General features: G+C 72.1%; 51 protein-coding genes, 2 tRNA genes and 1 pseudogene (2 of these 54 cut by a window edge). 23 read left to right on the top strand and 31 right to left on the bottom strand.

Annotation, left to right across the window (positions count from 1 at the left end; all coding sequences use genetic code 11):
- From DZA62_RS30975 to DZA62_RS30950, 6 genes are all read right to left on the bottom strand, one after another.
- On the bottom strand, positions 1 to 886 hold the 5' portion of the coding sequence (locus DZA62_RS30975) for an N-acyl-D-amino-acid deacylase family protein (protein WP_116952823.1). Its footprint begins 686 nt before the window's first position; only the first 886 of its 1,572 coding nucleotides appear in the window; it begins with the start codon at positions 884 to 886; its stop codon lies beyond the left edge, outside the window.
- Between the two features lie 53 nt (positions 887 to 939).
- Positions 940 to 2,235 carry an ATP-dependent Clp protease ATP-binding subunit ClpX gene (gene clpX / locus DZA62_RS30970; protein WP_116952822.1) on the bottom strand — a complete coding sequence of 432 codons (1,296 nt, stop codon included), beginning with the start codon at positions 2,233 to 2,235 and terminating at the stop codon, positions 940 to 942.
- A 189-nt stretch (positions 2,236 to 2,424) separates the two neighbouring features.
- Complete coding sequence (locus tag DZA62_RS30965) at positions 2,425 to 3,030, bottom strand: ATP-dependent Clp protease proteolytic subunit (RefSeq protein ID WP_116952821.1); 606 nt, start codon at positions 3,028 to 3,030, stop codon at positions 2,425 to 2,427.
- Between the two features lie 45 nt (positions 3,031 to 3,075).
- The gene (locus DZA62_RS30960) at positions 3,076 to 3,681 is read right to left on the bottom strand and encodes an ATP-dependent Clp protease proteolytic subunit (protein ID WP_232827653.1); all 606 of its coding nucleotides are present in this window, start codon (positions 3,679 to 3,681) and stop codon (positions 3,076 to 3,078) included.
- Between the two features lie 259 nt (positions 3,682 to 3,940).
- Complete coding sequence (tig, locus tag DZA62_RS30955) at positions 3,941 to 5,401, bottom strand: trigger factor (RefSeq protein WP_116952819.1); 1,461 nt, start codon at positions 5,399 to 5,401, stop codon at positions 3,941 to 3,943.
- Positions 5,402 to 5,470: 69 nt separating this feature from the next.
- Positions 5,471 to 5,546: transfer RNA gene (locus DZA62_RS30950), tRNA-Pro, on the bottom strand.
- Between the two features lie 63 nt (positions 5,547 to 5,609).
- Here DZA62_RS30950 and DZA62_RS30945 point away from each other — a divergent pair.
- A tRNA-Gly gene (locus tag DZA62_RS30945) sits at positions 5,610 to 5,683 on the top strand.
- A gap of 221 nt (positions 5,684 to 5,904) precedes the next feature.
- On the opposite strand, the gene DZA62_RS30940 is transcribed toward DZA62_RS30945, so the two are convergent.
- On the bottom strand, positions 5,905 to 6,423 hold the full coding sequence (locus DZA62_RS30940) for a hypothetical protein (protein WP_157988017.1): 519 nt from the start codon (positions 6,421 to 6,423) through the stop codon (positions 5,905 to 5,907).
- Between the two features lie 356 nt (positions 6,424 to 6,779).
- Here DZA62_RS30940 and DZA62_RS30935 point away from each other — a divergent pair, with 356 nt between their 5' ends.
- From DZA62_RS30935 to DZA62_RS30925, 3 genes are all read left to right on the top strand, one after another.
- Positions 6,780 to 7,214, top strand: a complete 435-nt coding sequence (locus DZA62_RS30935) for a hypothetical protein (RefSeq protein ID WP_116952817.1) — start codon at positions 6,780 to 6,782, stop codon at positions 7,212 to 7,214.
- Between the two features lie 97 nt (positions 7,215 to 7,311).
- A complete protein-coding gene (locus tag DZA62_RS30930; protein WP_116952816.1) occupies positions 7,312 to 8,103 on the top strand; it encodes an ArsR/SmtB family transcription factor in 792 nt (263 codons plus the stop codon).
- 62 nt (positions 8,104 to 8,165) lie between these two features.
- Positions 8,166 to 8,708 (top strand): GNAT family N-acetyltransferase, encoded by a 543-nt coding sequence (locus DZA62_RS30925; protein ID WP_198664382.1) that lies wholly within the window; start codon positions 8,166 to 8,168, stop codon positions 8,706 to 8,708.
- Here the strand turns inward: DZA62_RS30925 and DZA62_RS30920 are convergent.
- A complete protein-coding gene (locus tag DZA62_RS30920; protein ID WP_116952837.1) occupies positions 8,683 to 9,018 on the bottom strand; it encodes a YnfA family protein in 336 nt (111 codons plus the stop codon). The genes DZA62_RS30925 and DZA62_RS30920 overlap by 26 nt on opposite strands.
- A gap of 71 nt (positions 9,019 to 9,089) precedes the next feature.
- On the opposite strand from DZA62_RS30920, the gene DZA62_RS30915 reads away from it, so the two are divergent.
- Positions 9,090 to 9,500, top strand: a complete 411-nt coding sequence (locus tag DZA62_RS30915) for a RidA family protein (RefSeq protein ID WP_116952815.1) — start codon at positions 9,090 to 9,092, stop codon at positions 9,498 to 9,500.
- A gap of 19 nt (positions 9,501 to 9,519) precedes the next feature.
- Here the strand turns inward: DZA62_RS30915 and DZA62_RS30910 are convergent, their stop codons facing one another.
- From DZA62_RS30910 to DZA62_RS30885, 6 genes are all read right to left on the bottom strand, one after another.
- Positions 9,520 to 10,599 carry a phage baseplate protein gene (locus DZA62_RS30910; RefSeq protein ID WP_116952814.1) on the bottom strand — a complete coding sequence of 360 codons (1,080 nt, stop codon included), beginning with the start codon at positions 10,597 to 10,599 and terminating at the stop codon, positions 9,520 to 9,522.
- Positions 10,596 to 11,303 carry a glycerophosphodiester phosphodiesterase gene (locus DZA62_RS30905; RefSeq protein WP_116952813.1) on the bottom strand — a complete coding sequence of 236 codons (708 nt, stop codon included), beginning with the start codon at positions 11,301 to 11,303 and terminating at the stop codon, positions 10,596 to 10,598. Before DZA62_RS30905 ends, DZA62_RS30910 begins: the two co-directional genes overlap by 4 nt.
- Positions 11,303 to 12,709, bottom strand: coding sequence for an ABC transporter substrate-binding protein (locus tag DZA62_RS30900; RefSeq protein WP_116952836.1), 1,407 nt, complete (start codon positions 12,707 to 12,709; stop codon positions 11,303 to 11,305). The genes DZA62_RS30905 and DZA62_RS30900 overlap by 1 nt, the downstream gene beginning before the upstream one ends.
- Positions 12,710 to 12,744: 35 nt before the next feature.
- Positions 12,745 to 13,569, bottom strand: coding sequence for a carbohydrate ABC transporter permease (locus DZA62_RS30895; RefSeq protein ID WP_116952812.1), 825 nt, complete (start codon positions 13,567 to 13,569; stop codon positions 12,745 to 12,747).
- Entirely contained in the window at positions 13,566 to 14,570 is a 1,005-nt protein-coding gene (locus tag DZA62_RS30890; RefSeq protein ID WP_198664381.1) for a carbohydrate ABC transporter permease, read from the bottom strand. The genes DZA62_RS30895 and DZA62_RS30890 overlap by 4 nt, the downstream gene beginning before the upstream one ends.
- Before the next feature lie 200 nt (positions 14,571 to 14,770).
- Complete coding sequence (locus DZA62_RS30885) at positions 14,771 to 15,580, bottom strand: DeoR/GlpR family DNA-binding transcription regulator (RefSeq protein ID WP_116952811.1); 810 nt, start codon at positions 15,578 to 15,580, stop codon at positions 14,771 to 14,773.
- Between the two features lie 166 nt (positions 15,581 to 15,746).
- Between DZA62_RS30885 and DZA62_RS30880 the strand changes: the two genes are divergently transcribed.
- From DZA62_RS30880 to DZA62_RS30855, 6 genes are read left to right on the top strand one after another with little or no spacing between them, the layout of a single operon-like run.
- Positions 15,747 to 17,321 carry an FGGY-family carbohydrate kinase gene (locus tag DZA62_RS30880; protein WP_116952810.1) on the top strand — a complete coding sequence of 525 codons (1,575 nt, stop codon included), beginning with the start codon at positions 15,747 to 15,749 and terminating at the stop codon, positions 17,319 to 17,321.
- On the top strand, positions 17,318 to 17,926 hold the full coding sequence (locus DZA62_RS30875; RefSeq protein ID WP_116952809.1) for a histidine phosphatase family protein: 609 nt from the start codon (positions 17,318 to 17,320) through the stop codon (positions 17,924 to 17,926). Before DZA62_RS30880 ends, DZA62_RS30875 begins: the two co-directional genes overlap by 4 nt.
- Positions 17,923 to 18,708, top strand: coding sequence for a DeoR/GlpR family DNA-binding transcription regulator (locus DZA62_RS30870; RefSeq protein WP_116952808.1), 786 nt, complete (start codon positions 17,923 to 17,925; stop codon positions 18,706 to 18,708). The genes DZA62_RS30875 and DZA62_RS30870 overlap by 4 nt, the downstream gene beginning before the upstream one ends.
- Positions 18,709 to 18,723: 15 nt before the next feature.
- Positions 18,724 to 20,178 (top strand): FGGY-family carbohydrate kinase, encoded by a 1,455-nt coding sequence (locus DZA62_RS30865; RefSeq protein WP_116952807.1) that lies wholly within the window; start codon positions 18,724 to 18,726, stop codon positions 20,176 to 20,178.
- Positions 20,175 to 21,209: a 2-hydroxyacid dehydrogenase gene (locus DZA62_RS30860; RefSeq protein WP_116952806.1), complete on the top strand. Its 1,035-nt coding sequence runs from the start codon at positions 20,175 to 20,177 to the stop codon at positions 21,207 to 21,209. The genes DZA62_RS30865 and DZA62_RS30860 overlap by 4 nt, the downstream gene beginning before the upstream one ends.
- Positions 21,210 to 21,234: 25 nt before the next feature.
- Entirely contained in the window at positions 21,235 to 21,936 is a 702-nt protein-coding gene (locus DZA62_RS30855) for a DNA alkylation repair protein (RefSeq protein ID WP_116952805.1), read from the top strand.
- A 3-nt stretch (positions 21,937 to 21,939) separates the two neighbouring features.
- Here DZA62_RS30855 and DZA62_RS30850 read toward each other — a convergent pair whose 3' ends face one another.
- On the bottom strand, positions 21,940 to 22,782 hold the full coding sequence (locus tag DZA62_RS30850) for a phosphoribosylaminoimidazolesuccinocarboxamide synthase (protein ID WP_116952804.1): 843 nt from the start codon (positions 22,780 to 22,782) through the stop codon (positions 21,940 to 21,942).
- Positions 22,783 to 22,828: 46 nt separating this feature from the next.
- Here DZA62_RS30850 and DZA62_RS30845 point away from each other — a divergent pair, with 46 nt between their 5' ends.
- From DZA62_RS30845 to DZA62_RS30835, 3 genes are read left to right on the top strand one after another with little or no spacing between them, the layout of a single operon-like run.
- Complete coding sequence (locus DZA62_RS30845) at positions 22,829 to 23,440, top strand: RNA polymerase sigma factor (protein WP_116952803.1); 612 nt, start codon at positions 22,829 to 22,831, stop codon at positions 23,438 to 23,440.
- Complete coding sequence (locus tag DZA62_RS30840; RefSeq protein ID WP_116952802.1) at positions 23,433 to 24,173, top strand: hypothetical protein; 741 nt, start codon at positions 23,433 to 23,435, stop codon at positions 24,171 to 24,173. The genes DZA62_RS30845 and DZA62_RS30840 overlap by 8 nt, the downstream gene beginning before the upstream one ends.
- 49 nt (positions 24,174 to 24,222) lie before the next feature.
- Positions 24,223 to 24,897, top strand: coding sequence for a hypothetical protein (locus DZA62_RS30835; protein WP_116952801.1), 675 nt, complete (start codon positions 24,223 to 24,225; stop codon positions 24,895 to 24,897).
- 9 nt (positions 24,898 to 24,906) lie between these two features.
- On the opposite strand, the gene DZA62_RS30830 is transcribed toward DZA62_RS30835, so the two are convergent.
- From DZA62_RS30830 to DZA62_RS30820, 3 genes are all read right to left on the bottom strand, one after another.
- Positions 24,907 to 26,190, bottom strand: a complete 1,284-nt coding sequence (locus tag DZA62_RS30830; protein ID WP_116952800.1) for an RNA polymerase sigma factor — start codon at positions 26,188 to 26,190, stop codon at positions 24,907 to 24,909.
- A gap of 3 nt (positions 26,191 to 26,193) precedes the next feature.
- Positions 26,194 to 26,547: a YciI family protein gene (locus tag DZA62_RS30825; protein WP_116952799.1), complete on the bottom strand. Its 354-nt coding sequence runs from the start codon at positions 26,545 to 26,547 to the stop codon at positions 26,194 to 26,196.
- 370 nt (positions 26,548 to 26,917) lie between these two features.
- Positions 26,918 to 27,313, bottom strand: a complete 396-nt coding sequence (locus tag DZA62_RS30820; protein WP_116952798.1) for a cupin — start codon at positions 27,311 to 27,313, stop codon at positions 26,918 to 26,920.
- A gap of 102 nt (positions 27,314 to 27,415) precedes the next feature.
- Between DZA62_RS30820 and DZA62_RS30815 the strand changes: the two genes are divergently transcribed.
- From DZA62_RS30815 to DZA62_RS30805, 3 genes are all read left to right on the top strand, one after another.
- Positions 27,416 to 28,018, top strand: a complete 603-nt coding sequence (locus tag DZA62_RS30815; RefSeq protein ID WP_116952797.1) for a TetR/AcrR family transcriptional regulator — start codon at positions 27,416 to 27,418, stop codon at positions 28,016 to 28,018.
- Positions 28,019 to 28,120: 102 nt separating this feature from the next.
- Complete coding sequence (locus DZA62_RS30810) at positions 28,121 to 29,737, top strand: flavin monoamine oxidase family protein (RefSeq protein ID WP_232827652.1); 1,617 nt, start codon at positions 28,121 to 28,123, stop codon at positions 29,735 to 29,737.
- Between the two features lie 17 nt (positions 29,738 to 29,754).
- A complete protein-coding gene (locus DZA62_RS30805) occupies positions 29,755 to 30,405 on the top strand; it encodes a Rid family hydrolase (protein ID WP_116952796.1) in 651 nt (216 codons plus the stop codon).
- 8 nt (positions 30,406 to 30,413) lie between these two features.
- Here the strand turns inward: DZA62_RS30805 and DZA62_RS30800 are convergent, their stop codons facing one another.
- From DZA62_RS30800 to DZA62_RS30785, 4 genes are all read right to left on the bottom strand, one after another.
- Positions 30,414 to 31,520, bottom strand: a complete 1,107-nt coding sequence (locus DZA62_RS30800) for a PP2C family protein-serine/threonine phosphatase (RefSeq protein WP_157988016.1) — start codon at positions 31,518 to 31,520, stop codon at positions 30,414 to 30,416.
- 65 nt (positions 31,521 to 31,585) lie between these two features.
- Positions 31,586 to 32,395, bottom strand: a complete 810-nt coding sequence (locus DZA62_RS30795; RefSeq protein WP_116952794.1) for an Fpg/Nei family DNA glycosylase — start codon at positions 32,393 to 32,395, stop codon at positions 31,586 to 31,588.
- A 177-nt stretch (positions 32,396 to 32,572) separates the two neighbouring features.
- On the bottom strand, positions 32,573 to 33,052 hold the full coding sequence (locus DZA62_RS30790; RefSeq protein ID WP_116952793.1) for a ribose-5-phosphate isomerase: 480 nt from the start codon (positions 33,050 to 33,052) through the stop codon (positions 32,573 to 32,575).
- A gap of 27 nt (positions 33,053 to 33,079) precedes the next feature.
- Positions 33,080 to 33,688: a mycothiol-dependent nitroreductase Rv2466c family protein gene (locus DZA62_RS30785; protein WP_116952792.1), complete on the bottom strand. Its 609-nt coding sequence runs from the start codon at positions 33,686 to 33,688 to the stop codon at positions 33,080 to 33,082.
- Between the two features lie 200 nt (positions 33,689 to 33,888).
- Between DZA62_RS30785 and pepN the strand changes: the two genes are divergently transcribed.
- The gene (pepN, locus tag DZA62_RS30780; protein WP_116952791.1) at positions 33,889 to 36,453 is read left to right on the top strand and encodes an aminopeptidase N; all 2,565 of its coding nucleotides are present in this window, start codon (positions 33,889 to 33,891) and stop codon (positions 36,451 to 36,453) included.
- Positions 36,454 to 36,521: 68 nt separating this feature from the next.
- Complete coding sequence (locus DZA62_RS30775; protein ID WP_116952790.1) at positions 36,522 to 37,328, top strand: IclR family transcriptional regulator; 807 nt, start codon at positions 36,522 to 36,524, stop codon at positions 37,326 to 37,328.
- A 137-nt stretch (positions 37,329 to 37,465) separates the two neighbouring features.
- Here DZA62_RS30775 and DZA62_RS30770 read toward each other — a convergent pair whose 3' ends face one another.
- From DZA62_RS30770 to DZA62_RS30760, 3 genes are all read right to left on the bottom strand, one after another.
- The gene (locus DZA62_RS30770; RefSeq protein ID WP_198664380.1) at positions 37,466 to 38,332 is read right to left on the bottom strand and encodes an LLM class flavin-dependent oxidoreductase; all 867 of its coding nucleotides are present in this window, start codon (positions 38,330 to 38,332) and stop codon (positions 37,466 to 37,468) included.
- On the bottom strand, positions 38,302 to 39,735 hold the full coding sequence (locus DZA62_RS30765; RefSeq protein WP_116952789.1) for an amidase: 1,434 nt from the start codon (positions 39,733 to 39,735) through the stop codon (positions 38,302 to 38,304). Before DZA62_RS30765 ends, DZA62_RS30770 begins: the two co-directional genes overlap by 31 nt.
- A 78-nt stretch (positions 39,736 to 39,813) precedes the next feature.
- Entirely contained in the window at positions 39,814 to 40,506 is a 693-nt protein-coding gene (locus DZA62_RS30760) for a peptidoglycan recognition protein family protein (protein WP_157988015.1), read from the bottom strand.
- Positions 40,507 to 40,841: 335 nt separating this feature from the next.
- On the opposite strand from DZA62_RS30760, the gene DZA62_RS30755 reads away from it, so the two are divergent.
- Together DZA62_RS30755 and DZA62_RS30750 are read left to right on the top strand one after the other, a co-directional pair.
- The gene (locus tag DZA62_RS30755; RefSeq protein WP_116952787.1) at positions 40,842 to 41,951 is read left to right on the top strand and encodes a M48 family metalloprotease; all 1,110 of its coding nucleotides are present in this window, start codon (positions 40,842 to 40,844) and stop codon (positions 41,949 to 41,951) included.
- Between the two features lie 8 nt (positions 41,952 to 41,959).
- A complete protein-coding gene (locus DZA62_RS30750; protein WP_116952786.1) occupies positions 41,960 to 43,558 on the top strand; it encodes a type IV secretory system conjugative DNA transfer family protein in 1,599 nt (532 codons plus the stop codon).
- Positions 43,559 to 43,716: 158 nt separating this feature from the next.
- On the opposite strand, the pseudogene DZA62_RS37730 reads toward DZA62_RS30750, so the two are convergent.
- The 6 genes and pseudogenes from DZA62_RS37730 to DZA62_RS30725 all read right to left on the bottom strand — a co-directional run.
- Positions 43,717 to 43,917 (bottom strand): annotated as a pseudogene (locus tag DZA62_RS37730) (alpha-L-rhamnosidase C-terminal domain-containing protein); the annotation flags it as partial.
- 39 nt (positions 43,918 to 43,956) lie between these two features.
- The gene (locus DZA62_RS30745) at positions 43,957 to 48,210 is read right to left on the bottom strand and encodes a GDSL-type esterase/lipase family protein (RefSeq protein WP_116952785.1); all 4,254 of its coding nucleotides are present in this window, start codon (positions 48,208 to 48,210) and stop codon (positions 43,957 to 43,959) included.
- A gap of 130 nt (positions 48,211 to 48,340) precedes the next feature.
- Positions 48,341 to 51,610 (bottom strand): glycerophosphoryl diester phosphodiesterase, encoded by a 3,270-nt coding sequence (locus tag DZA62_RS30740; RefSeq protein WP_157988014.1) that lies wholly within the window; start codon positions 51,608 to 51,610, stop codon positions 48,341 to 48,343.
- A gap of 80 nt (positions 51,611 to 51,690) precedes the next feature.
- Positions 51,691 to 52,962 carry an ABC transporter substrate-binding protein gene (locus DZA62_RS30735; RefSeq protein ID WP_116952832.1) on the bottom strand — a complete coding sequence of 424 codons (1,272 nt, stop codon included), beginning with the start codon at positions 52,960 to 52,962 and terminating at the stop codon, positions 51,691 to 51,693.
- Positions 52,963 to 53,030: 68 nt separating this feature from the next.
- The gene (locus tag DZA62_RS30730; protein ID WP_116952783.1) at positions 53,031 to 53,942 is read right to left on the bottom strand and encodes a carbohydrate ABC transporter permease; all 912 of its coding nucleotides are present in this window, start codon (positions 53,940 to 53,942) and stop codon (positions 53,031 to 53,033) included.
- On the bottom strand, positions 53,939 to 54,883 hold the full coding sequence (locus DZA62_RS30725; protein ID WP_116952782.1) for a carbohydrate ABC transporter permease: 945 nt from the start codon (positions 54,881 to 54,883) through the stop codon (positions 53,939 to 53,941). The genes DZA62_RS30730 and DZA62_RS30725 overlap by 4 nt, the downstream gene beginning before the upstream one ends.
- Before the next feature lie 108 nt (positions 54,884 to 54,991).
- On the opposite strand from DZA62_RS30725, the gene DZA62_RS30720 reads away from it, so the two are divergent.
- Both DZA62_RS30720 and DZA62_RS30715 read left to right on the top strand, forming a co-directional pair.
- A complete protein-coding gene (locus DZA62_RS30720) occupies positions 54,992 to 55,807 on the top strand; it encodes an IclR family transcriptional regulator (RefSeq protein ID WP_116952781.1) in 816 nt (271 codons plus the stop codon).
- 199 nt (positions 55,808 to 56,006) lie between these two features.
- On the top strand, positions 56,007 to 56,174 hold the 5' end (the start) of the coding sequence (locus tag DZA62_RS30715; RefSeq protein WP_116952780.1) for a 3-deoxy-7-phosphoheptulonate synthase. 897 nt of this gene lie beyond the right edge of the window; only the first 168 of its 1,065 coding nucleotides appear in the window; the start codon lies at positions 56,007 to 56,009; its stop codon lies beyond the right edge, outside the window.

Here is a 56,174-nt window from a genome sequence, read left to right as displayed (position 1 = left end):
GCAGCGCGAGCAGCACCGTCCCGCCGGCGAGGTACGGGTACTGGTCGCCCATGACGTCGACGCCGGCCAGCCGGGCCGCCTCGATCCGTTCCAGCAGCGCGGCGCTCTTGCCGTGCGCGGCCCGCCCGGCGGCCTTGCAGTGCGAGATCTGCAGCCGCACACCGCCGGCCCTGGCGACGGCCACCGCCTCGTCGATGGCGTCCTCGACGTAGCGGCCCTCGTCGCGCATGTGGGTGGCGTAGGTGCGGCCGTAGGCGCCGGCGACGCGCGCGATCGCCTCCAGCTCGGGCCGCTCGGCGAAGCAGCCCGGCGGATAGATCAGGCCGGTGGAGAAGCCGACGGCGCCGGCCTCGAACGCCTCGGCGGCCAGGCGCTGCATGTGCTCGACCGCACCGGGACGCAGCTCGTCGCCGGCGCCGTTGGCCGTGAGCCGCAGCGTGTGGTGGCCGACGAGGTAGGCCAGGTGGTTGGTGGGGCCGTGCCGCTCGACGCGCTCCAGGAACGCGCCGAAGGAGCCGGACGGCGGCGGGATGTCGCAGCCCAGCTCGCCGTACATCGCCTGGACGATGGCCGCGGAGTCGTCGTCCAGCGGGGCGAAGCTGAACCCGCAGTTACCGGCCACCTCCGTCGTGACGCCCTGCAACAGCTTGAACGGCTGCGGGTCGTCCATCAGCGGCACCATGTCGCTGTGCGAGTGGGCGTCGACGAAGCCGGGCGCGACGTACCGGCCGGTGCAGTCGACGACCCGGGCGCCGGTCTCGTCGACGGCCGCACCGGGCGCGACGGCCCGGATGACGCCGTCGGCCACGACGACGTCGGCTGGTGCGCCGGGCGAGCCGAGGCCGTCGAACACAGTGCCGCCACGCAGGACGAGTGTCTCGCTCATGGGCGGATTCAACCGCAGGCCCGGCCCGCCGTGTTCGTCGGATCGGCCAAACGTCAGGCGGACTTCTCGCGGCGCTCGCGCTTGCGCGGGCCCTCGCGCGGCACCAGGGTGGGCAGCACGTTGGTCTCGACGACGTCGCGGGTGATGACCACCCGGGCGACGTCGTCGCGCGACGGCACCTCGTACATGACGTGCAGCAGCACCTCTTCGAGGATGGCCCGCAACCCGCGCGCGCCGGTGCCGCGCAGCAACGCCAGATCGGCGACCGCCTCGACCGCGTCGTCGGTGAACTCCAGCTCGACGTGGTCGATCTCGAACAGCCGCATGTACTGCTTCACCAGCGCGTTGCGCGGCTCGGACAGGATGCGGATGAGCGCGGCGCGGTCCAGCGGCGACACCGTGGTGATGACCGGGAGACGGCCGATGAACTCCGGGATCAGCCCGAACTTGAGCAGGTCCTCGGGCATGACCTCGCCGAAGGTGTTCACCGCCTCGCGCTCGGACTTGGACCGGATCTCGGCGCCGAAGCCCAGGCCGCGCTTGCCGATGCGGCCCTGGATGATGTCGTCCAGCCCGGCGAACGCGCCGCCCACGATGAACAGCACGTTCGTGGTGTCGATCTGGATGAATTCCTGGTGCGGGTGCTTGCGCCCGCCCTGCGGCGGCACGGACGCCGTGGTGCCCTCGAGGATCTTCAGCAGCGCCTGCTGCACGCCCTCGCCGGACACGTCGCGAGTGATCGACGGGTTCTCGCTCTTGCGGGCGATCTTGTCGACCTCGTCGATGTAGATGATGCCGGTCTCGGCCTTCTTGACGTCGTAGTCGGCGGCCTGGATCAGCTTCAGCAGGATGTTCTCGACGTCCTCGCCGACATAGCCGGCCTCGGTCAGCGCGGTGGCGTCGGCGATGGCGAACGGCACGTTCAGCATCTTCGCCAGCGTCTGCGCCAGGTACGTCTTCCCGCACCCGGTCGGGCCGATGAGCAGGATGTTCGACTTGGACAGCTCGACGGCGTCGTCCTTGCCGTGGCCGCGGGCGGCGGCGGACTGGCGCGCCTGGACCCGCTTGTAGTGGTTGTAGACGGCGACGGAGAGCGCCTTCTTGGCGACGTCCTGACCGATGACGTACTGCTCGAGGAACTCGTAGATCTCGCGCGGCTTCGGCAGCTCGGACAGCCCGCCGGCCTCGGCGGTCTCGCTGAGCTCCTCTTCGATGATCTCGTTGCAGAGATCGATGCACTCGTCGCAGATGTAGACCCCGGGCCCTGCGATGAGCTTCTTCACCTGCTTCTGGCTCTTACCGCAGAACGAGCACTTGAGCAGGTGGTCAGCGTCGCCGATGCGTGCCACGCGGTACGTCCTTCCGTCTACGGTTGCGATCTCGGCCGTGCAGACCCACGTCGCGGATCGACGTCGTGCGTATCGCCGGCTCTCGCGAGCCCTGCGTTGCCTTCGACGTTACAACGTCTGGTGGACAAACGGGCACCCGGAGAGCGGATCGGGTCCGGCGCGTCGCCGCCGGACCCGATCGGTGCGAGGTCAGCCGACCAGGCTGGCCTTGCGCGAGGCGGTGAAGTTGTCGACCAGGCCGTAGTCGATGGCCTCCTGCGTGGTCAGGATCTTGTCGCGCTCGATGTCGTTGCGCACCTGCTCGAGGCTGCGGCCGGAGTGGTCGGAGAGCATCTTCTCCAGCAGCGAGCGCATGCGCAGGATCTCGTTCGCCTGGATCTCGATGTCGCTGGCCTGGCCGTAGGTGCCCTCGGTGTAGGGCTGGTGGATGAGGATGCGCGCGTTCGGCACCGCCAGCCGCTTGCCGGGGGCGCCGGCCGCCAGCAGGACGGCCGCCGCGGACGCCGCCTGGCCCATGCAGACCGTCCGGACGTCCGGCTTGATGAACTGCATGGTGTCGTAGATCGTCGTCATCGCCGTGAACGAGCCACCGGGCGAGTTGATGTAGATCTCGATGTCGCGGTCGGGCTCCATCGACTCCAGGCAGATCAGCTGCGCCATGACGGCGTTGGCGACGTCGTCGGTGATGGGCGTGCCGAGGAAGATGATGCGCTCCTCGAACAGCTTGCCGAACGGGTCGATCCGCCGGAAGCCGTAGGACGTGCGCTCCTCCCACTGCGGGATGTAGTAGTTCACTGGGGTCTCCTCTGTCGGGGTGGTCGCTCGGTGTCGTTGGCGGCGTCAGGCCGTGCCGCCGCCCTGGGAGACCTGCGAGGCGCTCTCGACCACGTGGTCGACGAAGCCGTACTCGAGCGCCTCCTGCGGCGTGAAGTAGCGGTCGCGGTCGGAGTCGGCCTCGATGCGCTCGACCGTCTGGCCGGTGTGGTGCGCGATCAGCTCGGCCATCTCGCGCTTGGTGCGCAGCATCGCCTCGGCCTGGATGCGAATGTCGCTGGCCGAGCCGCCCATGCCGCCGGACGGCTGGTGCATGAGGATGCGGGCGTGCGGCAGCGCGTACCGCTTGCCGGGCGCGCCCGCCGTCAGCAGGAACTGGCCCATCGAGGCGGCAAAGCCCATCGCCAGCGTGACGACGTCGGGCTTCACGTACTGCATGGTGTCGTAGATGGCCATACCGGCCGACACCGAGCCACCGGGCGAGTTGATGTAGAGGTTGATGTCGCGGTCGGGGTCCTCGGCCGCCAGCAGCAGCAGCTGCGCGCAGATGGCGTTGGCGTTCTCGTCGCGGACCTCGGAGCCGAGGAAGATGATGCGCTCCCGCAGCAGCCGGTTGTAGATGTGGTCGTCCAGACCACCACCGATGGTCGGCGTCGGGGAATGGGCCTGAATGAGGGACGGGCCCGACGTCTCGGGGCGTGTGCTCACCGTGATCTCCTTGGGGCTACTACAGGTCGTCGAGACCGTATGAGACTTCTTGCTTCTTCGTGGTGCCAACGACACTAACCACAAAGGCCGCGGCGACCATCCGCCGCATGGCCCGTGTTCGCTGACGGCGTGCGCGGCGAGTCCATATGGTGCGTAAACGCGATCAGGTGACCAGCCGTGGGCATGGTCACCTGATCTGCGTGCTCGTGCTGTGGTCCGGCCGTCAGGCCTTCTTCTCGTCCGCCTTGGCATCTTCCGCCTCGGCATCGGCCACCTCGGCATCGGCGGCCTCGGCATCGGCCTGCTCGGTGCCGGCCTCCGCCGCGTCGGCCTGCTGCTCCTCGTCGAGCTCGGCGAACTCGAACGAGCCGTCGACCGCCGGGGCGGGGACGCCCTCGAGCTCGCTCGGGTCGGCCAGGGTGCCGTCCTCGCGCAGGCGGTTCAGCTCGACCTCGTTGCCGGAGGCGTCGGTGACCTTCGCCTTCTCGACGGCGAGGGCCAGCGCCTTGCCGCGCGCGACGTCGGCGACGACGGCCGGCAGGTTGCCCTGGTCGACCAGCTGCTGGGCGAGCTGGTTCGGGTCGATGCGCGAACGCATGGCCTGCTGGATGATGTACGAGCTGAGCTCGTCCTGCGAGACCTCGATGTTCTCGGACTTCACCAGCTCGTCGAGGACGAACTGCTGGGTGAGGTTGCCGCGCATCTGCTTCTCGAAGTCGGCCCGGTGGTCGTCGTCGCCGTGACCGTCGGCCAGGTGCTCCTCGACCTGCTGGGCGATGAGCTCCTCGGGCAGCGGGATGTCGCCGGCGTTCGCGAGGAGCTGCTCGAGCACCTTGTCGCGGGCGGACATGGCCTGCTCGATGCGCTTGCTGTTCAGCGCCTGCTGGCGGATGTCGTCGCGCAGCTCGTCGAGGGTGTCGAACTCGCTGGCCAGCTGGGCGAACTCGTCGTCCAGCTCGGGCAGCTGCTGCTCCTTGACGGCGTTGACCGTGACCTCGACGTCGACCTCTTCACCCTCGTGGGTGCCGACGAGCGTCGTCTTGAACGTCTTCGACTCGCCCGCGGTGAGGTCCGCCAGGGCCTCGTCCAGGCCGTCGACCATGCCGCCGCGGCCGATCTGGTAAGAGACGCCGCTGGCCTGGCCGCCCTCGACCGGCTCGCCGCCGTCCGTAGCGTTGAGGTCGATCTGCACGAAGTCGCCGTCGGCGGCGGCCCGCTCGACCGTCACCAGGGTGCCGAATCGCGCCCGCAGCTCGTCGATGCGCCCGCTGATGTCGTCGTCGGCCACCTCGAGGTCGTCGACCTGGACCTCCAGGCCCTCCCACTCGGGCAGCTCGATCTTCGGCTTCACCGTCACCTCGGCGGTGAACTTGAGGTCCTCGCCCTCGCCGAACTGCGGCTGGTCGATCTCGGGCTGCGCCAGCGGCGTCAGCTCGTTCTCGCGCATCGCGTCCTGGTACAGCTGCGGAATCGCCTCGTTGACGGCCTCTTCCAGCACCGCCGGCCGGCCGATGCGCTGGTCGATGACCATCGGCGGGACCTTGCCCTTGCGGAAGCCCGGCACCGTGACCTGGGCGGCGATCCGCTTGTAGGCGGACTGGATGTTCGACTCAAGCTCGGCGAAGGGAACCTCGACCGCGAGCCGGATCTTGGTCGGGTTGAGGGTCTCGACGACGCTCTTCACGCTCTCGTGTCTCCTGTGTGGGTGGTCTGCGGCACGAACGCAACGATGCTGCCTGTTGCGAACGCGGGCTGGTCGGGGCGACAGGACTCGAACCTGCGATCTCCTGCTCCCAAAGCAGGCGCGCTAGCCACTACGCTACGCCCCGGGTGCCCGGACAAGTCTAGGCCAGATCACAGGGTACTCTGTGCCACGGGCTTCTTGGCCCTGCGCGGGTGTAGCTCAATGGCAGAGCCCCAGCCTTCCAAGCTGGTCATGCGGGTTCGATTCCCGTCACCCGCTCCACATCCCGCAGCTCAGCGGGGGTCTTGTGACCCGTCAAGTCTGACCTACGCCACCGATGCCGGGCACGCGTTCATCGACCGCGCCTTGTCTCTGCCGAGGTCGTGGACCACTCCAGCGAACGTCTGACCAGGGCCGGGGTGCCCGGCGACGAGGTCTACGGCGCTGACCCGTGCCGGCGACGAACCACCAGCGGACCGTGAAGATCACGATCCACGCCGGAGCTAAGCCTGTGCCGGCGGGGTGGTGTCACTCGCAGCCGGTTCAGGAGGTGCTGCCGGGCGCTTGTAGCGCCTGACGCTCCGTACCATCAACGCAGCCATCACCAGGCCGAACATCAGCACGAACACACCGGCGGCCATCCTCGGGCCCGGGTTGTAGTCGACGGTGTAGGCGGTCGGCCGGCCAGCGTCGTCGTGCAGGCGCACGTTGTCGATCCTCGCCGGCATCGGGTCGCCGTGGCGGGTCCGTTCGGCGTCGCTCAACAGGACGCCGGTCCGAGTGATCGTGCCGTCCTCGCTGACGAACTCGCCGATCCACGCGCAGCTGTCCCTGCCACAGTCACGGTCCGTGGGGGTGAGTGAGCCGACCGGGCCGTCGGCCTGAGCGTCACGACCATTCAGCCCCTCGGCGATCAGGGCGCCGCCACCGCCGACGCCGACCATGGCAACGAACACGATCATGAACCAGATCAACACCCTGCCGCGCCTGGTCAGCGGTCTCGGCGGCTTCGGCGCGGTCATGGCATAGAGCCTGCCATGACCCGGCATCTCTCACGTCGGCTACCTGCGGCCAAGCCGGCAACGGGGAACAGCACGATGAAGATCACGATCTACGACTCGAGTACTAGCCGACGACTGCCGCGCATCAGCCGACGGCGCACACGAGCCCACGACACCAGCTCGCCGCCGTCGACCACGAGACGCCCCGGATCGACCGCCGGCACTGGGGTCGAACCGGCGCCCGTCGAGCTGGGCGGCTCCGGTCCCGTCCCTCTCATGCCGCGATGGCCCAAGGCTCACGACGACCGGCCGTTGCCGGCGCACCCAGGCCAAGGCGGCGGCATCGGGCGTTCACGTCGCGATGGGAGGATGCGCCGGTGAGCCTGACGACCGCGCCGAACCTGCAGATCGCCGAGCACCGTTGCCCCGACTGCGCCCAGCCGTTCCGCCGCGTCACCGGCTTCGTCCACCGCGACGGCTCCCCGTACGCCGTCTTCTACGCCAGCTGCCACCACCACGACGGCAACGACGTGCTGCTCGACGCCGTGTTCGGCACCTGGGAGGGCGACGACCACAGCGACCACGTGACGTTCGGCTGCCGCATCGGCCCGGTGCCCGGCCAGCCCGGACCGGCGGTCCAGCTCATGCCCGCGGCCGCCTCCTTCGACGCGGCGGCGCTGTTCGGCCGGAAGCTGAGCAGCGACGAGGCCGCGCGCCATCCCCGCCTCGACGACTTCCGCGAGCTCGTCCAGCACGTCCTGAGCACCAACACGGTCATCGCCGCGCACCTCAGGGCCGATCCGCCTCGATGACCATCTGACGCCCGACGGTTGACATGCAGCCGAACGGCTGCCTATGGTCGAACCATAAAAGGCAGCCGATCAGCTGCCTATCCAGCGATGAGGACCCATGGACGACGACGTGTTCCGGGCGCTGGCGGATCCGAGCCGCCGGGCGCTGCTGGACAGCCTGAACCGTGGCAACGGCCAGACGTTGCGCCAGTTGTGCGCCGGCCTGGACATGGCCCGTCAGTCGGTCAGCAAGCACCTCGCCGTCCTCGAGGCGGCCGGCCTCGTCACCACCGAGAAGCGCGGCCGCGAGAAGCACCACTTCCTCAACGCCGAGCCGATCAACGCGATCGCCGACCGCTGGATCAGCCGGTACCACCGCGGGCGCGTGCAGGCGCTCGCCGACCTCAAGACCGCATTGGAGGCCCCCATGAGCAGCACCGAGTTCACGTACACCACGTTCATCAGGACCACGCCGGAGAAGCTCTGGCAGGCGCTGACGGACAACGCGTTCACCAGCCGCTACTGGGGCGCCACGTTCGACACCGACTGGCGGGCAGGCTCGGCGATGGTCTGGCACGAGGCCGGCGCGACGATCGCCGACGACGAGCAGCGGGTGCTCGAGGCCGAGCCCTACCGGCGTCTCGCCTACACCTGGCACACGTTCACGCCCGAGTTCGCCGCCGCGCACGGGCTCGACCCCGAGAAGGTGGCGGCGACGGCGAAGGAGCAGCGGTCCAGGGTGACGTTCGAGCTGGAGCAGCGCGGCGAGCTGGTCCGGCTCACCGTCGTCCACGACGGCTTCGAACCGGGCAGCCAGGTCCTCCAGGATGTCAGCGGCGGCTGGCCGGAGCTGATCGCGAGCCTCAAGACGCTGCTCGAGACCGGCGAGCCGCTGCCCGCCGGCGCCTGATCCGGCGACTCCGCAACGCGCCGCCTTGTGTTCCGGCGTCGCGGCGAGCACGATGTGCCCCGATGACCGAAGTGATGACCGACCCGAAGCACATCAGCATCGTGCAGCTGAACAAGGCGGCGCTGACGGCCCTCGCCGACGGCGACATCGTCACGGCCAACCAGGAGTCGCCGGTCGAGCTGACGCCGTACTGCGCCGGCTCGCACTGGAGCAGTGTGTGGCGCATGCGCAGCGAGCAGATCGCCACCGACCCCGCCAGCGCCGCCTGGATCACCGGCATCGTCTGGGACGACGACCGCCAGGTCGCCGTGGGACACGCCGGGTTTCACGGCCCGCCCGACCACGACGGCCGGGTCGAGGTCGGCTACGCGATCGACCCGGCGCACCGCCGCCGAGGGTACGCCCGGGCCGCGCTGGAGGTGATGCTCGACCGCGCCGCCCACGACCCGCAGGTGCGCGTCGTCCGCGCCAGTGTCAGTCCGACGAACCTGGCCTCGCGCAACCTCGTGGCGCAGTTCGGGTTCGTCGAGGTGGGCGAGCAGTGGGACGACGAGGACGGCCTCGAGACCATCTACGAGCTCACGCGGGACGAGGCGCGTACATGATGATCGCGACGCCGACGATGCAGATCGCCGCGCCGATCACGTCGTAGCGGTCCGGCCGGAAGCCGTCGGCGATCATCGCCCAGGCCAGCGAGCCGGCGACGAACACGCCACCGTACGCCGCCAGGACCCGGCCGAAGTGCGCGTCGGGCTGCAGCGTAGCGACGAACCCGTACAGGCCGAGCGCGATCACGCCCAGGCCGGTCCACAGCAGGCCGCGGTGCTCGCGCACGCCCTGCCAGACCAGCCAGGCGCCGCCGATCTCGGCGACGGCGGCGAGCAGGAACAGCGCGATCGAACGGGCGACGGTCATGGCCGCCACCCTAGAGGCGGTCCCCGCCGGCGATCGCCGACGTTGTCGGTGGCCGGCCGTAGGCTCCCGCCATGCCCATGGAGCTGATCAACCCGCCCGGTCTCCCCCAGGCCCCGGCCTACTCCCAGGTCGTCGTCGCCACCGGCTCGCGCCAGGTCGTCGTCGCCGGTCAGGTGCCGTGCGACGCCGACGGCACCCTGGTCGGCGCGGGCGACCTCGCCGCCCAGACCGAGCAGACGCTGCGCAACGTGGCGACGGCGCTCGCGGCGGCCGGCGCCACGTTCGCCGACGTCGTCCGGCTCGGCATCTTCGTGGCCGGCTACAACGAGCACAGCCTCGAGCAGGTGCGCGTGGGCCTGGTCGCCGCCGGCGACGTCGTCGTCCGGCCCGACGGCCCGCCCGCGGCCACGCTGGTCGGCGTGGCCGCGCTGGCGTTCCCGGGTCAGCTGATCGAGATCGAGGCGACCGCCGTACTGCCCTGATCGACGGTGCAGCAGCCGGCTACCCGCCGAGCGACTTCGTCAGGATCGTGCAGAGCCGGTCGTCGTCGGGGTCGGCGGTGACGCTGGTCCCGAAGGCGAACCCCAGCCGCGCCGTCGGCCGTCGCCCAGGCGTCTCGAGCCAGACGCCGAGGCCCTCGGGCTCGCGGCGGTGCAGCTCGTGCCCGTCGATCGTGCGCACGCGCTCCTCGACGCCGCCGGTCCGCCAGTCGACCCGCGTCAGGTGCGCGTTGCCCTTCCCCTCCGGCGGGTTCGTCGCGCTGTAGATCTGCCCGTCGAAGAGGTAGAGGTCACGCCCGTACGTCGCGTAACCCTGGAACACCGGCCCGCCGCTGAGCACGTCCGGCTGGGCGACGTCGGCGATCGGCTCGTACGCGGGCCGCTCGCGGCGCACGTCGTCGAGGTCGAAGAGCGCGAACCGGAACGCGCCGTCGCGGCGGTACCGCATGACCAGCGTCCGGTGGACGGGGTCGACGTTGCAGGTGGTGCGGTCGACGCCGGGCAGCAACTCGCGCCGCTGCAGGCCCGGCGTCGCGTCGGCGTCGATGACCGCACCGTCGGCGAACGGGAACCGCAGCAGCCGGGTCCCCCACCCGCTGGCGCCTTCGGTGACGGCGTCGACCTCGGTCCACAGGTGCACGTCGCGGCCGGTCCGCTCGACGCCGATCGCGACGCCGTGCCCGAACCGCTTGAGGTACATGTGCCCGAGCAGGTTCCCGGCGAGGTCCAGCTTCGACAACGTGAGGTCGCCACGGGCGGCGCGGCGGGCGTACTCCTCGTCACCGGGCGCGTCGCCGGGGAGGATGGTGCCGCCCTGGGTGATCTGCACGACGTACACATGCCGGCCGGTGCTGTCGACGGCGAACGACTGCATGATGGTCCGCTGGTCGTGCAGGCCGACGTTGACGAAGAACGGCTCGGCCGGCTCGGTCAGCCCGAACGACGGCGTCCGCGCCGGCGCCCCGCCCCGGCCGGCCGCCGCTGCCGCCGTCGCTGTCGTCGACCCCGTCGCCGCCAGCACTCCGGCGCCCGCCGCCGCACCGCCGAGCCGGACGAACGTCCGCCGCGAGAGTTCCGTCATGATGCCGCCTCCTCCGCCCGCACGAGCTCTTCCACGATCGCCGCCGTCTCGTCCGTCGTGAACCCGTCGACGCCGAGCGCCTGAGCGTCGCGAAGCTGCTCCGGCGTGTTGACCAGCCAGACGCTGAACTCCAGGCCATGCGACTGCGCCCTCTCGACCAGCGCGCGGTCGGTGCCGGACCAGCCGAACAGCACGCGCGACGCACCCAGCTCGACGGCCCGGTCGAGCGACTCGGCCGACCCGCCGGACGCGATCAGCCCGACCGGCGCGTCCGGGAACAGCCGGACCAGCTCGGCGACGACGTCCGGGTCGAAGCAGCACGGCGAGATGCGGGCGAGGTCGCCGGGGCGGTCGCGCAGCAGTTCGGCGAGCGGGCCGACCGCTTCCGGCGCCTTGATCTCCACCTGCAGGCGTAGCCGCGGGCCGACGCCGTCCAGCACCTCCTCGAAGGACGGGATCCGCGCGCCGCCGCCGGCGTCGAGCGCCTGGAGCTCACGCAACGTCAGCTCCGCGACGGCGCCGGTGCCGTCCGTCGTCCGGTCGACGGTGGCGTCGTGCATGACGACCAGCCGTCCGTCGGCCGACAGCCGCAGGTCCAGCTCGACCTCGTCGGCGCCCTCGTCGACCGCTTGCAGGAACGACCCGATGGTGTTCTCCGGCACCACCGACGGCGAGCCGCGGTGCGCGCACACGCTCAGGTCCATCAGCCGAAGTACTTCTCGTAGCCGGGCCGGATGTCCTCGACGCCCTGCCGCAGCTGCTCCGCGACCTCGTCGAACACGTCCTGCGGATCCTCGCTGCCGTCGCTGTAGATGCGCTGCAGGCCGCTGATGATGATGTCGGTGCCGTTGGGCAGGTAGGAACGGATCGCGTCGCTGCCCTGCGCCTCCGGGAGCTGCTCGACGGCGACGTTGAAGTTCGGGTCGCTGGCCAGCGTCTGCGCCAGTTCGGGGACGTCCATCGACGCCTTGACGATCGGCAGGTAGCCGGTCGCGAGCGTCCACTCGGCGGCGTTCTCCGGCTGCCCGAGGAACTTCAGCAGCTGGAACGCGGCATCCTTGCGCTCCTGTGCAGCCCCTTTGAGCAGCGAGAAGCCCATGCCGCCGGTCGGGACGCCACTGGCCACCTCCTGCGGCAGGAAAGCGGTGCCGACCTCGAACCCGGCGGTCGCGGAGGCCTCGTAGATGCCGCGCAGCCCGCCGGTCGACGTGATCGTGGTCGCGACCACGCCGGTGCCGAAGTCGGTGCCGGACGCCTGCGCGAGGTACCCGTAGCCGTCCTCGAAGATGTACTGCTGGTGCCAGCGGGCCGCGTCGACGGCGCCACCGGAGTCGATGGTGACGTCCAGGCCCTCAGACAGCCGGCCGCCGAACTGCCAGACCGAGGCCATGAACTGCCAGTCGTCGTCGCCGGTGAAGGCGTGCGCCTTGAGCGGCTGGCCGTTGACGCTGAGCTCGGAGATGGCCGACGACCACTCGCGCAGCTCCGTCCAGGTCTCGGGGCCGCGGTCGGGCAGGCCGATCTGCTGGAACACGTTCTTGTTGTAGTAGAACAGCGGCGTGCTGCGGCCGAACGAGAGCCAGTACAGCTCGTCGCCGACCAGCCCTTCGTCGAAGAGCGCCTCGACGTAGTCGTCGCGGCCGAACTCGTCGTCGAAGTAATCGTTCAGCGGCTCGAGGGCGTCGTTGATGAGGAACCGGCCCCAGAACGTGTCGGCGAGCATCATCACGTCCGGGACGGCGCCGGCCCGCAGCGCCGCGGTGAGCTTCGGCGCGGACTCGGCGTACGCGCCCTGGAACTGCACCTCGGCGTAGATGTCCTCCTGCGACTGGTTGAACTTGTCCACCAGCGCGGCGAGCGCCTCGCCGTTGACGCCGCCCATCGCGCTCCACATGGCGACGTTGACGCGCCCGGCGTACTGCGACGGCGGGCTGACGTCGACCTGGTCGAGGTTGCCGCCCGGGTCGGAGGTGTCGTCGCCGCTGCCGCCGTCGTCGGTGACGCCGCCCGCGCAGCCGAGCAGGGGTACGGCGACGCCGGCGGCCGCCGCCATGGAGAGGAAGTCGCGCCGGCTCGGTCGGGAGGGGCGCAGAACGGTGCGGTGTCGCATGGTCGGAGCGTCCTTTCGTGACTCGCGGGCGGGGGTCAGCCCTTGACGGCCCCGCCGGTCAGCCCGCGGGTGATCTGCCGCTGGGCGACCAGGAAGAGGATGAGCATCGGGAGTGCGACCATCACCGTGCCGGCCATGATCGCGCCCCAGTTCGAGTAGCCCTCGGTGGAGCGCAGGTAGAGCAGTCCGATGGGCAGCGTCCGCATCTCGACGGTGTTGGTGACGATGAGCGGCCAGATGAAGTCGTTCCACATGTCGACGATCGCGATGATCCCGACGGTGACCAGCATCGGCTTGCACATCGGCAGCACGACCTGCCACATGATGCGCAGGTGCCCCGCGCCGTCGACGCGCGCCGCCTCGACGATGTCGCCGGGCAGCGTGAGCATGTACTGCCGCAGCAGGAACATGCCGAACACCGAACCGGCACTGGGCACGATGAGGCCCAGGTAGGTGTTCACCCAGCCGAGGTTCGACACGGTGATGTAGTTGACGATCAGCGTCACGTTGTTCGGCACCATCAGGGCGCCGAGCATCACCAGGAAGATCACGTTCTTGTACGGGAAGCGCAGGAACACGAACGCGTACGCCGTGAGCGTCGCGTTGACCAGCTTGATCGTGGCGCCGCCCGCGGTGACGATCAGCGAGTTGACGAAGAAGTCGCCGAACGGCGCGGCCCGCCAGGCCTCGGCGAAGTTCTCGACGTGCCAGCTGGGCAGCCAGCGCGGGGGGAACTGGTAGATGTCACCCGGTTCTTTGAGAGCAGACGAGAACAGCCAGTACAACGGGCCGATGAACAGCAGCCCGACGGCCACCAGGCCGGCGTACAGCAGCACCCGTCGCAGCCGTGCGGCGGTCATGTGTAATGCACCTTGCGCTGGACGAACCTGGTCTGCAGGCCCGTGACGACGAGCAGGATGACGAACAGCAGCATGGCGGCCGCGGCGGCGGTGCCGGCGTCGGAGGCGCGGAAGCCCTGCTGGTACACGAACCACGACAGGGTCGTCGTGGCGTCGCCCGGCCCTCCCCCGGTGAGGACGGCGATCATGTCGTAGGCCTGGAAGGTGCCGATGATCGACGTGACCAGCACGAAGAACGTCACCGGCGACAGCAGCGGCAGCGTGATCCGCCGGAACGTCGTCCACGTGCCGGCGCCGTCGAGCTTGGCCGCCTCGTAGAGCTCCTCCGGGAGGTTCTGCAGCCCGGCGAGGTAGACGATCGCGACGAACCCGATGCCCTTCCACAGGTACGCGATGACCAGCGCGATCAAGGCCCAGTCGGCGTCGTTCACCCATCTCGGCGACTCGATCCCGAACGGATCCAGCACCACCCGCGACAGCCCGTACGCCGGGTCGAAGATGAACAGCCACAACGTCGCGACGGCGGCGCCGCTGACGATGTGCGGGGCGAACGCCACGGTCCGGACGAGCCCTCGGCCGCGCAGCTTCTGGTCGAACAGCAGCGCCAGCGCGAGCCCCAGCACCACGCTGCCGACCACGATCGCCGCGCTGAACGTCAGCGTGTTCAGCAGGATCCCGTGGAAGCTCGAGCTGGTGAACAGGTTCTCGTAGTTCTGCAGCCCCACGTAGCGCGGTGCGCCGGAGATCATGTTCCAGCGGGTCAGGCTCAGCCAGGCGTTGTAGATGACCGGCCAGTAGTCGAAGGTGCCGATGATCAGCAGATTCGGCGAGATCATCAGCAGGAACAGCGAGTATTCCTTGCGGCGACGGCGCCAGTGGTGCGGGCCGCGGCGGCGCCGGCGGGCCGTGGACCCGGGGCCGCCGCTGCCGCTGGTGGCGGCCGCGGCGCCGTCGGCGCCCGCGTCGTCCTGGCCCCGCCGGGCGGCGGTGGTGGTGGTCACGAACGCCCTCCCGACGTGACGGTCATCTTCGACTGTGCGAGTGACCGTAACAGACTTAACACGAAGAACGATAGACTTAACTTCCACGAAGAGATGAACTGCAAGCGGCCGCTCGGCGACCACTCCGTGACCGGCCGGATTCGTGGCGGATCGGGGCCGGTTCCGCGGTGATTCCGGGCGGTTCGGGCGGCGCGGCGGGCTCAGCTCGCGGGCACCACGGTGGCGTGCTCGCCCAGCTCGGACAGCAGGCGGTCGCCCGCGTCGGCGTTGACCACCAGCTGGTCGAAGTCCGACGTCGGCGCGAGGCGGTGCAGCGCGGTGCGGTTCAGCTTCGTGGGGTCCATCAACAGCACGCGCCGCCGGCCGGCGGCCATCATGGCGCGCTTCACGGTGACGATCTCGGGTTCCTGGTGATAGGTGGTCGAGATGGTCATGGCCGACGTACTCAGGAAGACGATGTCGGTGGTCAGGGCGCCGATCGCCTCGATCGCGCTCAGGCCGAGGAAGGCGTCGTGCGTGGCGTTGTAGTCGCCGCCGACGCCGATCAGGTGGATGTCGGGCATCGTCTTGAGCGCCTGCATGATGGGTAGGTAGTTCGTCACCACCGTCAGCGGCCCGAGCCGCAGCTCGCCCAGCCGGCGGGCGACGAACAGGTTCGTCGTCGAGGTGTCGAGCATGATCGACATCCCCGGCTCGATCATGCCCAGCGCGGCCGTCGCCAGCGACTCCTTCTCCTTGACCTGCACCCGGACCCGGTACTCGGAACTGCTCTCGAACACCGTCGACGGCTGCGCCGACACACCGCCGTGGAACTTGCGCACGACGCCACGCCGGGCCAGTTCGTCGAGGTCACGGTGGACCGTCATGACGCTCGCCCCGGTCAGCTCGGTCAGCTCGCTGACCGTGGCGACCCCATGGGCGACCACGTGCGACACGATGGCCTGCTGGCGCGCGTCGCGGGCGAGCGAGCGCCGCGACGGCGGGTCGGCTGGACGGGTGGGCGGCGTCATGCGAACAGTCTGGCGCAGCGGCCGGACGTTGGGGCGTCACGCCTCACGACTCCGCCGGACGAACCGCCCCACTGCATCGCACGATAGGTTATCTTTAACAGTCAGTTGTGTTATCTATGCGATAACGTGCGTCAGGACGCACAGACATCGAGGCGACGGGGTGCATATGGATCCGAGGTCGGCGGACGTCATCTGGGTGGGCATCGACCTCGGGACCCAGAGCGTGCGCGTCCTCCTCGCCGACGACACCGGCCAGGTGCTGGCGCTCGGTTCCGCCAGGCTGACCAGCCATCGGCGCAGCGACGCCGGCCGCCGGCACGAGCAGGATCCGCACCAGTGGTGGGAGGCCGTCGGCGAGGCGTCGCGGCAGGCGTTCGGCGAGCTGCCGCCGGCGTGCCGATCGGCCCCCGTCGGCGCGGTCGCCGTGTGCAGCACATCCGGCACCGTCCTGCTCGGCGACGACCGGGGCGCTCCGCTCACCCCCGCGCTCATGTACGACGACGCGCGCGCGGTCGACGAACTGGCCCGCCTGAAGCGCCGGTTGGCCGAGGCGGACGGATCCGCGGGCTCGGGCACCGCCGTGCAGCTGTCGTGGGCGCTGCCGAAGATCGACTGGCTGTTCCGGCACCACACGACCACCGGGCTGTCCGGCCGCTACGTCGCCCACAGCGCCGACGTCATCGCCGCGGCACTGGTCGGGCATCGCGTCGACACCGACAGCAGCCACGCGCTGAAGTCCGGCTACGACGTCGCCGGCCGCCGCTGGGACGAGCGCCTCCTCGGCGCGGCGGGCGTCGACCCCGCGACGCTCCCCGAGGTCGTCGCGCCGGGCAGCACGCTGGGCACCGTCACGCACGCGGCCGCCGCGCACACCGGCATCGCGGCCGGCACCCCCATCGTCGCGGGCATGACGGACGGGTGCGCGGCGCAGATCGCCGCCGGCGCGCTGACCCCCGGCTCGTGGAACTCCGTCCTCGGCACGACACTGGTGCTCAAGGGCGTCTCGCCCACGCTCATCGACGATCCCGCCGGGGCGGTCTACAGCCACCGGCACCCCGACGGCGGCTGGCTGCCCGGCGGCGCCTCCAACGTCGGGGCGGGCGCCGTCGCCGGCGAGTTCGCCGACGACGACCTCGACGCGCTCGCCGCCGCGGCCGGCCGGCGCTACGAGCCCGCGGGCGCCGTCATCTACCCGCTGACGGCGCGCGGCGAGCGGTTCCCGTTCGTCCGGCCCGACGCGACCCGGTTCGAGCTCGGCGCCACGTCGTCGCGGGCGGAGCGATACGCCGCCGTCGTCCAGGGCGTCGCCTACGTCGAGCGCCTGTGCTTCGAGCGGCTCGCCGCGCTCGGAGCTCCCGTCGACGGTGATATCCGTATCACCGGTGGTGGTACGCGAAGCGACTACTGGAACCAGCTGCGCGCCGACGTGCTCGGCCGGCCGCTGGTCATCCCGCGGACCCCGGAGCCCGCGTTCGGCATGGCCGTCCTCGCGTCGGCCGCCGGGCATCGCGTCGACGCGCCCGGGGTCACGGTCACGCAGCGCGCGGCGGCCATGGTCGGCCGGCGCGCGGTCGTCGAGCCGCGGGCCGACGCGCACGAACGGCTGGCCGAAGGCTACGACCGGCTGGTCGCCGAGCTCACCCGGCGCGGCTACCTCGACGACGCGGACGAGGCGGCACCGTCCACAGGCAGCACACCGACGACCGCCGCGCAGCGGCTGAGCAGCAGGTACACCCCATGACGACGACCATCACGCTGGCCCGGCACGGCCGCACGCCCTGGCACGAGGGCAACCGCTACACCGGCTCCAGCGACATCGGCATCGACGAGGTCGGCCAGGCGCAGGCCGAGGTCCTCGCCGCCCACGCGAAGGAGCATCCGCCGGACGCCCTCTACGCGTCCGACCTGCTCCGTGCCCGCCAGACCGCCGGCGCCGTCGCCGACGCGACCGGGCTGGAGGTCCGCGTCGACGCACGTCTGCGCGAGCTCGACTTCGGTCACGCCGAGGGCCGCACGCTCGCCGAGCTGCGCACCACCGACCCCGACGCCGCCGAGGCGTTCGTGCGCGACCCCGTCGCCCACCACCTGCCCGGCGGCGAGCACCCCGAGGCGGCCGCCGGCCGGGCGGAGCGGGCGCTGCGCGAGATCGCGGCCCGGCACCCCGGCCAGCGCGTGCTCGTCGTCTGTCACAACACCCTGATGCGCCTGGTCGTCTGCCGGCTCACCGGCATCCCGCTGCGCGCCTACCGCACCGTGTTGCGCGGCCCGGACCCGACCGCCACCACGCAGCTGAGCTTCGGCCCGTCCGCCGTCATGCTCGACCACTACAACCAGGCGCCCCGATGACCGCCCGGACGACGCGCAGCGCCCGCCAGGACCGCATCGCCGATCACGTGCTGCGCGAGGGCTCGGTCACCGCGAGCCAGCTGGCCGAGACGTTCGGCGTCAGCCTCATGACCGTCCACCGCGACCTCGACGAGCTCGAGCGCCAGGGCGTCGTCCGCAAGTTCCACGGCGGCGTCAGCGCGCAGCCGTCCAGTGTGTTCGAGAGCAACGTCGCCTACCGGCTGCGCACCGCGCGGGCCGAGAAGGCCGCCATCGCCCGCTATGCGCGCACGCTGGTCGAGCCGGGCATGGCGGTCATGCTGGACGACTCGACGACGACGCTCGGCGTGGCGGAGCTGCTCGCCGACGCGGCGCCGCTCACCGTCATCACCAACTTCCTGCAGGTCATCAACACCATGAGCCGCTCCGACCGGGTCCGGCTGATCTCCCTGGGCGGCGAGTACTACCCGACGCACGACTCCTTCCTGGGCGTGCCGTGCATCGAGGCGATCGAGTCGCTGCGCGCCGACGTGCTGCTGACGTCGACGTCGGCGGCGTCGGGCGGGCTGACCTACCACCAGGAGCAGGAGATCGTGCTGGTCAAGCGGGCGATGATGCGCTCGGCGACGCGCAGGGTGCTGCTCATGGACCACACCAAGCTCGGCGGCACCGCGCTGCACCAGCTGGCGCCGCTCACCGACTTCGACGACCTGGTGGTCGACGGCGGCACGCCGCCCGAGGTCGTCCGGGCGCTGCGCGAACGCCGCGTGAACGTCCACGTCGCACCGCTCGACACCCCCTGACCGCGAGGAGGCGGCATGTACATCGGCGTCGACATCGGCACCACGCTGACCAAGGCCGTCGGGTACGGCGACGACGGCGCCGAGCTGTGCGTGCACAGCGTGCCGACGGAGCTGGCGCACGGTGCCGGCGGCCGGGTCGAGCAGGACGCCGAGGCCGTCGTCGCGTCCGTGACCACCGTGGTCCGCGCCGTCGCCACCCAGCTGCCCGGCCCGCCGGAGCTGGTCGCGATGACCGGCCAGGGCGACGGCTGCTGGCTGGCCGACGCCGACGGGGTCCCGGTGCGGCCGGCGGCGTCCTGGCTGGACGGCCGCGCCGCCGACGTCGTCCGCCGGTGGGACCGCGACGGCACCGCCGACGCCGTCCTCGCCCGCAACGGCGGCATGATCTTCCCCGGCGCGTCGGCCGCGATCCTGGCCGCGCTCGACCGCGACGAGCCGGACGTGCTCGACCGCGCGGCGACCGCCACGCACTGCGTCGGGACGGTGTTCCAGCGGATCACCGGCGTCCGCGCCGTCGACGTGTCGGACGCGTCGTACCCGTTCCTCGACCCGCGGACGCGCGAGTGGTCCGGCGAGGTCCTGCGGCTCACCGGGCTGGAGCACCGGCGCGAGCTGCTGCCGCCGGTCGTCGGGCCGGGCGGTCCGGCGGCCGGGCTGACGGACGCCGCGGCGAGCGCGCTCGGGCTGCCGGCCGGGACGACGGTGAGCGCCGGGCCGTACGACCTGCTCGCGTCCGCCCGCGGCAGCGGCACGGTCACGCCGGGCGACGGCCTGCTGATCATCGGGACCACCCTGGCCTGCCAGGTCGTCACGTCGGGCCCGGGACCGATCCCGCACCGCGCCGGCCTGCTGCTGGCGACGTGGCAGCCGCAGCGCTGGATCCGGGCGATGCCGGCCATGGTCGGCACGGCGTCGCTGGACTGGCTGCTGCAGCTGATCGGCGCGCCGGTGTCGGCGCTCGCGGACCTGCTGGCGCAGTCGCCGCCTGGCGCCCGCGGCGTGACCGTGCTGCCGTACTGGTCGGCGTCGGGCGAGCGGGCGCCGTTCGTCGAGGCGTCCGCCCGCGGCCGGTTCGACGGGCTGCACCTCGCGACGTCGCCGGCCGACCTGGTCCGGGCCCTGTGCGAAGGGCTGGCGTACGCGGCCCGGCACTGTTTCGACGCGGCCGGGCTGACCGGGCGGCTGGCCGTCTGCGGCGGCGGCGCCCAGAGCGCGGCATGGACGCAGCTCTTCGCCGACGTGCTCGGCCGCCCGCTCGACGTCGTCGACGTGCCACAGGCCGGCGCCTACGGCGCGGTGCTGTCGGCGCTGGAAGCGCGGGGCGAGTCGCCCGGCTGGCCGATCCCCGCGCACACCGTCGAGCCGTCGGCCCCGCACCGGGCGCACTACGACGACGGTTTCGCCGCCTACCTCGACCGGGTCGCCGCCGCGCGCGACACCTGGGCACACGCATCGGAAGGGAACGCATGAGCCGGATCCTGCTGGCCGGGGATCACTTCGTCCGCAACGACCTGCTGGCCGATCGGCTGCGCACGGCCGCCGGCGGAGCGGACCTGGACGTCCGGACGCTCGAGCTGCCCTGGCCGCTCGTCCCGTTCGGCCCGGTCGCCGAGGTCGACGAGGCCTCCGACGTCGAGGACGAGCTGGTCGCGCTGGCCGGCGACGCCGAGGTGATCGTCACGCAGATGGCGCCGGTGACGGCGCGCGTGCTGGCCGCGGCGCCGTCGTTGCGGCTGGTCGTGTGCACCCGCGGCGGGCCGGTGAACGTCAACGTCGACGCGTGCACCGAGCGCGGGGTGCTGGTCTGCAACACCCCGGGCCGCAACGCCGTCGCCGCCGCCGAACACGCGCTGACGCTGATCCTGAGCACTGTGCGGGCCATCCCGCGCATCCACGGCACGGTCGCGGCCGGCGAGTGGCGCAGCGACCTCTACGCGTACGACGAGTGCGGGCTGGAGCTGGGCGGGTCGACGGTCGGGCTGGTCGGGTACGGCGCGATCGGCCGGCGAGTGGCCCGCATGCTGCAAGCGTTCGACGCGAACGTGCTGGTCAGCGACCCGTTCGCGGAGCCCGGTTCGTTGCCTGACGGGGTCGCGCTGGTCGGCCTCGACGAGCTGCTGTCGCGCAGCGACGTCGTCAGCCTGCACGCGCGGCTCACGCCCGAGACCACCCGGATGATCGACGCGGCCGCGCTGGCGGCGATGCGGCCCGGCGGCTACCTCGTCAACTCCGCCCGTGGCGGCCTCGTCGACTACGACGCCCTGGCGGCGGCGCTGGACAGCGGCCACCTGGCCGGCGCCGGCTTCGACGTCTTCCCGGCCGAGCCGCCGCCCGCGGACTGGCCGTTGCTGCGCTCGGACCGCGTGGTCATGACGCCGCATCTCGCCGGAGCGACACGGCAGACCGCGCACCGCGCCGCCGAGCTGGGCGCCGCCGCCGTGTCGGCCTTCCTGTCCGGCGACCGGCCGCCGGGCCTGGTCAACCCCGCCGCGCTGGGCTGACCGGCGCGCACGGTTACGATGCGCCATGGCCGACATCGACGCCGGTGAGTTCGAACGGCGGCTGCGCGAGCACCAGTCCGACGACGAACTGCTCAAGATCCAGCGCTACTTCAAGGACGGCACCAGCGGCGTGTTCCTGGGCGTGCGTATGGGGACGGTGTTCGCGCTGGCCAAGGAGTTCATCGAGCTCCCGCCGGCAGAGCTGGAACGGCTGCTGGAGTCCGACGTCCACGAGCTGCGCGCCGGCGCGCTGAGCGTCATGGACAAGCAGGCCCGCCGCAAGCGCACCCCGGACGACCGGCGCCGCGAGCTGTACGAGCTGTACCTGCGCCGCCACGACCGCATCGACAACTGGGACCTGGTCGACCTCGCGGCGCCGTACGTCGTCGGCGGCTACCTGGCCGACCGGCCGCGCGACGTGCTGTACGAGCTGGCCCGGTCGGAGAACCGCTGGGAGCGGCGGACGGCCATCGCGGCAACCGCCCACTTCATCAGGAACGGCGACGTCGACGACACGTTCGCCATTGCCGAGCTGCTGCTGGACGACCCCGAGGACCTCGTCCACAAGGCGGCCGGCGGCTGGTTGCGGGCGGCCGGCGACAAGGACCGCGACCGGCTGCTCGCCTTCCTCGACCGCCACGCCGCCGCCATGCCGCGCGTCATGCTCCGCTACGCCGTCGAGCACCTCGAGCCGGACCGGCGCGAGCACTACCGGTCGCTGCGCTAGGGGCTACGCCCAGGCGCGGCCGGTGATGCGCTCGTACATCTCGATGTAGACGCCGCGGGTCTTCTCGACGACGTCGGCGGGGACGGCCGGGCCGGGCGGGGTCTTGTCCCAGGTGCCGAGGTCCTGCGCCCAGTCGCGCACGACCTGCTTGTCGTAGGAGACCTGGCGTCGGCCGGGGGCCCACTGCGACGCCTGCCAGAAGCGGGACGAGTCGGGCGTGATGACCTCGTCGGCCAGCAGCAGGGTGCCGTCGGGCGCCAGACCGAACTCGACCTTGGTGTCGACGAGCAGGACGCCGCGCTGCTCCATGAGCTCGGCCGCCCGCCGGTACAGCGTCAGCGTGGTGTCGCGCAGCCGCGCCGCCAGCGACTCGCCGACCTGCGCGCCGACCTCGGCGTAGGTCATGGGCTCGTCGTGGCCGAGCTCCGGCGGCGTCTTCGTGGTGGGGGTGAAGATCGGCTCCGGCAGCCGGTCGCCCTCGACCAGCCCCGGCGGCAGCTCGACCCCGGACACGGCTCCGGACTCCTGGTACGACGTCCAGCCGGACCCGGCCAGGTAGCCGCGGGCGACGCACTCGACCGGGACGATCTCGACCTGACGGCAGCGGATGGCCCGGCCGCGCCACTCGTCCGGCACGTCGTCGGCGGAGATGACGTGGTTGGGGACGATGTCGGCGAGCTGGTCGAACCACCAGAGCGAGAGCGACGTCAGCACCTTCCCCTTGTCGGGGATCGGCGTCGGCAGCACGACGTCGTAGACCGAGACGCGGTCCGACGCCACGAGGATCACCTCGCCCGGCCGGTCGGAGTAGACGTCGCGGACCTTGCCCTTGTGAAGTAGCTGCACGGCGCCGTTCTAGCACAGCCGGGAACCCCGGCGGCCCGCGCGGTGTATGAACGGCAGAACGACGACGGACGGGGACCGACCCATCGCCGACCAGACCGAGCAGGACGCCATCGCCCGCGTGCGCGCCGGGGACGCCGACGCGTACGCCGTCCTCGTGCGCCGGCACGCCGCCGACGCCCGCCGGCTCGCCGTCCTGGCCGGTGCCGGGCCCGACGCGGACGACGTCGTCCAACTGGCGTTCGTCAAGGCGTACCGGACCATCGCCACGTTCCGCGACGGCGCGCCGTTCCGGCCGTGGCTGCTGCGGATCGTGCTCAACGAGGCCCGCAACGCCACCCGGGCGGCCCGCCGGTACCGGGCGGCGGCGGACCGCTCGTTCGTCCTCGACGGGGCAGCGGCGGCCGTCGCCGCCGACGACCCCGCGGCGACGGCACTGACGACGGAGCGGCGCGCGGAGTTGCTGGCCGCGCTGCGGGTGCTGCCCGAGCCGCAGCGGCGGGTCGTCGTCTGCCGGTACCTGCTCGACCTCGACGAGGAGGAGACGGCGACGGTGCTCGGCTGGCCGCGCGGCACGGTGAAGTCGCGGCTGCACCGGGCGCTGCGCCGGCTGCGGACCCAGCTGGCGCCCACGCAGGCCCAGGAGGTGGACCATGGATGACGCCCTCGACCGCGAGCTGCGCACCCTCGGCCGTTCGCTCGGCTCGGCGCTGGACGACTCCGCGCCCGCGCCGGCCGACGTCGCGACCGCGGTGCTGGATCGGCTGCGGACCACTCCGGAACCCGCCCGCGCTCCGTGGCGGCCGCGAGGTCGCCGGCTGGCGGTCGTCGTGGTCGCGGTGCTGGTGGCGCTCGGGCTGACGCCGCCGGTGCGGGCCGCCGTCGGCGAGTGGCTCGGGATCGGCGCGGTCGCCGTCCGGCCCGGACCCTCGCAGCCGTCGGCGTCGGCGCCGCCGGAGGCGCCCGCGGGACTCTCGCTCGACGCGGCCGCCGAGCTGACCGGGCTGACGCCCGTCGTGCCGCCCGTGCTCGGCCCGCCCGACGGCGTCGAGGCGTCGGCCGACCACCGCGTGCTGTCGCTGACCTGGGGCTCCGGCGCCGGGACGGTCCGGCTGGACCAGGTGGCGGACCCGCTGTCGCCGCTGTACGTCAAGACGGCGGTGCTCGGCTCGACGGCGACCATGCTCACCGTCGAAGGCCGCGACGCCTGGTGGTTCGGCACGCCGCACGACCTCGTCCTGCTGGCGCCCGACGGCACCGAGCGGACGGAGTCGGCGCGCGTCGCCGGGCCGACGCTGGTGTGGGTCGACGACGGCGTGACCTTCCGGCTGGAGGGCGCCGCCGGCCGCGACCGCGCCGTCGAGATCGCCGCGTCGGCGCTGGGAACCGGCTGAGCCCGGCCGGTGTAGACGAGGCAACGACCACCCACCAGCTGGAGCCGTCATGCGCATCGCTCGTCTGGCCGCCGTCGTCCTCACCCTCGGCGCCGTCCTGTTCGCCTCCGCGCCCGCGTCGGCCGGCGGACCCACCAGCGTGCTGGTGGTGTCGCCGGCCACCGGCCGGACCGCGTCCCTGTACGCGACGAACGAGGCGTACACGACGCTCATGTCGCAGGTCGGCCTCGAGCCGCGGGCCGAAACGGGCCGCGCGGGCGCGCCGCCCGGCATCGGCGGCGACCAGATCGTCGTCACCTGGCTGGTCCACGACGTGCAGCCGTGGCGAGTCGACCGCATCACGCTGGACGGCGAGGGTCTGCCGGAGTGGGTGCACACGACGCAGTCGATGGGCGCCGGGCCGATCGCGTTCGACGACGAGGGCGTCTGGCACCGGCCCGGCGACCCGGAGGCGCTCGCGGACCTCCTGGCCGAACTGGGGCTGATGGGGCGGACCGGGGCCCGGCCGGTCGCGGAGGAGCCGGACGAGGCGGCCGGCCAGGTCGCCGCCGCGGCGACGCCACCGGCCGACGGCGGCGCGCTCGACGCGGCGACCTGGGTGCTGCCGGCGGTGGCCGGCGGCGTCGTCGCCGGTGTGCTCGGCGACCGCTGGCTGCGCCGGCGCCGCGAAGGCCGCGACGGTGGCCGCTGGCAGCTCGTCGACGCTCCCGGCCCCTCGGCGTGACACGCCGGCTCAGCGGGCGCGGGGCGGGGCGGCGCGCTGCTCGGCGGCGGTGAGGCAGCGCAGCAGGAAGGCCCGTTCCGCGTCGTTGCCACAGAGGCCGATCGCGCGCCGGTACGCCCCGACCGCCTCCGCCGGACGGTCCAGCCGGTCCAGCAGCCGGCCGCGGGCGGCGTGCAGCGGATGGAAGCGGTCGAGCGTGCCCGCCGCCGCCAGGTCGTCCAGCAGGGCGAGGCCGGCCGCCGGGCCATGGGCCATCGCGATGGCGACGGCGCGGTTGAGGTCGACGACCGGGGACGGCGCGGTCGCGCGCAGCACGTCGTACAGGCCGACGATCTGCTTCCAGTCGGTCGCGCCGGCCGAGGGGGCTTCGTCGTGGACGGCGGCGATGGCGGCCTGCAGTGCGTAGGGGCCGGGCGGCCGGCGCCGCAGCGCGTCGAGGACCAGGGCGGCGCCCTCGGCGATCCTGGCGTCGTCCCAGAGCGTCCGGTCCTGGTCCTCCAGCAGCACGAGATCACCGGCGGCGTCCACGCGGGCCTCGCGGCGGGCGTCGACGAGGAGGAGCAGCGCGAGCAGGCCCGTCACCTCGGGTTCGGCCGGGAGCAGCCGGTGCAGGATGCGGGCCAGCCGGATCGCCTCGTCGGCCAGCTCGGGGCGGATCAGCGCGGCGCCGTTGCTGGCCGCGTAGGCCTCGGTGAACACGACGTAGACGACGCTCAGCACGGCCGGCAGCCGGCCCGGCAGCTCGGTCGCCGACGGGACACGGTACGGGATGCCGGCCGCGCCGATCTTCTGCTTCGCCCGCACCAGCCGCTGCGACATCGTCCCCTCGGGCACCAGGAACGCCCGCGCCACCTGCGCCGTCGACAACCCGGCCAGGTACCGCAGCGTCAAGGCGACCCGCGCCTCGGCGCTCAGCGCGGGGTGGCAGCAGGTGAAGAACAGCCGCAGCCGGTCGTCGCCGATGACATCGGGCCCGGCGTCGGCCGCCGGTTGCGACAACCGGGCCAGCTCGTCGCGCTCGGCCTCGATCTTGAGCACCGCCAGCTTGGCCGCGTAGTTCTGCCGCCGCCGCAGGAGGTCGACCGCCCGCCGGCGCGCCGTCGTCAGCAGCCACGCGCCCGGCCGGTCCGGCACGCCGTCGACCGGCCAGCGTTCGACGGCGGCGGCGATGGCGTCGGCCGCGACCTCCTCCGCCAGGTCGAAGTCGCCGAGCCAGCGGACGAGTGTGGCGAGCAGCCGGCCCCATTCCTCACGGAAGACCGCCTCGGCGGGGCCGGCCGCCCACCCGCTCACCCGTCAGCCCCGGTCGAACACCGTGATCGGCCGGATCTCCATGGACCCGTACCTCGCGCCGGGGCACCGCGCCGCCCAGTCGAGCGCGGTGTCGAGGTCGGGCACGTCGACCAGGTAGTAGCCGCCGAGCACCTCCCGGGTCTCCGCGAACGGCCCGTCGGTGACCACCCGCTCGCCGTCCTTCAGGCGCAGCGTGGTGGCGGTGCGCGTCGGCTCGAGCGCGTTGCCGTCGACGTAGACGCCGGACTTGCGGATGGCCTCGTCGTAGGCGAACCACTCGGCCATCTCGGCGTCCATCTGGTCCTGAGCCGGCAGCTCCGTGGCCGGCTCGCTGTAGATCAGCAGCAGATACTGCATGTCGATCCCCCTCCGCGGGTCGTCGCGGGCGGCCTGGTGCCGCCCTCACCATGACGACGAACGGCGACTGCTCTCACATACAACACCCAAGAAGCTGCGGGATGAGTGCGTCCGAGCGAGGTTCCGCACCCCGGTCGACTGGTGGGTTGCGCCCGGGCTCGCCGGAGCCGGCGGTGGTCACCGGAGGCCGCAGGTTGCGGTCCGCTGCCGCCAATGCTCTGAGCAGCCGTCAGGGAGACGGGCCATCATGTGGCGTTCTGGTGCATCACGAGGCGTGCATGCCTCGTGGGGCGGGAGAACTGCCGCGTCGGGCTGGACGATGAGGTGGCTCAGCCCCGGCAGCGTGAACGCACGTTCACGACAACCGCCGTCAACTCGGCACGGGCTGGAACTCGGCCAGCCGGCCGGCGTGCGGCGAGCTCTCGGTGGCCGCCATCCAGTGCGGGTGCGACACGTAGACCACCTCGCTCTCCTCGTCGGCGCGGTAGACCAGGTCGGTACCGGCGCGCAGGTAGATGACCTGACCGGCGGTCGCCGTGGTGACGGCGCCGCCGCTCTCGACGCTGAACCGGCCCCGCGTGACGATCAGCGCCTCGTCGTACGAGACCGTCCACGGATTCGACTCGCCCGCGCCGTAGCGGGCGAAGCCGACCGTCATGGCGGCATCGTGGCGCTGGTCGATCGCGTCGGCCAGCCGCAGGTCCTGGTCGAAGCGGCGGTACCACTCGAGGTCGTCGTGGCTGCTCACCTTGGTCACGCCGGACATGTCGCACTCCTTTTTGTAGTGGTCGCTACAGAATAAGCCGACGTCGGCAGGCGGCGTCAAGGGGTTAATGTAGTGATCGACACAGAAAGGAGGCGCCACCCGATGGGACGGGGCCGGCCACGCGGGTTCGACCGCGACGCAGCACTCGACCGCGCCATGCGGCTGTTCTGGACCCGCGGCTACCAGGACACCTCGATCGCCGACCTCACCGACGCCCTGGGCATCGCCTCCCCCAGCCTGTACGCGGCGTTCGGCTCCAAGGCGTCGCTGTTCTGCGCGGCGGCCGACCGCTACCAGGAGCGCGACGGCGGCCGGCCCGGCACGGCGCTGGCCGAGGCGCCCACGGCGCGGGGCGGCGTCGAGGCGCTGCTGCGCCAGAACGTCGCGCTGTTCACGAAACGGGGCGGGCCGCGCGGCTGCCTGCTCACCCGCGCCACACTGAGCTGCCCGCCGTCCGACACCACGGTCGCGACCTACCTCGAGCGCAGCCGGCGCGACCGGCTGGCCGCGCTGCGCACGCGACTACGCACCGCCGAGGCGGCCGGCGAGCCGCTGCCGTCGGACGACATCGACACCCTGGCGCAGTACTACGACGCCCAGGTGCAGGGGCTTGCGGTCCGGGCGCTCGAGGGCGCCGGCCGCCCGGCCCTGCTGCGAACGGTCGACCTGACGATGGCGGGCTGGGACGCGCTGAGCACGCGGTGATCACGCGCTAACTCGCCCGAAATCAGGACATAACCACCACTCCCGAGACTGCCTCTGCGCGCCCGGCACCCCCGTCCGGGCGGACCGACAAGGAGGCCAGTCTTGACCACCACCGCCGGTACACCGCACCCACAGACCAGGCGCAGCTTCCTCACCCGCGTCGGCGTCGTCGGAGGCGCTTCGGCGCTCTACGGCAGCATGGAGGCGCTCGGACTGTTCGCCACACCCGCCGAGGCCGCGACGCCCGGCTTCGCCCCGCCGAGCGCCGCCGATCTGCCCGACTCCGCCCGAGGCCGCGGCACGAAGGTGGTCATCCTCGGGGCCGGCACCGCCGGACTCACCGCGGCGTACGAGCTGGGCAAGGCCGGCTACGACTGCACCGTCCTGGAGGCGCGCGACCGGCCCGGCGGCCGGGCGAAGACCGTCAGGCGCGGCGACCGGCTGACGGACACCGACGGCGTGACCCAGGTGTGCCGGTTCGACGAGGGCCAGTACTTCAACGCCGGCCCGGCCCGCATCCCGAACCACCACGTGACACTGGACTACTGCCGCGAGCTGGGCGTCCCGATCGAGGCGCTGGTGAACGCCAACGCCGAGAGCCTGTACTTCCACGAGAACACCGGCGGCACCGACTACGGCGAGCTGGCCGGCACGGCCGTCACGCACCGGCAGGCCAAGGCCGACGTCTACGGCTACGTGTCCGAACTGCTGGCCCAGGCGGCCAACCAGGGCGCCCTCGACCAGCTGCTCACCGCCGACGACGCCGAGCGGGTCGTGGAGCTGGCGAACAGCCTCGGCGGGCTGTCCGGCGGCCGCTACGCCGGCAACAGCCGCCGGGGCTACGTCGACGCCCCGGGGGCGGGGCACGACGCGGGCGTGGTGGGGACGCCGCCGTCGATGTCGGCGATCCTGCAGAGCCGGTTCGGCACCCGGTTCGCGTTCGAGTTCGGCTTCGACCAGGCGATGATGATGTGGCAGCCGGTCGGCGGCATGGACCGCATCAGCGCCGCGCTCGCCGCGGCCGTCGGCGGCAAACGGCGCATCACCTACAACGCGCCGGTCACGCAGATCGCGAACGGGCCCGACGGCGTGCGCGTCAGCTACCGGCTCAACGGCCGGACCCGGACGATCGACGCCGACTACTGCGTCGCGACCATCCCGCCGATGGTGCTCAAGAGCATCCCCACCAACTTCAGCCAGGCGACGAAGGACGCGCTCGCGGTGCCGACCGGCGCGAACACCGGGAAGATCGGCCTGCAGTACGGCCGGCGCTGGTGGGAGGAGGACGACAAGATCTTCGGCGGCATCACCGCGACGAACATGGACGTCTCCGGCATCTGGTACCCATCGTCCGGGTTCCTCGGCCGCAAGGGCGTCGTCGTCGGCTACTACTCGGGCTCGTACACCGACCTCCCGGTCGCCGCCCGCGAGGAGCGTGCGGTCGCGCAGGGTGTCAAGATCCACGGCACGAGGTACCGCGACGAGCTGGAGACGTCGATCTCCATCGCCTGGCCGAAGGAGCAGTACAGCCTCGGCGGCTGGGTGAACTGGCCGGGCGGCCGCGGCGCCGCGTACGACCAGCTGCTGCGTCCGGACGGGCGCACCTACTTCGCCGGCGACCACCTCAGCTACCTCATCGCCTGGCAGGCCGGCGCCTTCGAGTCCGCCCGCCAGGTCGTCACCGCCCTGCACGAGCGCGTCGCCGCCACCGCGGCCTGACCCCCAGGAGCACCCCCATGCGCAGACCCACCCGCCGGCTGACCGTCGTCGCCGTCGTATCCAGCCTGAGCACGCTCGCGATCACCGGCAGCGTCGTCGCCGTCACCGGCCTCGGCGCGCCCCGCCCGCAGGAGGTGCGGTTCAACATCGCCGCGCCCGAGCAGGCGCCCGACCCGTTCATCGCCAACGGCGTCGCCGTCGGCAACCAGGTGCCGCTCTACTTCTCCAGCGGCATCGGCCCGAGCGCGCTCAACACCGCCGCGCCGGGCGGGACACCCGAGCGCTACATCGACCCGGCCCAGTTCCCCGGCGGGGTGCTGCCCACCGGCGTCACCGTGACCGAGGCCCAGGGCATGAACGCGATGGCCCGCATCAGGGAGAACCTGGAGTCGCAGGGACTCACCCTGGCCGACATCATCAGCATGCGCATCTACCTGGAGGCCCCGCCCGGCGCCGCGCGCGCCGACTACAACGGCTGGAACCGCGCCTACCGCAAGTGGGTGGCCAACGTGAACCGGCAGACCGGCGAGGTGATCCCCGCCTACGCGCCGGTCGAGTTCGCCAACGCCACCCGGCCGTCGCGGACGAACCTCGAGGTCGACACGCTGCCGGTCGGCGGCTGGCTGGTCGAGATCGAGGTGGTGGCGGCCTACTCGAAGAAGCGCTGAGGCATGACTCAGATCGTGCGCAGCAACAGCAGCAGGGCGCGGTCGTCGGCGTCGGAGGAGGCGACGGCGTTGATGAGCTTCTGTGCGCCGCCGTCGAAGCCGTGTGCCACCAGCCGTTCGGCCTCGCCCTGCAGCTTGTCGATGCCGTCGGACAGGTCGCGCCGCGGCGCCTCGACCAGCCCGTCGGTGTAGAGCATGAGCGCGTCACCGGGCCGCATGCGCCCGGTGACGGGCTCGTAGTGCTTCTGCTCGTAGACGCCGAGCAGGCCACCCTCGGTGTCGAGGGTGGCCCAGCGGCCGGAGCCGGCGTGGAAATGGATGGCGGGTGGATGGCCGGCCGAGCGGACCTCGTACTCACCGGTGGTGAGGTCGACGACGAGGTGGACGGCGGTCGCGAACCCCTCGGGCCAGCGCTGCCGCAGCAGGTACGCGTTGGCGGCGGGCAGGAACTGGCCGGGCGGCAGCGACCCCAGCAGCCCGCCGAACGCGCCGGACAGCAGCAGCGCGCGGGTCCCGGCGTTGTGTCCCTTGCCGGACACGTCGACCAGCGCCAGCTCGAGTACCCGCCCGTCGGTGGACCGCGAGGCGACGGCGAAGTCGCCGGAGAAGCTGGACCGCTCGGCGGCGTGGTGCTTGAGGTCGATCTGCCAGCCCCGCCCGAGCGGCGGCATGCGGCCCTGGGCGGCCAGGCGGTCGCGCAGGTCGACGAGCATCGACTCGCCCATGGTGCCCTGCAGCCCGAGCCGGGCCCGCGACCGGGCCAGGCCCAGCGAGACGACCGCGGTGATGCCGACGACGACGGTGACGGCGGCGAAGGTCTGGCCGCCGCCGATGACGATGCCGCCGGCGATGAGGCAGAACGCGACGGTGCCGACCAGCCAGGTGAGTGCCCGCGGCGGCACGAACAGCCCGCCGAACAGCAGCGGGAGCACCAGTGCGATGGCCGGGACGATCGACTCCCACTGCACCATCGACAGCCCGAGCAGCAGGGTGGAGGCGAGCAGGACGGCCATGACGACCGGCTCGCGGAGGAGCCGCCGCGTCAGCGCACTGGCCGGACGCCCGCCGAAGAACGCCCCGGCAAGCCCGAGCACGCCAGCCGATCGGGTCGTCACACGAGGACCCTAGCGGCAAAGAGAGCGTGGGAGGAAGATCACACAGAATTGCCTGCGAGGGCGCGTCAATGCTGGCAGTTCGGGCACCAGAACAGGTTTCTGGCCGCCGCTCTTCCGGCCGCGACGGGCGTGTCGCAGACCAGGCACGGCTGCCCCGATCGCCGGTAGACGTACACCTCGCCGCCATGGTCGTCGACCCGGGGCGGACGGCCCATCGCCTCGGGCTCGTGCTCGGGCCGGACGGTGTCGATGCGGCCCGACTTCACGCCCAGCCGCATCAGCCCGGCGAGGTCGTCCCAGATCTCCCGCAGCGTCGACGGCGGTACCGACGACCCGGCCCGCGACGGATCGACGCCGGCCCGGAACAGCGACTCCGCGCGGTACACGTTGCCCACGCCGGCCACGACCGCCTGATCCATCAGCAGCACGCCGATCGGCGACCGGCTGCGCCCGATGCGGGCCAGCGCGGCCGCGGGGTCGTCGCCGCGCAGCGGGTCCGGGCCGAGCCGGGCCTCGACGGCGGCCTTCTCGGCGTCGCCGACCACCTCGCACCGGGTCGGCCCGCGCAGATCGGCGTGCGCGCCCGCCGTCGCCAGCCGCATCCGCACCTCACCCCGGACGGGGCCGTCCGGGGCCGGCGCCGCGACCACGTCGAACTTCCCGTACAGCCCGAGGTGCACGTGCACCCACCGCCGGCCGGCGAACCCGATGAACAGGTGCTTCCCGTGCGCCCGCGCGCCCTCCAGCCGGGACCCGGTGACGACCGCGGCACCGGCGGCGAAACGACCCTGCGGGCTGGACACACCGACGTCGCGACCGCCGAACACGTCGGACAGCAGGCCGGCCAAGCGGTGGATCGTATGGCCCTCGGGCACGTACCGTCCTTCCTGTGAACGATCGTGAGAAGGGCGTCCGCAAGCTCGACCAGGTCGACCGGCGCTCCCAGGTCGGCGTGTCGCGGGCGCTACGTGCCCGGGACGTGTCCCGGCCGGTCGCCGCCGACATCGAGGCCGCCCTCGAGCGCATCGGGAAGACCCCGCTGCCGCCCCGGGCTAGTCGGCCGGCGCCGGCAGCGGAGGAAGCTCGCCGTCAGCCTCGTAGCGGCTGAGCATCGCGATGCGGCGGGCGTGGCGCTCGCTGCCGGAGAACGGCGTGTCCAGGAACGTCCGCACGAACGTCGCGATGTCGTCGAACGGGTGCATGCGGGCGCCGACGGCCAGCACCCGGGCGTCGTTGTGCTCGCGGGCCAGCCGTGCGGTCTCGTCGGACCACGCGAGCGCGGACCGGATGCCCTTCACCTTGTTGGCGGCGATCTGCTCGCCGTTGCCGGAGCCGCCGATGACGACGCCGAGGCTGCCGTCGTCGGCCGCCACGCCCTCGCCGGCCCGCAAGCAGAACGTCGGGTAGTCGTCCAGCTCGTCGTAGACGAACGGGCCGTGGTCGACGACCTCGTGGCCGCCGTCGCGCAGCAACTCGACGAGGCGGTTCTTGACTTCGTACCCGGCATGGTCGGAGCCGACGTGGACGCGCATGGCCGTCAGTCTGCCGTATGGCGAGGGTCAGTCGAAGACGGGCTCGCGGGTACGCGTCCGCTTGAGCTCGAAGAAGCCGTCGTACGAGGCCAGCGCCCGCACGCCGTCCCAGACCCGGCCGGCTTCGTCGCCCTTGGGCGCGGGCGACAGGACCGGGCCGAAGAACGCGTAGCCCTCGACCGCGATGACCGGCGTGCCGACCTCGGTGCCGACCTGGTCCATCCCGGCGTGGTGGCTCTCCTTCACCGCGGCGTCGAAGTCGCCGGTGTCGCCGTGGGCGGCCAGCGACGCCGGCAGCCCCACCTCGTCGAGGGCGGCGGCGATGACCTTGCCGCGGTCGCGCTCGTGACCCGGGTGGAAGCGCGTGCCCATGGCGTCGTAGAGCGGCTTCACCCACTGCTGGCCGTGCAGTTCCTTCGCCGCGGTGATGACGCGCACGGGCGCCCAGCTGTCGGCCATCAGCTTGTTGTACTTCTCGCCGAGGTCACGCTCGGCGTTGAGGTACGACAGCGACATCACGTGCCACGTCACGTCGACGGGCCGGACCTGCTCGACCTGCATCATCCAGCGCGACGTCATCCACGCCCACGGGCAGATCGGGTCGAACCAGAAATCGACGGGGGTGGTCTCGCTCATGGGGGGTGCCCTTCATCATGGGGGTGGTCGGCCGACGCCAGTCGGCAGCAATAGGGGCGGCGCCGACCGCGAGGGTCTGACGCCAGTCGGCAGCGATTCTGTGTCGATGAGGTCTCGATCTGGGCAACCCCGGGAAGGCGCGGTCGATTCCCCGGGCTCACAGCCAGCACGGAGGCGGATGTTCTGCCAGGATCAAGGTCATGTCTGGCACGAACCTGACCCGCGACGAGGCACGCGAACGCGCGTCTGTCGTCGACCCCGCGTCGGTGCGGTACACCGTCGAACTGGATCTCACCCGCGACGAGACCACGTTCGGGTCGACCACGACGGCGACGTTCGCCGCCACCGAGGGCGCGCAAACCTGGCTCGACTTCATCGCGCCCACGGTGCACGAGGTCGTGCTCAACGGCACGGCGCTCGACCCCGCCGACGTGTTCGACGGCAACCGCATCCGGCTCACCGGCCTGACCAGCGAGAACGAGGTCAAGGTCGTCGCCGACGCCGCCTACATGCACACCGGCGAAGGGCTACACCGGTTCGTCGACCCGGTCGACGACGAGGTCTACCTCTACTCGCAGTTCGAGGTGGCCGACGCCCGCCGCGTCTACGCGTGCTTCGAGCAGCCCGATCTCAAGGCGGAAGTGACGTTCCTGGTCGACGCGCCGGCCCACTGGGAGGTCGTGTCGAACTCGCCCGGCAAGCGCGGCCGGTCCAGCAACGGCAAGCGGCGCTGGACGTTCGAGCCGACGCCGCGGCTGTCGACCTACGTGACGGCGATCATCGCCGGTCCGTACCACGTCGAGCGCTCCGAGTACGTCCGTAAGCAGGACGACGATGCTGGCCCCATTCCATTGGCGCTGTACTGCCGCAAGTCGCTGGCCGAGCACCTCGACGCCGACGAGCTGTTCGACGTCACCAGCCGCGGCTTCGCGTTCTTCGAGGACGTCTTCGGGCTGGCCTACCCGTTCGCGAAGTACGACCAGCTGTTCGTGCCCGAGTTCAACGCCGGCGCCATGGAGAACGCCGGCGCCGTCACCCACCACGAGGACTACGTCTTCCGCAGCCGCGTCACCGACGCCGCGTACGAGCGCCGGGCCGAGACGATCCTGCACGAGATGGCGCACATGTGGTTCGGCGACCTCGTCACCATGCGCTGGTGGGACGACCTGTGGCTGAACGAGTCGTTCGCCACCTGGGCGTCGGTGCTGTCGCTGTCCGAGGCGACCCGCTGGACCGACGGCTGGACGACGTTCGCCGTCACCGAGAAGCTGTGGGCGCTGCGCCAGGACCAGCTGCCGTCGACGCACCCGATCTCCGCCGACATCCGCGACCTCGAGGACGTCGAGGTCAACTTCGACGGCATCACCTACGCCAAGGGCGCCAGCGTGCTCAAGCAGCTGGTCGCGTGGGTCGGCCGCGACGCGTTCCTCGAGGGCGTCCGCGCCTACTTCGCCGAGCACGCGTGGGGCAACACCTCGCTCACCGATCTGTTCGCGCATCTCGAGCGCACCAGCGGCCGCGACCTGTCGGCGTGGAACGAGCAGTGGCTGCGCACGGCCGGCGTCAACACGCTGCGCCCGGTGGTCACCGTCGACAGCTCCGGCACCTTCACCTCGGTGGTGGTCGAGCAGACCGCCGCGGCCGAGCACCCGGTCGTCCGGTCGCACCGCGCCGCCGTCGGGCTGTACGACTACGACGACGACGGCCGGTTGGTGCGGCGGCGCCGGGTCGAGCTCGACGTCGACGGCCCGCGCACCGAGATCGCCGAGCTGCGTGGCGAGACGCAGCCCGACCTGCTGCTGGTCAACGACGACGACCTCACGTTCGCGAAGGTGCGCCTCGACGACCGCTCGCTGGCGACGGTGGTGCGCTCCATCGGGTCGCTCGACCCGCTGCCGCGGGCCCTGTGCTGGACCGCGGCCACCGACATGCTGCGCGACGCCGAGATGTCGGCCAGCTCGTTCGTCGAGCTGGTGCTCGGCGGCATCGACCGCGAGACGTCCATGGGCGTGGTGCAGCACGTGCTCAGCTCCGCCCGGGCGGCCATCGAGCTGTACGCCTGGCCGGCCAACCGGATCGTGCTGTCGTCGCGCTGGGCGGCGGCGCTGCGGCAGCTGGCCGGGTCGGCCGAGGCCGGCAGCGACCGCCAGCTGGCCTTCACCCGGGCCTGGGTGGCGGGTGCGGCCAGCGACGAGCACGTCGCGGAGATCCGGGCGCTGCTCGACGGCGACGAGTCGCTGCTGCCGGGTCTGGTGGTCGACACCGATCTGCGGTGGACGCTGCTGCAGCGGCTGGTCGTTCTCGGTGTCGGCAGTGCGGCCGACATCGACGCCGAGCTCGAGCGCGACAACACCGCCACCGGCCGGCGGCAGGCCGCCTACGCGCGGGCCGCGGTCCCGTCCTACGCGGCCAAGGCCGCGGCCTGGCAGGCCGCCGTCGAGTCCGACGAGCTGCCCAACGCCCTGCTGTCGGCGACGGTGCGCGGTTTCGCCCACCCGGAGCAGCGCGAGCTGCTGCGGCCGTACGTCCAGCCGTACCTCGACGCCGTCGCCCGGGTGTGGGACGAGCGGACCAACGAGAGCGCGCAGGCGATCATCGTCGGGCTGTTCCCGCGGCTGCTCGCCGACGCCGCCACGGCCACCACGGTGCGCACCTGGCTCGAGACCGCCGAGCTGCCCGACGCCGCCCGCCGGCTCGTCGTCGAGGGCCTGGCCGACCTCGACCGCGCGCTGCGTGCGCAGGACCGCGATCGCCAGGCGGGTTGACGGGTTTTGTGCAGGCTTTCATCTACCATGTAGATGACCGTTCCGAGCAAGATGGTGGGGATCAGGACGTGCCACGTGTAGCAGCCCGCGAGTCCGCCGGCGGCACCCAGAGCGTCGAGCGCGCGCTCTCGCTGCTGTCCGCGTTCACCGAGGAACACCCGGAACGGCGCATCTCCGAACTGGTGACGGCCACCGGGCTGGGCCAGTCGACGGTGTCGCGGCTGGTCGGCGCGCTGGTCAACCTCGGCTACCTGACCCACCACGGGCGCAGCGGGCTGTACGGCGTCGGCCCGCGGGTCATCACGCTGGCCGGCATCGGACTGAACCAGTCGCCGGTGCACCAGCAGTCCCGCCAGCTCGCGCAGAACCTCGCCGCGTCGCTCGGCCTCGGCGTCAACGTCGCCGAGCGCCACGACGCCAGCCTGTTCTATCTGTGCCACTTCGAGGGCGTCAACGCGCCGCGGCCGTCCACGCTGATCGGCCGCGGCGGCCCGCTGCACGCCACCGCCATGGGCAAGGCGCTGATCAGCGAGCTGCCACCGGACGACCTCCGGTCACTGCTCGGCGAGCAGTACGCCCGCTACACCCCGCACACCCTCACGTCGTTCGACGACCTGTCCGGCGCGCTTCAGGACGTGCGCTCGCGCGGCTACGCCACCGAGCTGGAGGAGCTGGCGTTCGGCCGGGCCTGCGTGGCCGCCCCGATCCGCGACCGGTCCGGCCAGGTCATCGCCGCGCTGTCGGTGTCGGGGCCGCTGTCGGCCATGAACCTGCCGGCCCGGCAGGACGAGCTGGCCATGATCGCCATCGAGCACGCCGACCAGATCTCGTCCAACCTCGGCTACCACGCCACGGTGACCGCGCTCCCCGGCTGACCTCCCTCTGAATGATCACGTTAAGGAGGGCTCTGCACGCTCTGCCAGGCATGCATTCCTGGTGAAGCGGGAGTATCCCTGCTTAACGTGATCATTCAGAGCCTGCGATCCGGGGGTACTCCGCCGCAGGTTGACGATCACGGGGCGGAGACGGCGGGGACGACCTGCTCGGCGAACGTGCGCAGCTGCGACGGCGGTCCGCCGAAGACCAGGACGTCGGCGCGGTGCTCGGTCGCCAGCACGCTCAGCTCGTCGATCCACTGCGCCACCGGGCCGGCGAGGTAGCCCTCGGACACGCCGTCGGTGATGGCGCCGCCGACGTTGAAGACGCGGCGGACGGCCGACGGGTCGCGGCCGGCGGCGATCGCGGCGTCGTCGACCCGTTCGTTGAGCTCGGGCAGCCGCCGAAGGACGTCGGCGTTGACCGACGGGACCCAGCCGTCGGCGAGGCGGCCGGTCAGGGCCAGCGCCCGCGGCCCGTACGCGCCGACCCAGATGCCGATGTCGTGCGCCGGCAGCGGGCCGGAGTGCACGCCGCGCAGGTGGTAGTGCTCGCCCTCGAAGCGCAGCCCGCGCTCGCCGCTCCACAGCAGGCGGGTCACCTCGATCGCCTCGCCGAGCGCCGCCAGCGCCTCCCCCGGCGTCCGCCGAGTGCCTCCGTAGCCCTCGATCGCGTCCCAGAACGCGCCCGCGCCCAGGCCCAGCTCGAACCGCCCGCCGGACAGCACGTCCAGCGACGCGGCGGTCTTGGCGAGGACGCCGGGCGGGCGCAGCGGCAGGCAGGCGACGTCGGGGAAGACCCGCAGGGTCGACGTCGCGGCGAGGATCGCCCCGGACAGCGCGATGGTGTCGACGAACCGGCGCTGGTACGGGTGGTCCTGGACGCCGACGTACTGCAACCCGAGCGACTCGGCCAGGACAGCGGTCTGCACCAGCGGGTCGGCGGCATTGGGGACCAGGAAGTAGCCGAAGCTCACCACGTGGCCGGTCTCCGGTCGCGCCACGGCCGGGCCGCCTCCAGCTGCGCGGCCAGCGAGAGCAGGGTCTCCTCGGCGCCGTGCCGCCCGCCCAGCATGACGCCGACCGGCAACGTCACGCCGTCGGCGTCGGCCGTCTCGAGCGGCAGGCTGACGGCCGGCCAGCCGGTGAGGTTCCAGACGCTGGTCCACGGCGTGAACGCCATCTGCGCGGCGAAGTCGCCGGCCGGGTCGGCGTCGTCGCGCTGCGAGCCGACCGGCGCCGGCAGCTGCGCCAGCGTCGGGCTCAGGATGACGTCGTAGGCCGCCCAGGTGGCCGCCGTCTCGCGCGTCGTCGTCTGGATCAGCCCGAGCGCCGACGCGTACTCGATGCCGCTGACCGAGCGGCCCCTCTCGCGCAGCCAGCGGGTCAGCGGCAGCAGGAGGTGCTCGCGCTCCGGCGGGACCGGCGCGCTCAGCGCCAGCACCGACCAGATCGCCGCGAAGGAGTCCCAGCGTTCGGCCGTGAACGGCACCGCCGCCGGCTCGACCTGGTGCCCGAGGTCCTCCAGCAGCCGCGCGGTGCGGACGACGGCGGTCAGGCAGGCGTCGTCGACGGGCGCGTCGTCGACGATGACCGGGGAGGTCAGCAGGCCGACGCGCAGCCGCCCGGGCTCACGTTCGCAGGCGTCGAGGAAGCTGGTCTCCGGCGGCGCGAGCACGTGGAGGTCGCCCGCCCAGTTCTGCGACAGCACGTCCAGCAGCGCCGCGGTGTCGCGCACGTCGCGGGTGAGCACGCCGTTGGACGCCAGGCCGGCGCCCTCGGGGCGATAAGGGCCGGGGCTGACGCGCCCGCGCGTGGGCTTGAGGCCGACCAGCCCGCAGGCGCTGGCCGGGATGCGGATCGAGCCGCCGCCGTCGCTGCCGTGCGCGATGGGCGCGATGCCGGCCGCCACCGCCGCCGCCGAGCCGCCGCTGGACCCACCGGCGGACCGCGTGGTGTCCCACGGCGTGCGGGCGGGCGGGGCGATGTCGGGCTCGGTGTACGGCGGCAGGCCGAACTCCGGCGTGTTCGTCTTGCCGATCATCAGCGTGCCGGCCTGGCGCAGCAGCGTGACGACGCCGTCGTCGGCGGGCGCGACGAAATCGCCGAGGGCCGCGCTGCCGGACCGGAACGACACACCGGCCACCATCGCGAGGTCCTTGACGGGGCACGGCACGCCCAGGAGCGGCGGCAGCTCGTCGCCGGAGCGGGCCTCCCTGAGCAGGATCTCGGCCTCGGCGGCCTGCTCGCGGGCGAGGTCGGGGGTCAGGGTGACGAAGGCGCCGATGGACGGGTCCAGCCGTTCGGCCCGCTCGAGCGCGTGGTCGGCCACCTGCGACGGTGACACCTCACGCTGGCGAACCGCCGTGGCCAGTTCCAGCGCCGTCAGGTCATGGATCTCGGTCACGTCTTCGACCCTAAGGCGACTCGCCGCCCGGCAGGTCCGGCCGGCGCGGATTCGCCGGCCGGATCTCGTGGCGCCGGCTCAGCGGTCCTTGCCTGCCGCGGCGTCCTGCACGGCCTTGAGCTCGGACGCGGTGATGTCGTCGCTGCCGGTCGCGAGCTTCACGACCGCGCGAGCGATGGAGATGTTCTGCTCGCGGATGTAGGCGGTGTCGCGGGCGACCTGGTTGAGCATGGCGGCCTGTTCCGGGGTCATGTCCGTCTCCTCGGGAGTGTTGGTCAACTCGATCACCGGGTCGCCCGGGCAGGCGGTCTGAGCACCCGATACCTCACGATGTCCGCGGACGTCGGTGCGGCCGGGCCAGCGCCGGAGGAACACGTCGCGGCGGAAGTCCCAGAACGCGGCGGACATCGCCGATGTCGGCCGCTCCCGGTCGCCGACGATGCACAGCACGCCGACGAACTCGTGGTTGGCGTCGGGATTGCTCGGACTGGCGCTGTGTGCGCCGACGCGGGCGGAGCCACGCAGGTCCCAGACGCGTCCGGCCTGGTCGATGGCGAAGTTGTAGCCGATGTCGGACCAGCCGCGGTCCTCGACGTGGTAGGCACGCCAGCCGCGCAGCCGTCCGGCGACGCGATCGGCGGTCTCGACCCCGTAGGCGTCGGTGGTCGAGCCCGGCCAGTGGCAGGCGAGGCCGACGAGCTGGTTGCCGGTCAGCTGGGCGCCGCCTCGCGCCGTGGACGTCCAGGCCGAGCGGGGCAGGTAGGTGGTCACGGTTCCCGCCCCGGATCCGGCGCGTCGGGCAATGGCGGCTCGATCTCGCCGCGTCCGTCCTCGGCGGTGAACGGGTCGACGTCGACGTCGAAGTCGCGTTGTGCGGTTGTCATGACCGCTCTCCTCCCGTCAATACGATGCATAGGGACGATATGATCGTTTTCTACCCTGACGAACCGCATGTCAAGCATCATGTCGCTTCGGCGCGTCGCGGCCGGCTAATTTCGGCCGGCCGGCCCGACCCTGTCACCGGACGGCCATATGGTGACCTACACAGTTGCGCGGCCGGCAGCCGGCCGCTGTAATCGAAGATCACGAGTTCATCGGAGGCGGCGATGAGCGACGACGGCCGGACATCCGGCGTGCGGCCCAGCGGGCCACCGGGCGGCTTCGACGACCCCGAACCGCCCGCGGCCACCGGCCTGACCGGACTGCGGCAGCGCTTCACCACGTCGTCCGACACCACCACCCCGCGGCCGCTGCGCACCCGCCGCACCGCCGACCTCTCCACGCTGGCCTCGCTGGTCCTGGCGCTGCCGTGGTTCCTGTTCAGCCTCACGGTCGTCGGCATGGTGGGGCTGGGCATCGGCGCGCTCGTCGGCAACACCACCGTCGTGCCCATCCTCTGCATGGTGCTGTGGCTGGCCAGCGGTGTGCTGATCTTCTACCGGCCGGTCGAGGTGGGGGTCGCCCGGTTCTTCCTGCGCGCCCGCCGCCCCACGCCCAGCGAGCGCGACCGGCTCGAGCACGCCTGGCACGAGGTCAACCACGCCGCCGGCCGCGACGGCGGCAAGTACCAGCTGTTCATCGAGGACAGCGACGCGCTGAACGCCTACGCCGCGTCCGGGCACATCGTCACCGTCACCCGCAAGACGCTCGAGGCCATGCCGCACCACCACCTGGCCGCGGTGCTGGCGCACGAGCTGGGCCACCACCTGGGCGGCCACGCGTGGAGCAACCTGCTGGCCTACTGGTACTCCGTGCCGGCGCGGCTGCTCACCCGGGTGCTGCGCATGGTGCTGCGGCTGGTCGTCGCGGTGTTCTCCATGCTGTTCGCGGTGGTCGCGCGCATGCCGGCGCTGGCGTCGTTCATCGCGAAGGTCATCACCTGGTCGCTGCTGTTGTTCGTGGTGTTCTTCGTGACGGTGCTCATGGTGACGGCGGTGCAGTCCGGCCAGACGTGGGCGCCGCCGACGGTCGCGCTGATCGTGCTGACGCCGCTGATCCTGCCCTGGCTGGCCCGGCGCAGCGAGTACCGCGCCGACCGCATCGCCGCCAACCTCGGTTACGGGCACGCGCTCATCGAGGTGTTCGAGGACTGGCTGCGCCAGGGCATGGACGACGACCGCCGCAACTTCGTGCTGCGGGCCCGGCTGTTCAGCACCCACCCGGCGCTGGCGGCACGCATCAAACGACTCGACGCCTACCTGCGGAAGAACGCGTAGGAGACTCCATGCCGATCCGACGACGCCGCGGCGAGACCCCGTGGGACGTGCTGCGCGCCGCCCATCCCGACGCCGCCGTGGCCATGGACCGGCTGGTCCAGGACGGCCGGCTGTCCGACGTCGACACCGCCCGCATCGTCGGCGCGCTCGACGCCCGCGCCGACGACACCACGGCGCTGGCCCAGCTGGCCGACGAGATCGTGCGGTACGGCCCGGCGGCGCTGGCGCACCCGTCGGCGCTGCACGACCTCCCGGTGCCGCGGCTGGCCAAGCACAACCTCACGCTGGGACAGGTCCGGCTCGGCCGCACCGTCCAGGACCCCCACGCCGACACCGTCATGACCCAGGACTTCGGCATCGACCAAGACGTCCTGCGCACGTCGCTGCTGGTCATCGGGCCGCCGGGGTCGGGCAAGACGCGCGGGTTCGCGCTGCCGATCGTCGAGCACCTGTCGCTGTCGGCGCTGGCCGGGCAGTCCAGCGTGGTCGTCGTCGACCCCAAGGGCGACGACTTCGCCCACCAGGGCTGGTTCGACGTCACCATCGACCCCCTCAACCCCACCACCGGGTTCGACCTCTACGGCGGCACCAACCACCCCGACACCGCAGCCGACCGGCTGGCCAGCGCCATGCTGCCGCCGTACGTCACCGACGACATGGCCTACTTCATGGACGGCTCGCGCAACGCGCTGTACGCGTGCCTGGCGCCGTTCCACCTGGCGTTCGGGCGGTGGCCGAAGATCCGCGAGATGCTGGCGCTGCTGCGGTCCGAGCAGGGCATGACCGACCAGGTGAAGGCGAACCTGCGCGGGCCGGACGGCAAGGAGGCCAAGGCGCTGCTCGACAGCCGCCGCGACCAGCTGGCCCGCAACGCCGACCCCGCCGCGTCGCTGGTCGAGCGGTTCCAGCTGCTGGCCCGGCCGCGGCTGATGGAGCTGTTCGACCGCGACAACACCTTCCGCATGCACGACATCAACAAGCCGCTCCGGGTGCGGGTGTCGCTGCCCGAGGCCGAGTTCCCCGACGCCACCCGCATCCTGGCCCGGCTGGTGGTGTCGCAGTTCGTGCAGGTCACGTCCGCACCCGACACCAACCGTGGCATCTTCAAGGCGCTCGCCATCGACGAGGCCGGCCGCTTCGTCGACGACTACGTCGCGCGGGGCGTGCAGAAGCTGCGCTCGAACAACGCGGGGCTGATCCTGCTGGCGCAGACCATCAGCGACTTCCCCGTGCAGGTCCGGGCCACGGTGTTCGGGTCGGTCGGGTGCAAGGCGGTGTTCGGCGGCATCGACCCCGTCGACGCCAAGGTCTTCTCCGACTGGTTCGGCGACCACTGGGTGTCCGAGGTCAGCTACAGCCAGGGCGAGGCGACCGGGCTGGCCCGCACCAGCGGCAGTTCCCGCGACAGCCGCGGCGGCTGGAACCGCTCCGACGGCGAGACCCGCAACTGGGGCGTCACCAAGGGCACCAACCTGCGCCGGGTCGAGCGGCCGCGGTGGACGGTCTCCGACATCGTCACCCGCATCCCGGCCGGCCACTGCGTCGTCGCGCTGTCCCGCTCCGACGGCACCCGCACCGGCCCGACGCTGATCAACCTGCGGGCCTGACGCGCCGGACCTCGGGCAGGTCCGGCGCCCCGGCCCGCCCAGAGCTCAGAACGGAAGCGGTACCGGCCTGATCCGAGCTCGTAGACGGCGTATCCGTCTCGGACGTCGAGGATCCGGACACCGTCAGCGCGGTCGGCCGGACGCCTGCCTTCGGTGATGCTGCCGGGATCCGAGGTGGGGACGTGCACGGTCGCCGTCGCGTTGACGGGAACGGTGACCTCGAGCTCGAAGGTGTCGCCGGTGTGGTCCCACTCCGCCTCGATCTCGCCGCGGGTCGACTCGTACGTCGCTCTGCTCTCGTCGACGCCCCCGGGGTGCGGGCGGGACGACGAATCGCTCGTCGCCCGGCCCGGAAGGATCCGGGGAGATGCTGGTGCGACCGAGACGATCGAGAAACGTCAGCGGGTCACCGGTGCCAGAAGCGCGAGGTCCACCACCTCGGCCAGCCGTTCCCGCCCGGCGTCGCTGGGGTGCAGGTGGTCGCCCTTGTCGTAGGCCGGCAGCAGTCGCTCCGGTGCGGCCGGGTCGCGCAGCGCGGCGTCGAAGTCGATGACGCCGTCGAAGCCGCCGTCGGTGCGCAGGAACTCGTTGACCTCCTGACGCACCGTCTCCTTCGCCGGTGTGTAAGTCGCCGCTCCGCCGAACGGGGTGAGCGTGCCGACCACCAGCCGCAGCCCGCGCGCGTGCGCCCGCTCGGCGATCTCGCGGTACCCCTCGATCAGCGGCGCCGACGTGGTCACGCTGCGGGAGACGTCGTTGATGCCCTGGAACAGCACCACGGTGTGCACGCCCGGCTGGTCCAGGGCGTCGCGGTCCAGGCGGTCCAGCGTGCGCGGCCCGTAGCCGTCGAACAGGATCCTGTTGCCCGACATGCCGGCGTTGAGCACGCCGGACTGCTCGGCCACCGGCAGCTGGAGGATCCGCCGGGCCAGGTGATCGGTCCAGCGCAGGTTGGTGTCCGGCACGTCGCCGCCGCCGTCGGTCAGCGAGTCGCCGACGAACACGACGGCGCCGGCCGCCTCGGTGCGGTCGAACGAGACCCGGTCCAGCCAGAACCAGTGCACCAGCTCATCGGTGAAGGCCGCGCCCCCGGTCTCGGCGGTGTGCCGGCCATCGGCCAGGTACGTCGTCGCCGACGGCCGCAGATGCCCGGTCACCGTCTCCACCGAGCCGGGCACGTACGCGCTGACGACGACGTCCGAGGCCGCGGGCCAGCTGCCGGGTACGGGGTCGCTGACGACCGAGCCGCCCGCCGGCACCGTGACCGTCGTCAGGCCGCCGAACGTCACCGGCCGGGCGCTGCCGTCGACGAGTGCGGCGCCCTCCTGCTGCTCCGCGACGCTCACCTCGCCGAACGTGACCGGCCCGAGGCCGAAGGCGTTGGTGAGCCGGATCCGCAGGTCGTCGCCGCCGACACTGGTGCGCACGACCATCCGGACCGTCTGGTTCTCGATCCGCACGTCCTCCAGCAGCGACGACGACGCCGTCCAGGTGCCGGTGCCGGGATGCGGCGGGTCCGCCACGACCGGAGAGAAGCGTACGGCGTCGCCCCGGGCGTTTCCGGGGGCGTCGCCGACGGTCAGCGTGACAGAGCCGAGCTGGTCCGCGGTGAACTCGTACTCACCGAGTGAGACCCAGCTGCCGCCGGTCGTCGTCTGGTCCAGCACGACCTCGGACTGCCCGCCCGCATGCGACACCGTGAAGGTGGCCGCCTTCGCGCTGTTGGTGTGCAGCGGGAACCAGACCGCGACGTCGTAGCCGCCGTCCGGCAGTCGCGCGGACCAGGTGGCCGTGGAACCGTCCGTCGTGCTGAAGCGGGACCTGGAACCGTCGAACCCGGCCAGGGCGCTGCCGGCCCAGGTGCCCGTCTCGGCGTACGCCGGTGTCTGCGGATCGCAGGTCGGCGGCGTGCCCTCGTCGGTGACCGTGACGACCGCCGGGCCGCCGCCGGGCGCGGCGACCACCACCGGAGCGGAGTGTGGCCCGGCGCCGACGGCGTTCACCGCGGCGACGGTGTACGTGCCGGCCGCCTGTTCCACGCCGCCGAGGCCCAGGGACGTGCCGGTCGTGCTGCCGGCCAGGCCGTCGCCGCAGGTCGCGGAGCCGGACACCTCCACCACGTACGCCCGGGCGCCGGGCACCGGGTCCCAGCTCAGGGTGACCTGGCCGTCGGTGCCGGTGGCCGCCGTCACCGCGGCCGGAGCCGCGTCAGGCGCCGCCGACTCCACCGGCAGCGAGTGCGCCGCCCGGCCGCCGCCGCTGAGCACGTAGTCGTGTCCGGGCTCGAACGGGAACCGGAACGCGCCGGTGACGTCGTCGACGACGAACGACACGACCTGGCCCGTGGTGCGGTCGGTGACCCGCAGCCGCTGCGGGTCCCAGCCGGTGTTCGCGTTGAGGATCGTGCTGTCCGACGTCCCGTCCGTCCACTCGAACCGCGAGGCCCGCGCCACCGGGTAGACCTCGGCGGCGAAGCCGGCGATCTCGCCGGCATCGTCGCGGTCGCGCGTCACGAGCACGCCCTTGCCGCCGACGAACGCCGGCACCCGGTCGGTGCCCATGGCGTAGTCCTCGAGCGTGCGCGGGCCGTCGAACACGGCACCGGTCTCGTAGTCGATCCACCTGCCCTCGGGCAGGTACACGTCCCTGGCCACGGCGGTGTCGAAGTCGGCGCCGAACACCGGCGCGGCCAGCAGCGACTCGCCGAACATCCACTCGTACTGCCGCGTCTCGTCGTTCACCAGGCCGTAGGTGGCGGGATCGTCGGGGTAGGCGACGGGCAGCGGCGTCATGGCCGACGGGTAGCCGGTCTCGTACCCGTCGAGCACGGCGTCGTAGACGTACGGGTGCAGTGCGTCGTGCCACAGCGCGAGGTCGCGTACCTGCTCGGCGTAGTCGGCCCGGCCCAGCTCCCACGGCCCTTTGCCGAACGCCAGCACGGGGGTGAGCGCGTTGAACTGCGCGTTGCGGACGAAGTAGTCCATGTACGCCGGGTCGCTCAGCGAGGGACCGGGGGTGCCGCCGACGTAGTCGGGGTACAGGTTCCCGGCGCCGCTGGCCGCCATGTTCAGCAGGTTCACCGGCATCCGGTCGGGGTCCTCGTGGAACACCTCACCGGTGCCGTAGATGGTGTCGTTGATGCGGATGATGTCGCCCGGCACGGAGTAGGCGGCGTTGCGCACCATGAGCAGGTCACCGGCGTCGGCGAGGGCGGACTGCACGGCGTTCCAGTTGCCGTCCAGGTGGAGGTCCGGCGCGTAGAGCATCGTGTCCTCCTTCCACCCGTCGACGCCCCAGGCGCGGGTCCGCTCGACGTACCAGTCGACGGCGTCGGCGTCGGATCCGTCGAGCACGTAGCTGGGGCCGCTGGGGAACTGCGCACGCGTGACGACCGTCGGCGTGCCGTCGGCGTCCTCCAGGAGGAAACCCGCTGCGGCGGCTTCCTCCACGAACGTGCCGTCGTTCACCGGGTTGTGGTTGCCGCCGTCGGCCGGCAGCGCCTTGAAGTTGTTCCGGGCGCCCAGCAGCAGGTCGAGGTCGTTGTCCGCGAACAGCGCCTTGAGGCGGTCCGGGTCGGGGTAGCGCGGGTTCGGCAGCCCGGGCTGGGAGTCCTCGCGGCCGGGTTCCTCGGTGTCGTCCCACATGCCGAAGCTGTTCGTGGTGCCCTCGGTGGGGCGTCCGCGCGGGCCGGGCCAGAACCCGGATCCGACGACGCCCCAGCCCAGCGGGTAGCCGTGGTCGAGGAAGCCCTGGACGGTCTCCTCGACCGAGGACTGGTAGGTGTTCCAGGCCAGCGCGCCGTAGGCCTCCCAGCCCAGCTCGAACAGGTCCGGCCGGGGCTCGACGTCGGTGTAGCCGTGCTCGATCCGCGCGTCGCGGTAGTCGGCGTAGACCTGCTTCAGATCGCCGGCCAGGAAGTAGTGCACGGCGTCGACGCGATCCACACCGGCGACGCCCAGCCGGTTCTCGGTGTCGGTCAGGGCGACCCGCTTCTGCCCCTCGTCGAACAGCACCTGTCCGACCCCCTGTGCGGGGAACACGGTGAACGTGCTGATGTAGCGCTTGCACGACCCCTGGTTCGTGACGTTGTCCAGCACGATCCCGGTCAGCTCGAGCGTCGGGCGGGCCTCGACGTTGCCGCTGCACGGCGTGCCCTGGGCGGGCTGGCCGTCGGCGTGCGCGCCGTAGTCGCCCAGGCCGTACGCCGGGCCCGCCGGACCGGTGCGCAGGTCGACGGTGGCGTCCTCGACGCCGTCGACGGTCATACGTACGGTCCTGGCGGACGGGTGGACGTGCACCCGCACGGTCTCGCCCCCGGCCAGCTCGACGTCGAGCACGGCGGTGGCCGCGTTCGGGTTGCTGACGAGGTCGGTCCCGACGGCGTCGACATCGTCCACGCGCAGGCCTGACTCGGGGTGCGCCGGCAGCGTGGACCGGCCCGCGGCGTCGGTGAACCCGTACCGGAAGCCGTCCTTGACGATCGTCATGGTGTAGGTGTCACCACGCAGGACGATGCTGTCCGCGGTCTCGGTGACGGTCCCCGGGCGGCCCGGCGCCGCGGACGCCGACGCGTCGGCCGGGAGTGCCGCTCCGGTCACCGCCGTCGCGCCGGCGACGAAGCCGGCCACACCCGCCAGCAGTCCTCTCCGCATCACTGTCCTCCTCTTTCCTCGTCGGATCGGGCCGCCACGGCGAGCATCGCCTGGCCCTCGGTGGGGCTGAGCGGCCCGGCGGCCTGCCAGGTCGCCCGGTCGTGACACGAACCACTCGGACGAACGACGCTCACCGGTCCTCCCACTGCACGTCGTCGTAGATCTCGACCTCGAAGATGCGGGCGACGTCGACCTGGTCGCGGGAGCGGTCGGTGATCACCAGGCGGAGCTGATCGGTGCTGACCGGGTCGAGGCGCACGTCGCGGCGCAACGACCGGTTGTCCTCGACCGAGCCGATGTCGGCCCAGCCGCCGTCGGCGGTCCGCGCCTGCACGGTCCAGGCGACGACGATCTGCGCGTCGAGGGTCCCGGTGTAGAGCCGCAGCAACGCCGGCGTGGTCGGCGCGGCCAGCGTGATCGTGGCCGTCGGCAGGGTGTCGCCGACGGCGGACAGCCACCGGCTCGCGGTCGCGGTGCGGTTGCCGTCGACCAGGTTCGTGCCCGGGTACTGCGGCCCGAACACGGAGCTCACCTCGACCGGACGGCCGAGCGCGATGTTGGGGCCCAGCCGCGGGATCTCCCACCGCCGCGGGTCGGAGTAGCCGGTGACCCCGCCGGTCTCGGCCGCCACCCGCACCTCGACGGTGGCCGGAGCGGGCAGGCCGCGCAGGTCGATGCTCGCGGTGAGCGCGTGGCCCTCCTGCCGCGCTGTCGCGGCCCAGTCACCGCCGTTCACCCGCCACTCGGCCCAGGTGGTGGTGCTGGTCCAGTACGACCACGCCAGCGCCAGTGTGGTGTCGGAGCCGCTGAGCTCGAACCGGCGCAGCCGCGGGCCCTCGGGGTCGGGCTCCAGCGTGGTCCCGACCGCGATCACCGCGACGCCGTGGCCGTCGAGCCGGACCGTCCAGGTGTCCGGGTCCGCCCCGGCCGCGGCGTCGCCGGCCAGCACGTCGGTGCCGCCCCAGCTGGCCCGCTGCCCCGCGAGCAGCCCGCGCGGGTCCAGCCGCACCGTCGTCGTCACCGGCTCGGGCGACTCGTTGAGCGCGACGAGGAACAGGCGAGCGCCGTCGGTGGACCGCGCGGTCAGCCAGTCGACCTCCGGGTCGTCGACGGTGACCAGTGTCCGCGGCATCCAGAGCTCGGCGGCGTGCCCCAGGATCGTGCCCGGCGCGAAGCCGTAGGGCCGGTGCGAGCCGACCTTGGCCGTGCAGAAGCCGTGCGGGAACACGACGCCGCCGCCCGTGCGCAGGTGCGCCTCCGCCAGCAGGTAGTCCATCAGCCAGCCCATGTGCCACCAGCCGTGCCATGGGAAGACGGCCGAGCCGCCGTTGCCGGCGGCCCAGTAGTACGACGGGATGCCGGAGAGCTCGCCCACCCACTCGTCGCGGCCCCGGGCGGCGGCGCGGGCGAGGTCGAGGAACAGCCGCCGCCCGGTCAGCTGATGGAAGCGGACGAACGCGCCGGCGTGGCTGGTCAGCAGGATCGGGCCGGCGCCGTTGACGCTGCCGCCGTACCCGGCGTGCTCGAACGGCAGGCCGGTCTGGCTGAGCTGCCAGTCCTCGACCGGGCCGCCGTTGAACGTCTTCGGGTCGCGGCCGGCCACCGGGTGGTCGTAGAGGTGCAGCGTGTAGAACGTGGCGCACCGCAACGCGGCGTCCAGGTACGACTGCTCGCCGGTGAGGTCGTGCAGGTCGAGCAGCGCCTGAGCGGCGAACACGACCTGGAAGTCGCGGAGCAGGCCGACGTCGTCGCAGACCCCGATGAAGTTGCCGGTGTCCACGGCGTTCTCGATGAACCAGTCCGCGCCGCGGCGGGCCGCCTCGAGGTAGCGATCGTCGCCCAGCACGGAGAACGCCGGCACGAACCCGTACCAGGTGGCCCGCAGGTCCGGCAGGTCCGGGTACTTGCGCTGGTCCGGCTGGTCCCGCAGGTACCCGATGTCGAAGCTGCCGTCGTCGTGCTGCCACTCCAGCAGCCGCTCGGCGCCCAGCCGCAGCCGCTCGCGGATCTCGGCGTCCCCGGGGTCGAACAGCGCGATGTTGCCGTCGTCGGCCAACGTGTAGAAGGTGGTCATCATCGGCGAGACGTAGTCGGGGCCGTAGGTGGCCTCGCGGCCGGCCCACACGATCTCGCTGATCCAGCGCCCGTCGCGGAAGTACTCCCCCAGCGCGGCGCCCTGGAACGGTCCCGCGGCGGTCTGCTGCTGGCCCAGCTTGAAGTTGCGCGCGTACGGCAGCCGGTCGTGCACGAACACCGGGTCGCCGGTCAGTCGCGTCATCATCCACATGGCGCCGACGTCGGAGAGCTTGCCGCTCTCGGCACCCAGGGTCATGCCGTCGAACTCCCAGGTGTGCCAGCGCGAGTCGGGTGTCACCAGGAAGTCGTGCATCCGGTTGATGCGGTGCGAGAGCGAGTCGGTGGCGCGCGCCAGCGGCACGCGGCCGGGCAGCCGGTAGACGTCGGTGGTGACGTGTTCGGTGACCTCCGGCCAGCCGCCGGCCGTGACGACGTAGCGGAACGTGACCGTGACCGGCTGCCCGGCCTCCAGCCAGGAGCCGCGCTGCCCCAGCACGGGCGAGAACAGCGTGGGCGTCAGCAAGCCGCCGAGATCGCGCGGCGACAACCCCACCTGCCACACCGTCTGCTCGGAGCGATCGGCCGGCCACGGGTCGCGGGCCAGCGACGGGTCGGCCGCGACGGCGATGGTCGCGGCGTCGCCCGCGCTCTCGACGGCCGCCACCAGACTCGTGACGCTGCGCTCCTCGGCCAGCAGCGGCACCGCGGGGACGCCGAGGTTGAACCAGCGGCTCTGCTCGGCGTCGGCGGCCGGCACCGACGACGTCCAGTACCCCGGCACGACCGCCCAGCCCAGGTCCTCGTCGGCGACGGTGGCCAGGGTCGGGCTGGGCAGGCTGTACCAGCCGGCGCGCCGCGGGGTCCACGTCAGGTCGACCAGCACGTCCGCACCGAAGTCAGGGTCCAGCCGCCAGCTCGCCACCAGGTCGCCGCTCGGGTGCGTGCAGGCGAACTCGACGCTGCCGTCGCCGGCCGTCGCCTCGCGGGCCCGCAGGTCGAGGTACCGACCGGCCTGCGCGCGCCGCACGGCCTCGCGGTCCGGCGCCGCCGGCTCGGAGTACGTCAGCACCCCGTAGCCGCCGGCCGGGGTGAACACCGGCCGCCAGCCGGCGCCGTCACGGACCCGGACCGATCCGGTCACCCAGCCTCCGGCGTCACGCACCCACTCGATCGCGACGCGGTCGCCGGCGAGGGCGACCCGCCGGCCGTCCGCCGCGGCTGCCGCGGCCGCGGGTCCGCCCGCCCCCACGGCGGCTCCGGCCGCGGCTCCCGCGGCGAGGCTGAGGAAACGGCGTCGGGGCAGGCGTGCATGGTGCAGGGGCATGGTGGGTCTCCTCGATGCGTCGATGAATTGAGGACCGGCACCCCGCTACGCCCCCCGTGACGCAGTGAGGAGGGGGTGGATCAGATCAGCGCCTGCACCGCCTCTCCCGCCGCGGCCATCGCGTCGGCCGGCGACGAGCTGCCCACCAGGACGGCCTGCACCTGCTCCGCGACGGCCGACTCCATCTGCGCGTACTGCGGGTACTGCCAGAACGGGTTGACCGTCGCGGTGGCCGTGACCCGCTCGCTGAAGGCGGCGGTGAAGGCGTCGCCGGTGACGGCGCCGGAGTCGAGCGCCGCCTGGGTGGTGGGCGGCAGGCCCAGGTCCTCGAAGAAGCCGACCGTCGTCGCCTCGTCGGAGGTCAGCCACTGCGCGAACTCCGCCGCGGTGCCGGAGCCGTCGCCGTCGACGACGACGATCGCGTGCCCCCAGAACAGCGCCCGCGGGTCGTCGCCGGACTGCACGACCGGCCGCGAGATCGGGTCGAGCTTGCTGGCGAAGTCGGGGTCGGGCGACTCCCCCACGACCGCGCTCTTGCCGACGATGGCGTCGTCGTAGATGGCGGCGCGGCCCTGGCTGAACAGCGCGCGGGCGTCGAAGCGGTCGACGTCGGGGGCGATCAGGCCCTCGTCGTAGAGCTTCTTGTACCAGGCCACGGCCTCGATGCTGGCCTCGTCGCCGATCGTCACCGTGCCGTCCTCGACCAGCGGGCTGCCGAAGGTCTGCATCCAGATGAGGATGTCCTTGAGCTGAGCGACCTTGGTCGAGGCCGCGTACGGGATGATGTTGTCGCCGAGGCCCTTCAACGCCCGCAGCGTCGCCTCGAAGTCCTCGATGGTCGTGGGCGCGGCGGTGATGCCGGCCTGCTGCATGAGCTCGGTGTTGGTGACCAGGCCGATGGCGCCGATGGTCCACGGCAGGCCGAACTGCGTGCCGTCGTACTGGCCGGCCTGCAGGGCGGCGTCGGTGTAGCCGCGGCCGTCGGCGAACGAACCGAGATCGGTCAGCTTGCCGAGCGCGGCCAGCGCGCCGAGCCAGGCGACGTCGACCTGCGCCGCGCCGCTGAACTGCCCGCCGCGCACCTGGAGCGTCAGCTGGTTGAGGTACTCGTTGTACGGGTAGGTGACCGGCGAGATCGAGATGCCGGCGTCGCCCTCGAACGAGCTGATCAGGCCCTCGATGACGGGCTTCGGCGCCTCCTCGCTCAGCGACCACGAGGCGAAGCCGAAGTCCTGCGCGGCGCCGCCGCTGGTGGGTGTGCTGCTCGAACCGCCGCTGGTGTCGTTGCCGTCGGCCGAGGGAGCGCAGGCGGCCAGACCGCCGAAGCCGACGGCGCCCGCTCCCAGGCCCATCAGCTGGAGGAGACGGCGGCGGGAGTAGGTGGTGCTCACGTGGAACCTCCGAAAGCGTGAAGGACGGGTCAGCCCTTGACGGCGCCGGCGGTGAGGCCGCCGACGAGATAGCGCTGCAGGACGATGAAGCCGATGACGACGGGCAGCGACACCACGAGCGACGCCGCCATGAGTTGCGGCCACGCCGTCTGCGCCTCACCGACGTAGGTGTTCACGAGGCCGGGGGGCAGCGTCTGCTTGTCCGGGCCGGCGAGCGTGAGGGCGAAGATGAAGTCGTTCCAGCCACGGACGAAGGCGAACAACCCCGCGGCGACGAGGCCGGGCGCCGAGAGCGGCATGACGATGGAGTGGATGATCCGCAGCCGCGACGCGCCGTCGACCCGGGCGGACTCGATCAGCTCGTCGGGGATGGTGTCGAAGAACCCCTTGAGCATCCAGACGCACAGCGGCAGCGTGAACGTCGTGAACGACAGGATCAGCGCGGCGTAGCTGTTCAGCAGCCCGTAGGCGCTGAAGACCGCGTAGAGCGTGACCAGCAGCAGCGCCTGCGGGAACATCTGCGACGACAGCACGAGGTACATCAGCGAGCGCCGGCCGCGGTAGCGGAACTTCGAGAACGAGTAGCCCATGTAGGCCGAGACCAGGACGCTGAGCACGGCGGTGACGACGGAGACGACGACGCTGTTGACGAGGTAGCGGAACAGGTCGGGGTTGTCGGCGAGGTCGGCGTAGTGCTCGAACGTGATGTCGGAGGGGAAGATCGACGGCGGGTAGCTGAACACCTGGTCCTGCGGGCTCAGCGACGTGGCCAGGAGCCAGTACACCGGCAGCAGCGCGAACGCGCCGAAGACGACGACGGCCACCCAGGCCGAGACGCGCGGGCCCCGCCGGGCGCGGGGCGAGCGCCGTCGCCGGCGGTTCGCGGGCGCCGGGTCCGTCGTCACCGAGTCGGCCGGCCGGGTCGAGGTCACGGTGCTCACCTCTCCTCACCTCGCTCGGAGAAGCGGACGTAGACGACGACGAGGAGCAGAAGGATCACCATCCACAACAGGCCGAGCGCCCCGGCCCGGCCGAGGTCGAAGCCACGGAAGGCGGTCTCGTAGACCGAGGTGGCGAAGGTCTGGGTGGTTCCGGCCGGGCCGCCGCCGGTCAGCACGTAGATGATGTCGAAGTGCTGGAAGTTCCAGATGAACTCCAGCAGCAGCACGAGCCCGACAATGCCCTTGAGGTGGGGCAGCGTCACCGAGAAGAACCGCCGGATGGTGCCGGCGCCGTCCATCTCGGCCGCCTCGTGCAGTTCGGGCGGCACGGTCTGCAGACCGGCCAGCAGCATCACCATCATCCACGGGAAGCTGGCCCAGGTCTTCGCGATGATGACCGCCGCCATGGCCGTCCCCGGCTCCGCGAGCCACGCGTGCGGCTCGTCGATGATGCCGAGCCCTTCCAGCAGTCCGTTGGCCACGCCGTAGTTGGCGTTGAAGATCCACATCCACAGGAACGACACGACGACGCCGGGCACCAGCCACGGCACGAGGAAGATCCCGCGGAAGAACCGCTGCCCGCGCAGCCCGGTGTTGAGCGCCAGGGCCAGCCCGAACCCGACGACGAAGGGGATGAGCGTGCTGCCGAGGGTGAAGACGAACGTCTGCCGGAAGATCTGCCAGAAGTCGTCCTCGAGCACGGCCCGGAGATTCTCGAGCCCGACGAACTCGCGGCCCGGCACCACCAGGCTCTGCTCGAAGAAGGCCGTCACCAGCGCCGAGACGAGGGGATAGAGCACGACCGCGATCAGCAGAGCGAACCCGGGCAGGGTCAGGACGACCGCGAACGCACCGTCACCGATGCGTCGCGGTGCCGTCGTCGAAGGCGCGTCGACGTTCGCTACGCCTGCACGACCTTGTGCCACAGTGCCCCCATGCATCGGGTGGAGATGGTATGCAACATGTGCATACACTACGCACATGTTGTTATGTGTCAAGCGTGTGTTTCATGCGCTGGTCAGAACGGTGACCTCAGCGCGAGGCCAGCGATGACTCCGCCGGCGCGCGGGCGCGAGTCCACGGGCGGCACGCAGAGCGTCGAGCGCGCCCTGTCGCTGCTCTCGGTCTTCTCCGAGGAACGCCCCCAGCTGCGGATCTCCGAGCTCGTCGCCGCCACGGGCCTCGGCCAGTCGACGGTGTCGAGGTTGACCGGTGCACTGGTCGGCCTGGGCTTCCTCGCCCACGACGGACGCAGCAACCTCTACGGGATCGGCCCGCGGATGGTGACGCTGGCCGCCATCGGACTCAACGAGTCGCCGGTGCACCAGCAGTCGCGCCAGCTCGTCCAGGAGCTCGCGGCCACGGTCGGCCTGGGGGTCAACGTCGCCGAGCGGCACGGCGCGGAGCTGTTCTACCTGTGCCACTTCGAGGGACACCTGGCGCCGCGGCCGTCGACCCTGATCGGGCGCGGCGGCCCGCTGCACGCCACCGCCCTGGGCAAGGCACTCCTCTGCGAGCTGCCGGCCGATGCCGTCGCCGAGCTGATCGGCACCGAGTACGCGCGGTACACCCCGCGCACGGTCACGTCGCCGGCCGAGCTGGCCGTGGCGCTGGCCGAGGTCCGCCAGCGCGGCTTCGCCACCGAGCTGGAGGAGCTGGCCTTCGGGCGCACCTGCCTCGCGGCCCCGATCCGCGACCGCACCGGCCGCATCGTCGCCGCGTTGTCGGTGTCCGGGCCGCTCACCGCCATGAACCTGCCGGAACGTCAGGACGAACTGGCGATGACGGTGATCGAGAACGCCGACCGCATCTCGTCCGGTCTGGGCTACCACGCGGCGCCGGCCGCGCCGACCGGTCGGCTATAGTCGCTGCGTGACCTTGGTTCGTCGGTATCCGTATTTTGCGCAGGCTCTGGGTGGAGCCGGGCGTGTCATGCGCTGACCGACGACCCACCCGGAGCCAGCTGGGCAGAGACGTCTCGTCTCTGCCCTTCGTCATGAGACGGGCCGGCTCGCAGGCGATCCGACGGGGCGTCCCGCTCGTTGCAGAGGAGACGTAGCACCCATGTCCGAGCCCCAGTCCCCCACCGGCGACCTGCGCGTCACCGGGTTCCAGCCGCTCATCCCGCCGGCGCGGATGCTGGCCGAGCTGCCGATGGACGAGGAGCACGCCGCGCTGGTCCGCTCCAGCCGGGCCGAGGTCCGCCGCATCATGACCGGCGAGGACGACCGC

Origin of the sequence: Jiangella endophytica, assembly GCF_003427025.1 — a bacterium.
In the GTDB taxonomy this organism is placed as follows: Bacteria; Actinomycetota; Actinomycetes; order Jiangellales; family Jiangellaceae; genus Jiangella; species Jiangella endophytica.
This window is presented reverse-complemented; position numbering and strand designations above follow the sequence as displayed.

Excerpts from the sequence above, each read along its gene's own strand:
- DZA62_RS30940 (WP_157988017.1), bottom strand. The coding sequence starts at position 6,423 with ATGACCGCGCCGAAGCCGCCGAGACCGCTGACCAGGCGCGGCAGGGTG.
- DZA62_RS30930 (WP_116952816.1), top strand. The coding sequence starts at position 7,312 with ATGGACGACGACGTGTTCCGGGCGCTGGCGGATCCGAGCCGCCGGGCG.
- DZA62_RS30925 (WP_198664382.1), top strand. The coding sequence starts at position 8,166 with ATGACCGAAGTGATGACCGACCCGAAGCACATCAGCATCGTGCAGCTG.
- DZA62_RS30920 (WP_116952837.1), bottom strand. The coding sequence starts at position 9,018 with ATGACCGTCGCCCGTTCGATCGCGCTGTTCCTGCTCGCCGCCGTCGCC.
- DZA62_RS30915 (WP_116952815.1), top strand. The coding sequence starts at position 9,090 with ATGCCCATGGAGCTGATCAACCCGCCCGGTCTCCCCCAGGCCCCGGCC.
- DZA62_RS30910 (WP_116952814.1), bottom strand. The coding sequence starts at position 10,599 with ATGACGGAACTCTCGCGGCGGACGTTCGTCCGGCTCGGCGGTGCGGCG.
- DZA62_RS30905 (WP_116952813.1), bottom strand. The coding sequence starts at position 11,303 with ATGGACCTGAGCGTGTGCGCGCACCGCGGCTCGCCGTCGGTGGTGCCG.
- DZA62_RS30900 (WP_116952836.1), bottom strand. The coding sequence starts at position 12,709 with ATGCGACACCGCACCGTTCTGCGCCCCTCCCGACCGAGCCGGCGCGAC.
- DZA62_RS30895 (WP_116952812.1), bottom strand. The coding sequence starts at position 13,569 with ATGACCGCCGCACGGCTGCGACGGGTGCTGCTGTACGCCGGCCTGGTG.
- DZA62_RS30885 (WP_116952811.1), bottom strand. The coding sequence starts at position 15,580 with ATGACGCCGCCCACCCGTCCAGCCGACCCGCCGTCGCGGCGCTCGCTC.
- DZA62_RS30880 (WP_116952810.1), top strand. The coding sequence starts at position 15,747 with ATGGATCCGAGGTCGGCGGACGTCATCTGGGTGGGCATCGACCTCGGG.
- DZA62_RS30875 (WP_116952809.1), top strand. The coding sequence starts at position 17,318 with ATGACGACGACCATCACGCTGGCCCGGCACGGCCGCACGCCCTGGCAC.
- DZA62_RS30870 (WP_116952808.1), top strand. The coding sequence starts at position 17,923 with ATGACCGCCCGGACGACGCGCAGCGCCCGCCAGGACCGCATCGCCGAT.
- DZA62_RS30865 (WP_116952807.1), top strand. The coding sequence starts at position 18,724 with ATGTACATCGGCGTCGACATCGGCACCACGCTGACCAAGGCCGTCGGG.
- DZA62_RS30860 (WP_116952806.1), top strand. The coding sequence starts at position 20,175 with ATGAGCCGGATCCTGCTGGCCGGGGATCACTTCGTCCGCAACGACCTG.
- DZA62_RS30855 (WP_116952805.1), top strand. The coding sequence starts at position 21,235 with ATGGCCGACATCGACGCCGGTGAGTTCGAACGGCGGCTGCGCGAGCAC.
- DZA62_RS30845 (WP_116952803.1), top strand. The coding sequence starts at position 22,829 with ATGAACGGCAGAACGACGACGGACGGGGACCGACCCATCGCCGACCAG.
- DZA62_RS30840 (WP_116952802.1), top strand. The coding sequence starts at position 23,433 with ATGGATGACGCCCTCGACCGCGAGCTGCGCACCCTCGGCCGTTCGCTC.
- DZA62_RS30835 (WP_116952801.1), top strand. The coding sequence starts at position 24,223 with ATGCGCATCGCTCGTCTGGCCGCCGTCGTCCTCACCCTCGGCGCCGTC.
- DZA62_RS30825 (WP_116952799.1), bottom strand. The coding sequence starts at position 26,547 with ATGCAGTATCTGCTGCTGATCTACAGCGAGCCGGCCACGGAGCTGCCG.
- DZA62_RS30820 (WP_116952798.1), bottom strand. The coding sequence starts at position 27,313 with ATGTCCGGCGTGACCAAGGTGAGCAGCCACGACGACCTCGAGTGGTAC.
- DZA62_RS30815 (WP_116952797.1), top strand. The coding sequence starts at position 27,416 with ATGGGACGGGGCCGGCCACGCGGGTTCGACCGCGACGCAGCACTCGAC.
- DZA62_RS30805 (WP_116952796.1), top strand. The coding sequence starts at position 29,755 with ATGCGCAGACCCACCCGCCGGCTGACCGTCGTCGCCGTCGTATCCAGC.
- DZA62_RS30790 (WP_116952793.1), bottom strand. The coding sequence starts at position 33,052 with ATGCGCGTCCACGTCGGCTCCGACCATGCCGGGTACGAAGTCAAGAAC.
- DZA62_RS30785 (WP_116952792.1), bottom strand. The coding sequence starts at position 33,688 with ATGAGCGAGACCACCCCCGTCGATTTCTGGTTCGACCCGATCTGCCCG.
- pepN (WP_116952791.1), top strand. The coding sequence starts at position 33,889 with ATGTCTGGCACGAACCTGACCCGCGACGAGGCACGCGAACGCGCGTCT.
- DZA62_RS30755 (WP_116952787.1), top strand. The coding sequence starts at position 40,842 with ATGAGCGACGACGGCCGGACATCCGGCGTGCGGCCCAGCGGGCCACCG.
- DZA62_RS30750 (WP_116952786.1), top strand. The coding sequence starts at position 41,960 with ATGCCGATCCGACGACGCCGCGGCGAGACCCCGTGGGACGTGCTGCGC.
- DZA62_RS30745 (WP_116952785.1), bottom strand. The coding sequence starts at position 48,210 with ATGCGGAGAGGACTGCTGGCGGGTGTGGCCGGCTTCGTCGCCGGCGCG.
- DZA62_RS30740 (WP_157988014.1), bottom strand. The coding sequence starts at position 51,610 with ATGCCCCTGCACCATGCACGCCTGCCCCGACGCCGTTTCCTCAGCCTC.
- DZA62_RS30735 (WP_116952832.1), bottom strand. The coding sequence starts at position 52,962 with ATGGGCCTGGGAGCGGGCGCCGTCGGCTTCGGCGGTCTGGCCGCCTGC.
- DZA62_RS30725 (WP_116952782.1), bottom strand. The coding sequence starts at position 54,883 with ATGCATGGGGGCACTGTGGCACAAGGTCGTGCAGGCGTAGCGAACGTC.
- DZA62_RS30720 (WP_116952781.1), top strand. The coding sequence starts at position 54,992 with ATGACTCCGCCGGCGCGCGGGCGCGAGTCCACGGGCGGCACGCAGAGC.